This window comes from Nocardiopsis akebiae, assembly GCF_018316795.1.
Classification (GTDB): Bacteria; Actinomycetota; Actinomycetes; order Streptosporangiales; family Streptosporangiaceae; genus Nocardiopsis; species Nocardiopsis dassonvillei.
The window spans coordinates 975,846-1,033,276 of record NZ_CP074132.1 but is presented as its reverse complement, the minus strand read 5'-3'; the positions used below and the strand labels follow the sequence as shown (position 1 = coordinate 1,033,276).

General features: G+C 73.5%; 47 protein-coding genes and 1 riboswitch (2 of these 48 cut by a window edge). Of the genes, 20 read left to right on the top strand and 27 right to left on the bottom strand.

From position 1 onward, the window contains the following. A protein-coding gene (locus tag KGD83_RS04425; RefSeq protein ID WP_212642648.1) for an acyl-CoA dehydrogenase family protein crosses the window boundary here: on the top strand, positions 1 to 754 show its 3' portion. Its footprint begins 389 nt before the window's first position; 754 of the gene's 1,143 nt are visible here — the last part of the coding sequence; the start codon falls outside the window, past its left edge; it ends in the stop codon at positions 752 to 754. A gap of 36 nt (positions 755 to 790) precedes the next feature. Continuing rightward, a complete protein-coding gene (locus KGD83_RS04420; RefSeq protein WP_212642647.1) occupies positions 791 to 958 on the top strand; it encodes a hypothetical protein in 168 nt (55 codons plus the stop codon). A gap of 321 nt (positions 959 to 1,279) precedes the next feature. Here KGD83_RS04420 and KGD83_RS04415 read toward each other — a convergent pair whose 3' ends face one another. The 4 genes from KGD83_RS04415 to KGD83_RS04400 all read right to left on the bottom strand — a co-directional run bounded on the left by KGD83_RS04415 (position 1,280) and on the right by KGD83_RS04400 (position 9,113). After that, positions 1,280 to 3,577, bottom strand: coding sequence for a SpoIIE family protein phosphatase (locus KGD83_RS04415; protein WP_212642646.1), 2,298 nt, complete (start codon positions 3,575 to 3,577; stop codon positions 1,280 to 1,282). A gap of 152 nt (positions 3,578 to 3,729) precedes the next feature. After that, positions 3,730 to 4,431: a metal-dependent transcriptional regulator gene (locus KGD83_RS04410; protein WP_212642645.1), complete on the bottom strand. Its 702-nt coding sequence runs from the start codon at positions 4,429 to 4,431 to the stop codon at positions 3,730 to 3,732. A gap of 386 nt (positions 4,432 to 4,817) precedes the next feature. Beyond that, a complete protein-coding gene (gene pdxH, locus KGD83_RS04405; protein WP_212642644.1) occupies positions 4,818 to 5,471 on the bottom strand; it encodes a pyridoxamine 5'-phosphate oxidase in 654 nt (217 codons plus the stop codon). 51 nt (positions 5,472 to 5,522) lie between these two features. Further along, positions 5,523 to 9,113: an ABC transporter substrate-binding protein gene (locus KGD83_RS04400; protein WP_212642643.1), complete on the bottom strand. Its 3,591-nt coding sequence runs from the start codon at positions 9,111 to 9,113 to the stop codon at positions 5,523 to 5,525. Positions 9,114 to 9,340: 227 nt separating this feature from the next. Here KGD83_RS04400 and serC point away from each other — a divergent pair, with 227 nt between their 5' ends. Together serC and KGD83_RS04390 are read left to right on the top strand one after the other, a co-directional pair. Next, entirely contained in the window at positions 9,341 to 10,471 is a 1,131-nt protein-coding gene (serC, locus tag KGD83_RS04395; RefSeq protein WP_212642642.1) for a phosphoserine transaminase, read from the top strand. 92 nt (positions 10,472 to 10,563) lie between these two features. Next, positions 10,564 to 11,565 carry a glycerophosphodiester phosphodiesterase family protein gene (locus tag KGD83_RS04390; RefSeq protein WP_212642641.1) on the top strand — a complete coding sequence of 334 codons (1,002 nt, stop codon included), beginning with the start codon at positions 10,564 to 10,566 and terminating at the stop codon, positions 11,563 to 11,565. 3 nt (positions 11,566 to 11,568) lie between these two features. Here KGD83_RS04390 and KGD83_RS04385 read toward each other — a convergent pair whose 3' ends face one another. After that, complete coding sequence (locus KGD83_RS04385; RefSeq protein WP_212642640.1) at positions 11,569 to 12,630, bottom strand: hypothetical protein; 1,062 nt, start codon at positions 12,628 to 12,630, stop codon at positions 11,569 to 11,571. Positions 12,631 to 12,722: 92 nt separating this feature from the next. On the opposite strand from KGD83_RS04385, the gene KGD83_RS04380 reads away from it, so the two are divergent. Beyond that, positions 12,723 to 13,448, top strand: coding sequence for a 3-keto-5-aminohexanoate cleavage protein (locus tag KGD83_RS04380; protein WP_212642639.1), 726 nt, complete (start codon positions 12,723 to 12,725; stop codon positions 13,446 to 13,448). Positions 13,449 to 13,551: 103 nt separating this feature from the next. On the opposite strand, the gene thpR is transcribed toward KGD83_RS04380, so the two are convergent. The 3 genes from thpR to KGD83_RS04365 form a co-directional block, all read right to left on the bottom strand. Further along, positions 13,552 to 14,142, bottom strand: a complete 591-nt coding sequence (gene thpR, locus KGD83_RS04375) for an RNA 2',3'-cyclic phosphodiesterase (protein WP_212642638.1) — start codon at positions 14,140 to 14,142, stop codon at positions 13,552 to 13,554. A 179-nt stretch (positions 14,143 to 14,321) separates the two neighbouring features. Next, positions 14,322 to 15,737 carry an MFS transporter gene (locus KGD83_RS04370; protein ID WP_212642637.1) on the bottom strand — a complete coding sequence of 472 codons (1,416 nt, stop codon included), beginning with the start codon at positions 15,735 to 15,737 and terminating at the stop codon, positions 14,322 to 14,324. A 169-nt stretch (positions 15,738 to 15,906) separates the two neighbouring features. Continuing rightward, a complete protein-coding gene (locus KGD83_RS04365; protein ID WP_212642636.1) occupies positions 15,907 to 17,361 on the bottom strand; it encodes an NCS2 family permease in 1,455 nt (484 codons plus the stop codon). Between the two features lie 259 nt (positions 17,362 to 17,620). Here KGD83_RS04365 and KGD83_RS04360 point away from each other — a divergent pair, with 259 nt between their 5' ends. The 3 genes from KGD83_RS04360 (at position 17,621) to KGD83_RS04350 (ending at position 20,529) form a co-directional block, all read left to right on the top strand. Continuing rightward, a complete protein-coding gene (locus KGD83_RS04360; RefSeq protein WP_212642635.1) occupies positions 17,621 to 17,875 on the top strand; it encodes a DUF2530 domain-containing protein in 255 nt (84 codons plus the stop codon). 54 nt (positions 17,876 to 17,929) lie between these two features. Then, entirely contained in the window at positions 17,930 to 19,426 is a 1,497-nt protein-coding gene (locus tag KGD83_RS04355; protein ID WP_212642634.1) for a DUF7059 domain-containing protein, read from the top strand. Positions 19,427 to 19,656: 230 nt separating this feature from the next. Further along, positions 19,657 to 20,529 carry an MOSC domain-containing protein gene (locus KGD83_RS04350; protein WP_212642633.1) on the top strand — a complete coding sequence of 291 codons (873 nt, stop codon included), beginning with the start codon at positions 19,657 to 19,659 and terminating at the stop codon, positions 20,527 to 20,529. Between the two features lie 124 nt (positions 20,530 to 20,653). Here the strand turns inward: KGD83_RS04350 and KGD83_RS04345 are convergent, their stop codons facing one another. The 4 genes from KGD83_RS04345 to KGD83_RS04330 all read right to left on the bottom strand — a co-directional run bounded on the left by KGD83_RS04345 (position 20,654) and on the right by KGD83_RS04330 (position 26,972). Beyond that, positions 20,654 to 23,929 carry a sacsin N-terminal ATP-binding-like domain-containing protein gene (locus KGD83_RS04345; protein ID WP_212644262.1) on the bottom strand — a complete coding sequence of 1,092 codons (3,276 nt, stop codon included), beginning with the start codon at positions 23,927 to 23,929 and terminating at the stop codon, positions 20,654 to 20,656. Between the two features lie 270 nt (positions 23,930 to 24,199). Further along, positions 24,200 to 24,955, bottom strand: a complete 756-nt coding sequence (locus tag KGD83_RS04340) for a DUF3027 domain-containing protein (protein ID WP_212642632.1) — start codon at positions 24,953 to 24,955, stop codon at positions 24,200 to 24,202. Positions 24,956 to 25,237: 282 nt separating this feature from the next. After that, the gene (locus KGD83_RS04335; protein WP_212642631.1) at positions 25,238 to 25,621 is read right to left on the bottom strand and encodes a cold-shock protein; all 384 of its coding nucleotides are present in this window, start codon (positions 25,619 to 25,621) and stop codon (positions 25,238 to 25,240) included. Positions 25,622 to 26,186: 565 nt separating this feature from the next. Continuing rightward, the gene (locus KGD83_RS04330; RefSeq protein WP_212642630.1) at positions 26,187 to 26,972 is read right to left on the bottom strand and encodes a hypothetical protein; all 786 of its coding nucleotides are present in this window, start codon (positions 26,970 to 26,972) and stop codon (positions 26,187 to 26,189) included. Positions 26,973 to 27,136: 164 nt separating this feature from the next. Here KGD83_RS04330 and KGD83_RS04325 point away from each other — a divergent pair, with 164 nt between their 5' ends. The 4 genes from KGD83_RS04325 to KGD83_RS04310 all read left to right on the top strand — a co-directional run bounded on the left by KGD83_RS04325 (position 27,137) and on the right by KGD83_RS04310 (position 32,720). Next, a complete protein-coding gene (locus KGD83_RS04325) occupies positions 27,137 to 29,626 on the top strand; it encodes a helicase-associated domain-containing protein (protein WP_212642629.1) in 2,490 nt (829 codons plus the stop codon). A 145-nt stretch (positions 29,627 to 29,771) separates the two neighbouring features. Next, positions 29,772 to 30,230, top strand: a complete 459-nt coding sequence (locus tag KGD83_RS04320; protein ID WP_212642628.1) for a CD225/dispanin family protein — start codon at positions 29,772 to 29,774, stop codon at positions 30,228 to 30,230. 400 nt (positions 30,231 to 30,630) lie between these two features. Then, positions 30,631 to 30,906: a hypothetical protein gene (locus KGD83_RS04315; protein ID WP_212642627.1), complete on the top strand. Its 276-nt coding sequence runs from the start codon at positions 30,631 to 30,633 to the stop codon at positions 30,904 to 30,906. A gap of 167 nt (positions 30,907 to 31,073) precedes the next feature. Then, on the top strand, positions 31,074 to 32,720 hold the full coding sequence (locus tag KGD83_RS04310; RefSeq protein WP_212642626.1) for a DNA repair helicase XPB: 1,647 nt from the start codon (positions 31,074 to 31,076) through the stop codon (positions 32,718 to 32,720). Positions 32,721 to 32,792: 72 nt separating this feature from the next. Here KGD83_RS04310 and KGD83_RS04305 read toward each other — a convergent pair whose 3' ends face one another. After that, complete coding sequence (locus KGD83_RS04305; RefSeq protein WP_013155191.1) at positions 32,793 to 33,029, bottom strand: hypothetical protein; 237 nt, start codon at positions 33,027 to 33,029, stop codon at positions 32,793 to 32,795. Positions 33,030 to 33,233: 204 nt separating this feature from the next. Between KGD83_RS04305 and KGD83_RS04300 the strand changes: the two genes are divergently transcribed. Then, a complete protein-coding gene (locus KGD83_RS04300) occupies positions 33,234 to 34,235 on the top strand; it encodes a R2-like ligand-binding oxidase (protein ID WP_212642625.1) in 1,002 nt (333 codons plus the stop codon). Between the two features lie 42 nt (positions 34,236 to 34,277). Here KGD83_RS04300 and KGD83_RS04295 read toward each other — a convergent pair whose 3' ends face one another. Then, positions 34,278 to 35,330: a zeta toxin family protein gene (locus KGD83_RS04295; protein WP_212642624.1), complete on the bottom strand. Its 1,053-nt coding sequence runs from the start codon at positions 35,328 to 35,330 to the stop codon at positions 34,278 to 34,280. A 130-nt stretch (positions 35,331 to 35,460) separates the two neighbouring features. Then, complete coding sequence (locus KGD83_RS04290; RefSeq protein ID WP_212642623.1) at positions 35,461 to 36,774, bottom strand: glycoside hydrolase family 6 protein; 1,314 nt, start codon at positions 36,772 to 36,774, stop codon at positions 35,461 to 35,463. Positions 36,775 to 36,941: 167 nt separating this feature from the next. Here KGD83_RS04290 and KGD83_RS04285 point away from each other — a divergent pair, with 167 nt between their 5' ends. From KGD83_RS04285 to KGD83_RS04275, 3 genes are all read left to right on the top strand, one after another. Continuing rightward, positions 36,942 to 37,364, top strand: coding sequence for an NUDIX hydrolase (locus KGD83_RS04285; RefSeq protein ID WP_212642622.1), 423 nt, complete (start codon positions 36,942 to 36,944; stop codon positions 37,362 to 37,364). Between the two features lie 75 nt (positions 37,365 to 37,439). Further along, positions 37,440 to 39,182, top strand: coding sequence for an ABC transporter transmembrane domain-containing protein (locus tag KGD83_RS04280; protein ID WP_212642621.1), 1,743 nt, complete (start codon positions 37,440 to 37,442; stop codon positions 39,180 to 39,182). Then, on the top strand, positions 39,179 to 41,128 hold the full coding sequence (locus tag KGD83_RS04275; RefSeq protein WP_212642620.1) for an ABC transporter ATP-binding protein: 1,950 nt from the start codon (positions 39,179 to 39,181) through the stop codon (positions 41,126 to 41,128). The genes KGD83_RS04280 and KGD83_RS04275 overlap by 4 nt, the downstream gene beginning before the upstream one ends. 57 nt (positions 41,129 to 41,185) lie before the next feature. Here the strand turns inward: KGD83_RS04275 and KGD83_RS04270 are convergent, their stop codons facing one another. The 8 genes from KGD83_RS04270 to thrC all read right to left on the bottom strand — a co-directional run bounded on the left by KGD83_RS04270 (position 41,186) and on the right by thrC (position 48,930). Beyond that, entirely contained in the window at positions 41,186 to 41,800 is a 615-nt protein-coding gene (locus KGD83_RS04270; RefSeq protein ID WP_212642619.1) for a Uma2 family endonuclease, read from the bottom strand. 240 nt (positions 41,801 to 42,040) lie between these two features. Continuing rightward, positions 42,041 to 43,672 (bottom strand): chaperonin GroEL, encoded by a 1,632-nt coding sequence (groL, locus tag KGD83_RS04265; RefSeq protein ID WP_013155198.1) that lies wholly within the window; start codon positions 43,670 to 43,672, stop codon positions 42,041 to 42,043. Between the two features lie 343 nt (positions 43,673 to 44,015). Continuing rightward, complete coding sequence (locus KGD83_RS04260) at positions 44,016 to 44,843, bottom strand: ABC transporter permease (RefSeq protein WP_212642618.1); 828 nt, start codon at positions 44,841 to 44,843, stop codon at positions 44,016 to 44,018. After that, positions 44,840 to 45,811 (bottom strand): ATP-binding cassette domain-containing protein, encoded by a 972-nt coding sequence (locus tag KGD83_RS04255; protein ID WP_212642617.1) that lies wholly within the window; start codon positions 45,809 to 45,811, stop codon positions 44,840 to 44,842. The genes KGD83_RS04260 and KGD83_RS04255 overlap by 4 nt, the downstream gene beginning before the upstream one ends. 174 nt (positions 45,812 to 45,985) lie before the next feature. Next, complete coding sequence (locus KGD83_RS04250; protein WP_212642616.1) at positions 45,986 to 46,606, bottom strand: PadR family transcriptional regulator; 621 nt, start codon at positions 46,604 to 46,606, stop codon at positions 45,986 to 45,988. 84 nt (positions 46,607 to 46,690) lie between these two features. Continuing rightward, positions 46,691 to 47,173, bottom strand: coding sequence for a GNAT family N-acetyltransferase (locus KGD83_RS04245; protein ID WP_212642615.1), 483 nt, complete (start codon positions 47,171 to 47,173; stop codon positions 46,691 to 46,693). A 131-nt stretch (positions 47,174 to 47,304) separates the two neighbouring features. After that, complete coding sequence (locus KGD83_RS04240) at positions 47,305 to 47,583, bottom strand: ubiquitin-like small modifier protein 1 (protein ID WP_212642614.1); 279 nt, start codon at positions 47,581 to 47,583, stop codon at positions 47,305 to 47,307. Between the two features lie 87 nt (positions 47,584 to 47,670). After that, positions 47,671 to 48,930, bottom strand: coding sequence for a threonine synthase (thrC, locus tag KGD83_RS04235; protein WP_212642613.1), 1,260 nt, complete (start codon positions 48,928 to 48,930; stop codon positions 47,671 to 47,673). Between the two features lie 13 nt (positions 48,931 to 48,943). Beyond that, a riboswitch (SAM riboswitch) is annotated at positions 48,944 to 49,085 on the bottom strand. A gap of 281 nt (positions 49,086 to 49,366) precedes the next feature. Here thrC and KGD83_RS04230 point away from each other — a divergent pair. Beyond that, a complete protein-coding gene (locus tag KGD83_RS04230) occupies positions 49,367 to 50,803 on the top strand; it encodes an alpha,alpha-trehalose-phosphate synthase (UDP-forming) (RefSeq protein WP_212642612.1) in 1,437 nt (478 codons plus the stop codon). A gap of 78 nt (positions 50,804 to 50,881) precedes the next feature. Here the strand turns inward: KGD83_RS04230 and KGD83_RS04225 are convergent, their stop codons facing one another. The 3 genes from KGD83_RS04225 to KGD83_RS04215 form a co-directional block, all read right to left on the bottom strand. Beyond that, positions 50,882 to 51,478, bottom strand: coding sequence for a GrpB family protein (locus tag KGD83_RS04225; protein WP_212642611.1), 597 nt, complete (start codon positions 51,476 to 51,478; stop codon positions 50,882 to 50,884). A 365-nt stretch (positions 51,479 to 51,843) separates the two neighbouring features. Further along, positions 51,844 to 52,620: a class I SAM-dependent methyltransferase gene (locus KGD83_RS04220; RefSeq protein ID WP_212642610.1), complete on the bottom strand. Its 777-nt coding sequence runs from the start codon at positions 52,618 to 52,620 to the stop codon at positions 51,844 to 51,846. A gap of 408 nt (positions 52,621 to 53,028) precedes the next feature. Next, positions 53,029 to 54,198 carry a S8 family serine peptidase gene (locus KGD83_RS04215; protein ID WP_212642609.1) on the bottom strand — a complete coding sequence of 390 codons (1,170 nt, stop codon included), beginning with the start codon at positions 54,196 to 54,198 and terminating at the stop codon, positions 53,029 to 53,031. A gap of 230 nt (positions 54,199 to 54,428) precedes the next feature. On the opposite strand from KGD83_RS04215, the gene KGD83_RS04210 reads away from it, so the two are divergent. Together KGD83_RS04210 and otsB are read left to right on the top strand one after the other, a co-directional pair. Continuing rightward, the gene (locus tag KGD83_RS04210; protein WP_013155209.1) at positions 54,429 to 54,713 is read left to right on the top strand and encodes a DUF3263 domain-containing protein; all 285 of its coding nucleotides are present in this window, start codon (positions 54,429 to 54,431) and stop codon (positions 54,711 to 54,713) included. Between the two features lie 275 nt (positions 54,714 to 54,988). Next, positions 54,989 to 55,819: a trehalose-phosphatase gene (otsB, locus tag KGD83_RS04205; RefSeq protein WP_212642608.1), complete on the top strand. Its 831-nt coding sequence runs from the start codon at positions 54,989 to 54,991 to the stop codon at positions 55,817 to 55,819. A 55-nt stretch (positions 55,820 to 55,874) separates the two neighbouring features. Here otsB and KGD83_RS04200 read toward each other — a convergent pair whose 3' ends face one another. After that, on the bottom strand, positions 55,875 to 56,906 hold the full coding sequence (locus KGD83_RS04200; protein ID WP_212642607.1) for a serine hydrolase domain-containing protein: 1,032 nt from the start codon (positions 56,904 to 56,906) through the stop codon (positions 55,875 to 55,877). A gap of 169 nt (positions 56,907 to 57,075) precedes the next feature. Here KGD83_RS04200 and argJ point away from each other — a divergent pair, with 169 nt between their 5' ends. Beyond that, positions 57,076 to 57,431, top strand: the beginning of a protein-coding gene (gene argJ / locus KGD83_RS04195; RefSeq protein ID WP_212642606.1) for a bifunctional glutamate N-acetyltransferase/amino-acid acetyltransferase ArgJ. The gene runs 805 nt beyond the window's last position; the window shows 356 of its 1,161 coding nt (coding positions 1-356); its start codon is at positions 57,076 to 57,078; its stop codon lies off the right edge, out of view.

Genomic DNA, 57,431 nt, shown 5'->3' with positions numbered 1-57,431 from the left:
CGCGGGCAGCGACCTCCAGGGCATCGCCACCTCGGCGGTGCGCGACGGCGACGAGTACGTCGTCAACGGCTCCAAGACCTTCATCACCAACGGCGTCAACGCCGACCTGGTGATCGTGGTCGCCCGGACCGACCCCGACGCGGGCGCGCAGGGCTTCTCCCTGATCGCGGTGGAGCGCGGCGCCCCCGGGTTCGGCCGGGGCCGCAACCTCGACAAGATCGGCATGAAGGCGCAGGACACCGCCGAGCTGTTCTTCGACGACGTGCGGGTCCCGGCGGCCAACCTCATCGGCCGGGAGGGCGGCGGGTTCGTCCACCTGATGGAGAACCTGCCCCAGGAGCGGCTGTCCATCGCCACCTGCGCGGTGGCCTCCGCCGACGCGATACTGCAGCACACCATCGCCTACTGCCGGGAGCGGACCGCCTTTGGCCGTCCGATTGGGCGCTTCCAGAACACCCGTTTCGTCCTGGCCGAGTTGGCCACCGAGGTGGACATCGCCCGCACCTACGTGGACCGCGGCATCGGCCTGCTCAACCGTGGTGAGCTGACCGTGGAGGACGCCGCCATGGCCAAGTGGTGGACCACCGAACTGTGCAACAAGGTGATGGACCGGTGCCTCCAGCTTCACGGCGGGTACGGGTACATGATGGAATACCCGGTGGCACGGGCCTGGCAGGACACCCGCATCCAGACGATCTACGGCGGCACCACCGAGATCATGAAGGAGATCGTGGGGCGCGGCCTGGGACTGTGACCGCACAACCCCCTCCCCAGAAGGGTCGGAGCTGGAATGAGCGGTGCTTGGGACGGCCTCATCGTCATGGGCCTGCTGGTCGTGCTGCTCGTGATCGGGGTGCGCAGGCTCCGGCCCCGGGTCCACATCCCGTGGACCACCAGCGGGATCGTGGTCTTCTTCGTCTTCCTGTGCCTGCTGCTGTGGGCCTGGTCCTGGCGCTAGACGGCGTTGTTCGGGGCCTCCGCTTCGCGCCCGTGTTCGGGCGTCCGGAGCACGGGAATCGGGTTGGAGCAGGCACAGCGGCGCCTCCGGTGGGACGGCTCGTGCCCACACCGTCGCCCGCCACCACCCCCGACCGACGCCTACGGCGCAGTCCTGCTCGCGGTCCCGCCTCCGGCACCTCCTGAAACCCCGTGGGCGCCCGGACCAACCCCCACAAGCCGAGACCGGGGCAGACCCCGGGCATGATCCCGCCGAAGGGACGGGCCCGGCGCGTCGCGGCGGTTCCACGACCGCGCCGGGCCCGGAGGCTGCCGCGAGGGACTAGTCCTGTCCGGCCTTCTCCCCGTCCTCGGACTTCTCCCGCTCCCCGGTCTCCTCGGAGTGCATGGGCATCTCGAACCAGACCGCCTTGCCGTCCGGGGTCGGACGCGCCCCCCACCGGGTGGCCAGCTGCTCGACCAGGTACAGGCCGCGGCCGCCCTCGTCGTCGGCGGCGGCGCTGCGGATGCGGGGCAGGCGCAGGTCGTTGTCGAAGACCTCCACCCACACCGTGTTCGCGCCCCGCCGCAGCCGCAGCAGGAACTCCTTCTCCCCAGCGTCCTCGGCGGGTTCGTCGGTCTCCTCGGCCACCGCCTCCAGCAGGTCGCTCCAGTCCTCGTCGAACTCGTCGGCCACCTCGTCGAGCGGGGTCTCGGAGTCCAGCACCCCTCCGCCGGTGAACTCGCGGTGCACCGGGTGCGGGGTGGCGTGGATGACGACGTTGGTGACGATCTCCGAGACCAGCAGGCAGGCCAGCTCGGCCTGGTCGCGGTCCACTCCCCACTCGCTGAAGGTGTGGGCCGCCATGTGGCGGGCCTCGCCCACGGTGGAGGCCTCCGAGGGGAACCAGCCCTCGCGCAGCGCCAGCTCCTCGGAGTGGGTGCGCACGACCAGCAGCGCGGTGTCGTCGTGGTGTTCGCCCGGGACGCTGTGCGCGGCCGCCTCGGCGATCTGGTCCACGTCCTTGTCGGCGACCTCGGCCACCCGCTCCGACAGCAGCTGGAAGGCGCTCTCGGGATCCGCGCTGCCCCCGGCCGGACGCCGGTCCACGAGCCCGTCGGTGTACAGGACCAGGGTGGCGCCGATGGGCAGGCGCAGGTTGGCCTGGTGGTAGACCACGTCCTCGCCCGATCCGCCCTTGGCCCGCACGCCCAGCATGCGGTCGGTGACCTCCAGGTCGATCTTCTCCACCGACTCGGAGGTGACCAGCAGCGGGGGCGCGTGCCCGGCGTTGGCGTAGGACAGCTCGCGCGACCAGGCGTCGTAGACCATGTACAGGCAGCTGACGCTGGGGATCCAGGTGCCGCCCTCCTCGTCCTCCTGGCCCAGCTGGCGGACCCACTCGTCGAGTTCGCGCAGGATGTCGGCGGGCTCGCGGTCGGCCTGGGCGAAGGCGCGCAGCGCGGCGCGCAGCTGGCCCATGACGGCGGCGGCGTGCGGGCCGCGGCCCTCGACGTCGCCGATGACCAGCCCCACTCGTCCGGCGGAGAGCGGGATGGCGTCGTAGAAGTCCCCGCCGATCTGGGTCTGGACCCCGTACCCGTCGGAGCGCATCGGCCCCGCGGGCAGGTAGCGGTGGGCCGCGGTCAGCCCGTCCAGCCGGGGCAGGCTGCTGGGCAGCAGGCTGCGCTGGAAGGCCAGCGCGGTGCTGCGCTCCTGCTCGAACAGGCGGGCGTTGTCGATGGCCAGGGCCACCCGGGAGGCGATGGCCCCCACGAGGTCGCGGTCGAAGCCCCCGTAGGTGCTCTTCTGCCGCGGGGAGAGCCCGGACAGCGCCAGGGTGAGCACGCCCAGCACCTCGCCGCGGGCCCGCAGCGGGGCGGCGATGGCGGAGGTGACGCCGACCTGGCGCGAGACCTGGTCGGAGCGCGTGCTGGGCGAGTTCTCGAACAGGTACTCGCTGCTGACCACCGTCTCCAGGCGGCGCAGGGCCTGGGTGACGAAGTGGCGTTCGGGGTAGCGGACCTCGTCGCCGACCTCGAACCAGGTGCGCGGCGGGGGCGTCCACCCCTCGGCGTGCACCGACACCTGTCTGACCAGGCGGTCGCGGTCGTAGAGGTCGATGAAGCAGTGGTCGGCGAACTGCGGCACGAGGATGCCCGCGACCCCCCTGACCGTGGAGTCGAACTCCAGCGAGCTGGTCAGGCGGCTGCCGATGCGCTCCAGCAGGCCGTACTGCTCCTCCACCCGTCCGCTGCGCAGTGCCTCCCTGGCGATCAGGGTGATGCCGTCGATCTCGCCGGACTCATCGCGTATGGGCACGGCCTGGGCGCGCACGTGGATCCAGGTCGAGTCGCCCCGGAGCACGGCGAAGGTGCCCTCCCACGGCTCCCCGCGCAGGACGCGCCGGGCCAGCTGGGAGGCGTGCTCGCGGTCGGACTCGTGGATGCCGATGTCGAGCAGGGAGAGGCCGACGTAGTCGCGACCGCCCACGAACCCGAACAGCTCGCGCGCGAAGGGGTTCCAGTAGCGCAGGAGGCTGGCGCGGTCGATGACGACGATGGCGATCTGTGCCTGCTCAGCCACGGCGGCCGCGGCGAGCGCGTCACCCTTGGGGAAGGGCTCACCCCACCGTGTCATCTAGCCGCCACCTCGCCGTCATGAGCTGCATACATGCCCGCTCCGGGTACCCCGAACGACCGCACCTTGGAGCGAGCGTAGCAACACCGTCAACGTTCCCGCAGCGCAATGTGACAATCCTGATGAGCAACCAATCAACGCGTCCGTACGGTTCACGGCTTGGCGACGAAGACGTGCCCGGCGACGAGCGCCGAGAGCTCGGTTTCCCCGGTCTCACCGTCGATCACGCGGACCCCGTCGTCACAGGCTCGCAAGACCACTTCCTGTCCCGGTTGTACCCCGGATCGGCGCAAGGTGAGCATGATGTCGGCGTCCGACTGGATCTGCTCGCTGATACGCCGCACGGTGACCGTCGTCTCGCTGTTCCCTGCGACGTCGATCATCGGGACGATGGAGTCGTCGGTGAAGGGCTCGGGGGAGTAGTCCTCCAGGCCCAGCTCGTCCAGGCCCGGGATCGGGTTGCCGTGCGGGCAGACCGAGGGGGCGTTGAGCAGCGTGACCAGACGCTCCTCCACCGCCTCGGAGATGACGTGCTCCCAGCGGCAGGCCTCGATGTGCACGTCCTCCCAGGGGAGTCCGATGACGTCCACGAGCAGGCGCTCGGCGAGCCGGTGCTTGCGCATGACGTGGGTGGCCAGACGGCGCCCCTCGGCGGTCATGACCAGGTGCCTGTCGTTCTCCACCCGCAGCAGGCCGTCGCGCTCCATACGGGCCACGGTCTGGCTCACCGTGGGGCCGCTCTGGTGCAGGCGTTCGGCGATACGGGCCCGAAGCGGGACGATGCCCTCCTCTTCGAGCTCGAAGACCGTACGGAGGTACATCTCCGTGGTGTCGATCAGCCCGTGTGCGGTCAAGTCTCCCCTCCCAAGGCTCTGTGCCCGGCGCGCGGTCACGACGGGCACGGCGGGTCTCTCACAACACAGGCCGGGGCGACGTGATTCCCAGGGGCCGAGTGGGGACCGGGGCGTCCGCAGGACCGCGGGAGCGACCACCGATACACGCAAGCATATCGCGGCGCGGGGCGCCCGGATTTCTGCCCGGTCTCACGATGCGGATACGTTCTGCCCCGCGCCGCAAGGGCACTTGGTCCCGCCGACGGGGGCCTTCCAGCCCACCGCGTGCGCCGGAGGGGCGCGGGGTCGGCGTCCACCTGCGGGAACGGCCTCCCGAACTCGCGTACGAAGCGGCCAAGATCACTCTCGGGAGCGGAGCGGTACGAGCGCGTCACCCGACGGCCCGGTCAGGGGGCCAGGCGCTCGACGCTCCATGAGCCGTCGGGCTCGCGCAGGTAGCGGAACCGGTCGTGCATGCGGTCGGCGCCGCCCTGCCAGAACTCCACCTCGCTCGGCACGAGCCGGAAGCCGCCCCAGTAGGCGGGCCGGGGGATCTCCTCCTCGGCGGCCCAGACCGTGTCGAACTCCCGGTAGAGCCGGTCGAGCTCGGCCCGGTCCGCCACCGGCCGCGACTGGCGCTCGCTGGCCCAGGCGCCCAGCTGGGAGCCGCGCGGGCGCGAGGCGAAGTAGCGGTCGTTCTCCTCGTCGCTGAGCCGCTCCACCCGTCCGGCCAGCAGGACCTGGCGCCGGACGGCGTGCCAGGGGAAGACCGCGCTGGCGCGCGGGTCGGCCTCCAGGGCCAGTCCCTTGCGCGAGGTGTAGTTGGTGAAGAAGCGCAGCCCCGTGCTGTCGTAGCCCTTCATCAGCACGGTGCGGGCGCGGGGCATGCCCGAGGGCTCGACGGACGCCAGGACCATGGCGTTGGGTTCGGCCAGACCGGAGTCGTAGGCCTCGTCGAACCACAGGTGGAACTGCGTCATGGGGTGGTCGGCGAGCCCGGAGCGCCTCAGGGGTGCGCCCAGGTACGGTTTGCGCAGTTCGGCGGGGTCTTGGTGGTCCACACGGGGCATCCTCTCGCGTCGGGTGCCGCGCGCGCCACCCGGACCCGCGCGTCAGGCGCAGGCCGGTCCGGGGTCGACCGTGCCCGTGCTGACCTGGCCGCAGGCGGCGATCACGTGCTGGCGTTCGCCGTCCGAGCCGAGCGGGCCGACCACGACGAGCTGGACCATGCGGTCGCGGTACCAGTTGCCCTCGGAGGGCTCCCCGAAGCCGAGGTAGCCGGAGACGGCGGACAGGTTGCGCGTGCCCTGGATGTTCTCCACGAGCGCCTGCTGCTCCTGCTCGTACCCGGTGTCGGTGCCCAGGAACGGCGAGGGCCGCTCGGTGGGCGCGGCAGAGGCCTCCCGGGGCCCGGCGCCCTCGGGAAGGGGGTGCGGGATGCGCCGCAGCGCGCGCGAGACCACCTTGAGCGCGTCGTTGGCGATGGCGGCGTGGGTGATCGAGGGCATGCCGCCGTCGGCCGCCACCGCCTCGGCGTCGCTCCCCTGCTCCGGCTCCTCCTCGGCCTCCTCGTCCTCCCCCTCGTCGGGGTAGAGCTCCGCGATGAGGGTCTGTGCGTCGTTGTAGAAGGAGCGTTCGCTGGCCTGCGTGTACTGGCTCCAGGCGCCGCTGGCGGCGAGCGGGGTGTAGAAGACGGGGTACCCGGAGGCGTGGCCGAGCGTCTCGGCGTGGTCGGTGACGAACTTGGCGATGTCGTCCCCGCCGAGGACGTCGACACCGGCCTCCACGCACATCCCCTCCTCCTGGACCTGGTTGTGGAAGTCCATGAAGTCGGTGGAGCGGCCCGCGAAGTAGATGACGTCTGGCGGGTCCTCGGCGCACACCCTCGACAGCTGGTCGGCCTGGGTGGGACCGCCGTCCTGGTAGGGCAGCACGCCGGGGAAGGGGGCGGTGCTGTCGTCGGCGAGGGTGACCGGGTCCGTATCCCCGCCGTCCGTCCAGTACTGGCCGCCCAGGGCGCGGAAGGCGTTCATGAACTCCACCGCCAGGTGGGGGCCGTAGCTCTCCCCCTCCTGGTTGTCGGCGATGGCCACGGCGGTGCGGGCGGGCCCCAGGGACTCGGCCTCCTCCCCCTCGGCCAGTCCCTCGCCCGTCCAGGGCACGCCGCGGTAGGACCACCGGGCGGCCTGTTCGGCCAGGCGGGTGTTGGAGGGCGCCACGGGGAAGAAGTACTGGCTGTACTTGCCCGAGGTCTCCATGGCCACGTCGTCGAAGGTGGCGGTGGTGCCGACCATGGGGATCCGGGCACCGCTGAGGACGCGGACGGCCTCGGTGTTGGGCTGGACGCTGTGGCCGAAGCCGACGGCGGCAACGGGCCGGTCCATGCCCAGGCCCTCGTCCCGGGCGCGTTCGACGATCGTCTCGGCGGTCTCGCGCGCGTACCGCCAGCCCTCGCCGGTGTTGGCGAGCAGGATCTTGATCCGGGGCAGGGAGGAGTCGCCCGAGGCGTTGTGCTCGGCCTGCTGGTGGGCCAGGCCCAGCAGTTCGCCCTGGACCCCGGCCAGGGTCAGGTCGCTGGCCCCGGTGACGCTGAGTTCGGCGACGTAGGCGATGGTGACGTGGTTCTCGTCGTCCTCGTCGATGCGCTCGTTCTGCTCGTGGATGCGCTCGGTGACCTCGCGCAGGCGCTCGTGGAAGACGAAGTCGCCGAAGGTCACCCCGACGCAGTCCTCGCCGTGCCGTTCGATGCCCCGGGGCGTCCAGATCCCGCCCGACGCACACGGGTTGAAGCGCTCGGCAACGACCGGGCCGACCACCCACAGCGCCAGGACGGCGACGGCTGTGACCGCGGCGGTGGCCGTGGCCGCGACCCCGGCGACCGCCCCGGCGGTGAGCACCCGGTTGCTCTCGGGCGGGTCGGGGTTGCCCGCCCAGGCGGCGGAGTCGGCCGGAACCCGCTGGGTGAGCAGCCGGGAGCGGCCCAGCACCCCGGCGGCGTGGCGCTCGCGGAGCCACCGCGACACCGCCTCCTCGGGACGGCTGCCGTTCTCGGCCTCGGGCAGCGTGGGGTAGCGGGAGACGTCCACCCGGTCGTCCGCCAGCGGCCGGGCGCCGCGGTCGCGCACCTGTACGACGAGCAGGGGGTCGGGGAAGGCACGGCGCAGCCGCTCGTCCTCGACGAGGCGGACCAGGTAGCGGCCGACCCGGTCGAGGCGGGCCTGGTCCACGAGGAGCACGGGGCGCTGGCGGCGCCCGCGGCGCGGGTAGGGCGAACGGCGCCCCGGGGAGCCGCCGTGGGTGTGCGCGAGGTCGTCGAGGAAGGCGTTGACGGCGAGCCGGTGGACGCCGGGCGGGCGCTCCCCGCGCGGGCGTTCGGCGGCGTCGTCCCCCTCGCGCTCGGGCCGCTCCTGCGGGGGCACGACCGCGACGACCGCGTGCCGCCGTCGGCGCGCGGCCAGGGGCCTCCACCAGCCGTCGTGCGCGGGCGTGGTGTCGGGACGCTCGGGACGGCGGCCGTCCCCGGCGCCGTCCGGCTCGCCGCGTCCCGCGTCGGCCCCGGGGTCGCGGACGAAACGCCCGGTGAGCCGGCGGCGGTTGAGCAGGTTGAGGACGTGGACGCCGCGGGCGCGGTGGTTGCGGGGGACCGACTCCTTGTCCTCGCTGGCCGCTTGGGTGTCCACCACGTACCGGTGGTGGTTGAGCCAGCGGTAGGAGCGCCAGGGCAGGACGAGGAAGAGGCCGAGGCAGGCGTAGACGACCGCCAGCAGCAGGCCCACGCCCACCGTGACCAGGTTGTTCAGCCCTTGGAGCACGAGCCCGAAGAGACCGGCGACGACACCGCCCAGGATGACGGGCGCGGCCAGGGTGGCGAGGTTGAGGAGGAAGCCCCAGGGGGTGAGCACGTGCGTGTCGGCCTTGCCGAAGGTCACCCGGCCGGTGAGGCGGGCGACGAACACGGCGGTCCGCTGGAAGGCGCGGTCGTAGAGGCCGCGCAGGCCCGAGCGCAGACGGTGGGGGTAGCGGCGCACGGCCCCGGCGTCCCGCGCCGCCCGGTCGGCGTCGCGGTCCGCGCCCCGGCCGTGTTCGAGCTTGGCCCTGCTCAGCTCGGCGACGACGTAGATCTGCGCCTTGGCGTTGGCGTCGAGGTCGGCTTCGTCCTGGACGACCTCCTCCCCCGAGACCGCGGAGCGGATGGCGCCGAGCCTGCACACGCGCAGCCACAGCAGGGAGCGCAGCCGCTCGAAGCGGGGCCAGGGCGGGGGCCTGCGCCAGCGCCTGCCGGAGGGCCGCACGGCGTCGGCCTCGGCCAGGAGGCCCGACATCAGGTCGTAGAGCTCCTCGGTGGTGGCGTAGGCCTCGTGCGGCCGGGACCGCGCCTGGTGCGCGGGGGCGCCGGACCGGCTCAGGGGCAGCCGCCAGACCGGCTGGTCGCCGCAGCGCTCGGTGAGCACCTCCAGCAGGACGTCGCGGTCGGCGCCCTCCTCCAACTCCAGGTCGAGCACGGGCGGGGGCTCGGCCACGTCGCCGCGCTGGGCGCCGCCGCGGTTGCCGACGGGGAGCCTGCGGGCGGCCCGCCGCTCCATCCTGCCCACGAGGCGGGCGTCGGCCCGGGTGGGGCGCACACGCAGGGCGTCGAAGACCCTCAGGAAGGAGCTGCCCTCACTCCGGCGGAAGGTCTCGGGGTCGGTGCTGCTGTCGGCCACGTGTGGATGCCCCTCCGTATCGCGCGTCGTGTTCTGGCGTTCCCCCCGAAACCTCTCCCATAAGACCGCACTCCTAGCGGAAAATGCACCTGTATGAATTGAAATGCGACTGGCCTATACCGGCCAGAACCTCTGGGAACGTGACATAGCGTCCGCTCCCCCGCGCCGTTTCGGGCGTCCCAACAGCGGCCCTGACCGGCCCCGCCGCCTCCGCCGCCACTACGCTGGTGGGCGTGACCGACGAGATTCAGATCCCCGCGAACCTGCTGCCCTCCGACGGCCGTTTCGGCAGTGGCCCGTCCAAAGTCCGCCCCGCCCAGATCGAGGCCCTGGCCGCCTCCGGCTCCCGCTACATGGGCACCTCCCACCGGCAGAAGCCGGTCAAGTCCCTGGTCTCCCGGGTGCGCGCCGGGGTGAGCGAGCTGTTCTCCCTCCCCGACGGCTACGAGGTGGTCCTGGGCAACGGCGGCACCACCGCCTTCTGGGACATCGCCGCGCACGGCCTGCTGCGCGAGAAGTCCCAGCACCTGTCCTTCGGAGAGTTCTCCAGCAAGTTCGCGAAGGTCGCCGAGGGCGCGCCCTGGCTCCAGGAGCCCACCGTCATCAGCACCGACCCGGGCAGCCACGGCGAGCCCGTGGCCGAGGCCGGCGTGGACGTGTACGCGCTGACCCACAACGAGACGTCCACCGGTGTGGCCGCGCCCATCGGGCGCGTGGCGGGCGCCGACGAGGACGCGCTCGTCCTGGTGGACGCCACCAGCGGAGCGGGCGGCCTGCCGGTCGACATCGCCGAGACCGACGTCTACTACTTCGCGCCGCAGAAGAGCTTCGCCGCCGACGGCGGGCTGTGGCTGGCCGTCATGTCGCCCCGGGCTCTGGCCCGCGTGGAGGAGATCGCGGCGAGCGGCCGCTACGTGCCGGAGTTCTTCTCGCTGCCCACGGCGGTCGACAACTCCCGCAAGGACCAGACCTACAACACCCCGGCCGTGGCCACGCTGCTGCTGCTCGCCGAGCAGCTGGAGTGGATGAACGGCCGGGGCGGCCTGGAGTGGACCGTGGCGCGCACCGCCGAGTCCTCCTCGGTCCTCTACGACTGGGCGGAGAAGTCGCCGGTCGCGACGCCGTTCGTCACCGACCCGGCCAAGCGCTCGCAGGTGGTCGGCACCATCGACTTCAGCGACGACGTGGACGCCGCCGCGGTGGCCAGGGTCCTGCGCGCCAACGGCGTGGTCGACACCGAGCCCTACCGCAAGCTGGGCCGCAACCAGCTGCGCGTGGCCATGTTCCCGGCGATCGACCCGGACGACGTGCGCGCGCTCACCGAGTGCGTGGACCACGTGCTCACCAAGCTGTCCTGACCCGTCCGCCCCGCGTTGCACAATGGAGGCCGACCCGCGTCGGGTCGGCCTCCCCCTCTTCCCGGCATCTCGCTTCTCAGGACGGTTCGGCTGTGCGCAGGAACAAGAAGGAACCCCCCATCAAGATCATCTCGCACCGCGGGGCGTCGGGGCACCGCCCCGAGCACACGCTGGCCTCATACGAGCTGGGGGCCCGGCACGGCGGCGACTTCATCGAGATGGACCTGGTCTCGACCAGGGACGGGAGGCTGGTCTGCCGCCACGAGCAGGAGATCGGCGGGACCACTGACGTGGCCGAGCACCCCGAGTTCGCCGACCGGCGCACCACGCGCACCGTCGACGGGCGCGAGGTGACCGGGTTCTTCGCCCAGGACTTCACGCTGGAGGAGATCCGGACCCTGCGCGCGGTGGAGCGCCTCAAGGACGTGCGCGCGGACAACGCCGTGATGGACGGGACCTACGGGATCCCGACCCTGGAGGAGGTCGTCGAGCTGGCGCTGGCGCTGACCAAGGAGCTGGGCCGCCCGATCGGGATCTACCCCGAGACCAAGCACCCCGCCTACCACGAGGCGCAGGGCCTGGAGCTGGAGCCGGTGCTGATCGAGGCCCTGCGCGGGGCGGGGCTGACGGGCCCGGAGCCGCTGGTGCCGGTGTTCCTCCAGTCCTTCGAGGCCGAGAGCCTGCGCAAGCTGGCCGTGACGGAGCTGCCGCTGGTCTACCTCATGGGCGCCGAGGAGCACTGGCTGCACCACACGACGCCGGACGGCCTGGCCGAGGTGGCGACGTTCGCGCACGCCATCGGCCCGGCCAAGAGCCTGGTCGTGCCCGTCGAGGACGGGGTGCTCGGGGAGCCGACCGACCTGGTGGAGAACGCGCACGCGGCCGGGCTACTGGTGCACCCGTACACGTTCCGCAGCGAGAACCACTTCCTCCCCGCGGAGTTGAGGTCGGAAGGCGGGCCGGGCGACTACGGGTCCTTCGCCGCCGAGTACGAGGCCTTCTTCGAGGCCGGGGTGGACGGCGTGTTCACCGACTTCTCCCGGCACGCCTTCCTGGCGCGCGAGCACTTCCTGGACCCGCAGCCCGAGGGGTAGGGGTCAGCCCCGTCGGGCCAGCAGGACGATCGCGACGATGACCAGCGCGGCGACCGCGCCGCCGCCCACGATGAAGGGCAGCGCCCCGCGCGTCTCGGGCTCGACGGTCCCGCCCTCCCCCCCGGGCGACTCCTGCGCGGCGACCTCCCGCACCGGGGGCTCCTCGGCGAGGTAGCGGTCCTCCAGGGGAATCCGCCAGACCGGTGCCCCGGGCCCCTCGGTCCCGGCCATGAGGGCGGTGCCGTCGGGCGTGAAGGCGACGGCCTCGCCCTGGTCGGACTCGGGCAGGTCGAAGGCGCCCAGGGAGGATCCGGGCACCCCCTCGGTGGCGTCGTAGACCGTGGCCCCCCAGTAGGTGCGGATCACGTAGCGGCTGCCGTCCGGGCTGAAGGCGGCGTCGGTGGCGAACAGGGGCGCCGAGTCGATCCGCTCCAGGACGTGCCCGGCCCCGGGTTCGAGGTCCTCCGGCGCCGCGTACAGGCCGCCGGAGAACTCCTTGGAGACCACGTACATCCGGCCGTCGCGGGGGTCGACCATCAGCGACTCGGCGTCGCGTCCCCCGTCCTCGTAGGTGAAGGTGAACACCTGCGGGTCGACCGCCGTGTCGGCGAGCGCCTCGGGTTCGGGGAAGCGGTGGACGCTGACGTCGGGCCAGCCCCCGTTGAAGTTGTCGCCGATGTCGGCCACCAGGACCGACGGCGTCCCGTCTGGAGCCTCGGCGACCGTGATCGCCTCCCAGTCGCGGCGGTCCAGGTTCAGCGTGACCGTGGCGAGCGTGCGGCCCTCCTCGTCGACCGCGTACACCTCGTTCAGGTGCTCACCGCTGTCGTTGTGGGTCCACCACACGCCTTCGTGCAGCAGGGAGGGGGCGATTCCGCTGGACTCGGAGATCTTCGGGTCCTGGAACTCGAAGGCGATCTCGGAGCCCTCGGGCCCCTCGCCTCCGCGGGGGTAGTCGACACCACCGGTGCCGGGGTCGCTCGGGTCACCGGGGAAGGCCAGGGCAGGGGCGGCCGGGAGGGTCGCGAAGAGGGCTGCGGCGGCAAGAACGAGCGGAGTTCTCATGACCGACATCCTGCCAGGGAACGCCACGGATGGCTTGTACCCGTGCGGTAACGGGCACATTGGGCTTACGGAGCGCCGTTAGGAGGGCACCCATGAGGATCGTCGCCTGTCTCAACGGGGACCGCCGCCCCGGAGCGCACCCCGCCCTGCCCGTGTCCGTGGACCAAGTGGTGGCGGACGCGCACGCGGTGGTGGCGGCGGGCGCGACCGAGCTGCACCTGCATCCGCGCGACCCCACCGGGGCCGAGTCGCTGGCGCCCCAGGTGGTGGGCCCGCTCATGGAACGGCTGCGCGCCGACGGGCCGCGGGTTCCGGTCTCGCTGACCACGTCGCTGTCGGCGGAGTCCGATCCGTGGCGGCGCTACGACCTGGTGCAGCGCTGGGCCTCGTCGGCGCTGCCGGACTCGGTCACCGTGAACCTGCACGAGGCGGGCTCGGTGGACCTGGCGCACCTGCTGGAGGACCGCAGGATCGGGGTGGAGGCCGGGGTGTGGACGGTGGAGGCCGCGCGCATCCTCGTCGCCACGAAGCTCAGGGCGGCGGCGGTCCTGGTGGAGCCCACGCAGGTCGCGGTGGAGGACGCCCGGCGCAACGCCGAGGCGATCTGCTCCCTGCTGGACCGGGCGGGGGCGAACCAGCCGCGCTTGCTGCACGGCGCCGACGCGACGGCCTGGCCGATCCTGGAGTCGGCGGTGGTCTCGGGCTACGACATCCGGATGGGGCTGGAGGACACCATGCGGCTGCCCGGCGGCGGGGAGGCGCACGACAACGCGGACCTGATCACGCGCGCGGTGAGCCTGGCCGCCGCATCCGCGTGACCTGGCGGTCAGCCGACGAGGGCGCCCAGGAGCACGAGGAGCATGATGCCTCCCAGAACCACGGGCAGCAGCCAGCGCTGCTTGCGGTTGTTGGTGAGCATGCTCATGACGCGCTCCGCTCAGGAGGTCGGGTGGGGTCCGCCTCCCAGCCTAACTCCCAGGTCCGGACGGTTCGGTAGCGGTCCTCCCGCTCCGGCCGGCTCTCCACCAGGTGCGCCTCGCGGACCCGCCACCTGCGGCCGGGCAGCGCGCCCAGCGCGTCGGCGGTTCCGGTGAGGTCGCGCGCGGGACGGCTGCGGGCCACCGTGATGTGCGGCACGTAGGCCCGGTGTTCGACGGGCACGCCGACCCCCGCGGCGGCGGCGCGCAGTCCGTCGGCGAGGGCGCGCAGGGACGCGGTGTCGCCGCCGAGCCCGGCCCAGAGCACGGAGGCGCGGCGGAGGTCGCCGGGGAAGGAGCCCCAGCCCTCGGCGGTGATGTGGAAGGGCCGGTGCGCGCGGGCCTCCCGGCCGAGGGCCTCGTCGAGCGCGGGCAGGAGGGACTCCTCCACCTCGCCGAGGAAGACCAGGGTGAGGTGCCACTCGCCGGAATCGGCCCAGCGCAGGCCGGGGGCGTGGCCGCGGCCCCGGTCGACGGCCCGGCGCAGCGCGTGCGCCGTGTCGGAGGGCGGGTCCAGTGCCGCGAACAGTCTCATGGCCCCATTCTGCCCGGGTGCCGCGGTCCGCCCGGGGTCTCCGGGGCCGTTCCGCGAGGGTCGGCCGGAGCCCCGGCGGGCCCGCCGACGGCCGGTCCGGCGGCGGTGGCACGGGCTCCGGAGGGCCGGGACGGCCGCCCCGGTCGTGCCCCGAGGACGGCGGGGCACGACCGGGAGTCTCAGGCGCGGGTGACCGTGTCCGGCCGGGTCCCCTCCTCGTCCGGGACGAGGCGGACCCGGGTGGAGCCGTCCGGGAGGCGCTCGGCGTCCACCCGCTCGCGCTCGGCCTCCGGGGACTCCTCGCGCTCGCTCGCGTTCTCCGTGGCGCCCTCCTGGGCGCCCTCCGCGTCCGCCGAGGGGCGCCGCCCCGGGAGCACGTCGCGCGGGCGCACGCCCTTGGCCCGGAAGAGCAGGGCGGAGATGACCGTGACGACCACGAGGGTCACCGCGCCGCCGATGACCAGGCTCGTCTCCGGGCCGAAGGCGTCGGCTAGCAGGCCCACCACGGGCGCGCCGATGGGCGCCACACCCATGAACACCAGCAGGAACATGCTCATGACGCGCCCGCGCATCCGCGGGTCCACGCTGAGCTGGAAGGTGGCGTTGAGCGTGGTCACGTACGTCATGAAGGCCACGCCCATGGGTACCAGCACCAGGACGAACGGCACGTAGCCGGGCATGAGCCCCGCGACGACCTGGAGCGCGCCGAAGGCCAGCGACCCGATCAGCACCAGCCGGAGCCGGGGCCGGTCGCGGCGGGCGGCCAGCAGGGCGCCGGCGAGGGCGCCGACGGCCAGGAAGGCGGCGGCCACGCCGAACGCGTCGGCCCCGGCCTCGAACACGTTGTTGACCATCAGCGCGATCTGGTTCTGGCTGTTGGCGCCGAAGAACTGCGTGGCGGCGGCCAGCACCAGCAGCAGGACCAGGTCGCGCCTGCCGCCGATGTAGCGCAGCCCCTCCCGGATCTGCCCCTTGCCCCGGGCCACCCGCTCGGTGGGGTTGAGCTCGGAGGTGCGGATCATCGTCAGCGCGAGGATGGTGAACCCGAACGACGCGCCGTTGATGAGGAAGACAGGTCCGCTGCCGATGACGGCGATGAGCAGACCGGCGACGGCCGGACCGGTCACCCGGCCGAGCTGGAAGCTGGCGCTGTTGAGCGCGATGGCGTTGGACAGGTGCTCCCGGTCGACCATCTCCGGGACGAAGGCCTGCCGTCCGGGGTTGTCGAGCACGGTGATCAGGCCGAGTCCGAAGGCGAACAGGTACACGTGCCAGACCTGCGCGGCCCCCGCGGTGGCCAGGATTCCGAGGCCGACCGCGAGCACGCCCATGGCGGCCTGGGTGCACACCAGCAGCCTGCGCTTGTCCAGCCGGTCGACCAGCGCCCCGCCCCACAGCCCGAAGAGGAGCAGCGGCAGGAACTGGAGGGCGGTGGTCATGCCGAGCGCGATGCCGCTGCCCCCGCTGAGCTGGAGGACCAGCCAGTCCTGCGCGATGCGCTGCATCCACGTGCCGGGGTTGGACAGCAGCTGGCCCAGGGCGTACAGCCGGTAGTTGCGGTTGGCCAGGGACCGGAACATGGCGATACGCCGCATCAGTCCCTCCCCGCGAGCGCGTGGGGAGGGACTGATGCGGCCATCGGCGGTCGGCTCCGATCCCGGCCGGGTTGACAAAGCGGGCAAATAAGTAAACGGCGTTGACTCATCACTGGAGTCAACGCCGTCCACCGCCGCCGGAATTCCCGGACGGCCGGAAAGCCGCGCCTCAGCTGATCAGGGCGTTGATCGGCGCTTCGGCGAAGTGGACCAGGAAGACCAGCGAGATCAGCCACAGCAGCGGGTGGACCTGGCGCCCCCTGCCCGTGACCAGGCTGACGAAGGCGTAGGTCAGCAGGCCGAACCCGATTCCGTTGGCGATCGAGTAGGTGAAGGGCATCATGATGATCGCCATGAAGGACCCCAGGCCCAGCGCCGGGTCCGTGAAGTCGATGTTGACGACCTGGACCATCATCATGAACCCCACGATCACCAGCACCGGCGTGGCGGCCTCGAAGGGCACCAGGTTCACCAGCGGGGTGAACAGGGTGGCCAGCATCATGAGGACGCCGGTGACGATCGGCGCGATGCCGGTGCGGGCGCCCTCGCCGACGCCCGCGGCCGACTCGGCGTAGATGGTGGCGACCGAGGCCGAGCCCAGACCGCCCAGCACAGTGCCGATGGAGTCGGCGGCCAGCACCTCGCGGGAACCCCGGATGTTGCCGTCCTCGTCGGCCAGGTCGCCCTGGTGGGCGACGCCGACCATGGTGCCCATGGTGTCGAAGAAGTCGGCGAGCAGCAGGGTGAAGATCAGCATGACCACTGTGGCGACGCCGATGTCGGCCCAACGGGAGAACACGTCGAGACCGCCGTCGGCGAACATGCCGACGAGCGAGAAGTCGGGGATCGCGACCACTCCCCCGCCGGTGGACAGGGTCGGGACCGTCAGGCTCCAGCCGAGGCGGTTGTCGCCGCCGCCGAACAGCGACTCCACGAGGAGGGCGACGGCCGTGGAGACGATGATGCCGATGAGCATCGAGCCCGGCACCTTGCGCACGTACAGCGCGACGGTGATCAGCAGGCCGATGACGAAGATCAGGATCGGCCAGCCCTGGAGGCCGCCGTTGCCGAGCTGGACGGGGGTGCCCTCACCGGCCTGCACGAAACCGGCGTTGACCAAGCCGACCAGGGCCAGGAAGAGGCCCACTCCGACGGCGATGGCGACCTTGAGGCCGGGCGGGATGGCGGCGAAGACCGCGGTGCGGAACCCGGTGAGCACCAGGATGAGCAGCAGCACGCCCTCGATGATGATCAGCAGGAAGACGTCGGACCAGGGCATGACCGGCGCGATGCCGTAGGCGACGACGGCGTTGAGCCCCATGCCCGCCGCGATCGCGAAGGGGTAGCGGCTGACCACGCCCATGAGCACGCAGGAGATCGCGGCGACCAGGGCGGTCACGGCGGCCACCTGGGGGATGCCCAGGGTCTCTCCGTTGACGTCCTCGGCCGTACCGATGATCAGCGGGTTGAGGACGACGATGTAGGCCATGGCGAAGAAGGTCGCCAGACCGCCCCGCACCTCGGTGCCGAAGGTGGACCCGCGCTCGGAGACGCGGAAGTAGCGGTCGAGGCGGCCCGACGACGTCTTGCCGGTACCGCTGGGGGATGGACTTGGAGTTTTCACGTCGTCAGCCTGACCTGGTCGTACTTACTGGACAAGAAGGATTCTGCGTCAGATTAGTTGCATGTTCACACAACACCGACCACGCGTTTCCCTGGTTTTTCGTAGGAAAGACCATAGGTCCGGAGGATCGACTCCTCGGATGTGACGAATCCGTCCCCGCGCAGCGCGGCCGACCGGGGTGCGCCCGCACCCGCCGGCGTGCGCGCCGCCTCCCCCGGGCGCGCACCCCCGCCCGGCGGTGAGCGGATAGCCTGGAGCCGTGCGAAAACCCCGTCAGCCCGACCCGGACGTCCACGAGAGCGACTACCGCGTGCCCGCCGCGATCGGCACCCTGGCGTGGACGGTGGCGCTCGTGGTCCTCATCGCCATGGGCGACGGGCTGCCCGCGTCCGAGCGCTGGTGGATCGGCGTCTGCGTGACCGGCATCGTGCTGGGCGTGTTCGGGTTCCTGTACATACCCCACCTGCTGCGCAGGCGCTCCGACGCCGCCGACCGCCGGGCCGACCACTCCTGACCAGCGCCGGGCACCCCCCGGCGGGGCACCGCGGTTCTGCCCGATAATGGGCGGGTGTCTGAGACGAGATTTCCGCGCGGTCTGGCCGAGCGACTCCGCGGCATCCTCATCGACGCCGACTACACCGTGTCCGGCGTCCGCGACCGCCTCGGCGACGCCGCCGCGCGCGCACTGGCCCGCGAGGAGCTGGTGCCCGCCCTGCGCGCCACCGGCGGCGACGAACGGCTCGGACTGCTGCTGCGCCTGTGGTGGCTGCGGTCGTCCATCCCCGCGCGCGCCGCGCGTTCGATCCTGCCCGTGGACGAGCTGGCCGAGGCCGGGCTGGTCACCGTGGAGGAGGGCGGGAGCGGGCCCGTCGTGCGCGCGCTGGTGCACCTGGGTCCCTGGGAGCTGGAGGACGGCAGGCCCGGGTTCGTGGTCTCCGACCCCAAGGTGCGCCCCGGCAGCGGAGCCGTCCCCTCCCCCGACCACGTGGTGGGCGCGGGCGGCGCCTCCTCCACCCTGTCCCAGCTGATCGTGGACGGACCGGTGGAGCGCGCCCTGGACGTGGGCACCGGCTGCGGGGTGCAGGCCCTGCACCTGGCCTCACGGGCGCGCGAGGTGGTGGCCACCGACCTCAACCCGCGCGCCGTGCGCCTGGCCGGGATCAGCCTGGCCCTGTCCGGGGTCACCGACGCCCGTCTGGAGCAGGGTTCGCTGTACGAACCGGTCCGGGGCGAGCGCTTCGACCTGATCGTGTCCAACCCGCCGTTCGTGATCACCCCCGACTCCTCCCGGTACACCTACCGTGAGTCGGACCTGCCCGGCGACACCGTGTGCGCCGAGCTGGTGCGGCAGGCCCCGGCGCACCTGACCGAGGGCGGCTGGTGCCAGATCCTGGCGAACTGGGTGCACCGCGACGGCGACGACTGGGAGGACCGGGTCGGCGGCTGGGTGACCGGAACCGGGTGCTCGGGCTGGGTGGTCCAGCGCGACGTGCAGGACCCCGCCGAGTACGTCGAGCTGTGGCTGCGCGACTCCTGCGAGCACGGCACCCCGGAGTACACCCGCCGCTACGACGCCTGGCTCGACTACTTCGAGCGCGAGGGCATCAAGGGCATCGGGTTCGGGTGGATCTGCCTGCGCAACGACGTCGCCCAGGACGCGACCGTGCGCGTGGAGGAGCTGCGGCACGAGATCGAGCGGCCCGTGGGCCCCTATCTGCCCGACGTGGTGGACGGGGCGATGACCGCGCTGCGCCTGACCGACGCAGCGCTGCTGTCCGCGCACGTGGCGCTCGCGCCGGGCGTGGTGGAGGAGAGGGTGGGCCGGCCCGGCGCGCCGGACCCGGAGAAGATCCTGCTGCGCCAGCGCGACGGCCTGCGGCGCGCGGCCCGCGTGGGGACGGTGGAGGCCGCCCTGGCGGGGGTGTGCGACGGCACCATGCCGGTGGGCCCGCTGCTGGACGTCATCGCCGAGCTCATCGGCGATGACCCCGCGCTGGTGCGCGAGCGCACTCCCGACGCGCTGCGCACCCTCATCGCGGAGGGGTTCTTCCGGGTGGCACGCTGACCGGGGCCGCCCGGGCGGAGGGCCCCGGCGGGCTCGGGCCGAGCGGTTCCGCCTGCCGGCCGGCGCCGGTGGCGCCTTGGCCGTGCCGGGCCCGGAGGCCCTCGAGCGGGGCTCCCAGCGGGCGGCGCCGAACGGGATCCCCGAGAACGTCGAGGATGTGCGTGACCTCGTCTTGCAACCAGATGCCCACACAAGCCGGCGTTGACGAACCGATGCGCTAGCGTTCTCCCATGGTCCGAATCGAGGAACTCGTCCACTACCCGGTCAAGGGGTGCGCGGGCACGTCCGTGCGGACCGCCGAGATGACGTCCGCCGGGATCAGGCACGACCGCACGTTCATGGTGGTCGACGACGCCGGAGGCTTCCGCAGCCAGCGCAACGACCCCCGCATGGCGCTCGTCCGCGCGGGGATCAGCGCGGACGGCGCGCGTCTGTGCCTGGGGTGGAGCCCCGGTCCGGGGGCGGGCGGGTTCGCGCCCCTGGACGTCGAGGTCGACCCCGGGGGCCCGCGCCTGGACGTGACCGTGCACCGGCAGCCTTTCGTCGGCGTGGACCAGGGCCCCGAGGCCGCGGAGTGGCTGTCGGAGGTTCTCGGCGCGCCCAGCCGCCTGGTGCGGGTGCCCGACGACCACGACCGCCGTGTGGGCGGGCTGACCCCGGGCACCAGCGCGTTCGCGGACAGCACCGCGGTGCTGATGACGTCGCTGGCCTCCCTCGACCTGCTCAGCGAGCGCATCCTCGCCCGGGGCGCCGAACCCGTGCCGATGAACCGCTTCCGGCCCAACGTCGTGGTGTCGGGCTGGGCCGAGCCGCACACCGAGGACCGCGTCCGCGCCCTGCGCCTGGGCACCGCGGAGCTGGGCTTCGCCAAGGTGTGCGTCCGCTGCGTGGCCACGACGGTCGACCAGGCCCGGGGCGCCAAGGCGGGGCCCGAGCCGCTGCGCACCCTGGCGGACTACCGCCGGGCCGACGGCGGGGTGGCATTCGGCGCCAAGTTCGCCGTAACCCGCACCGGAGCGCTGGCCGTGGGCGACGAGGTGGAGGTGCTCGCCTGGGAGGACGCCCGGGACGGGGACGCGGACCTGGCGGGCGCCCCGGCCTGAACGCCGTCCGGCGCACCCGGCGGGTGCGGCGGAGGGGCCCCGCGCCCCCGGAACCGGGGGCGCGTCCTCCGTCGCCGGGCCGGGACCGGAGGCCGGTCGCGGCCTCCGGGCGCCGGAGAGGGCCTCAGTCGTCCAGGTCGGCCTCGGCCAGCAGCCGCGCCGCGGCACCCGGCTCGCGCAGCGCGTCGGCCAGCACGTGCCTCCTGGACCACTGCCCCGCGCGCCAGCACAGCGCCCGGGCCAGGCCGTCGGTGGTCGAGGCGTGCGCCGAGCCGTCCGCGACGTACCACTCCACCTCCACCCCGTCCACCGTGAGCGTCTGGTGGTGCAGGTAGGTGCGGTCGGGCTCCCCCGCCGGGTCGAGGAAGAGGTCCGCCTCGTCCGGCACCTGGCGCATCTGTCCCGCGGACCCGACCCTTCCCGTCACCGCCTCGCTGGCCAGGTCCAGGTCGAGCACGTCCGCCACGGCCTCGGCCGCCTCGGCCGGGGCGAGCACCAGGGCCCGCTCCTGTTCCTCCAGCAGGGGCAGCAGGTCCGGGGAGTCCACCACGACCGCGTCCTCGGCGTCGGCCACCACGATCGACCCGCCCCGCACGGCCCGCACGCGGGAGGGCGGGGTGACCAGGTCGGCGTCCACCCCGGCCAGGGCGGCCCACACCCTGCGCAGCGACGCGCGGTCCACGTGCCGCTGCGGGTCGGCCAGCCGGGCGAGCAGGTCGTCCGCGCCGTCCGGGTCAGCCAGCACGTCCTCCAGGGTGGTGCGCACGCCCAGCGCGCGGGCGAACTCCGGGTCGACGTCGGCGCTCACCTCGTCGTACAGGCCCACCAGGGCGGGGTCGGCGTCCCCGAGCCGCAGTCCCGCGGGCGCGCTCCCGCCCAGCAGGGCCCGTGTGCGCAGCCACCAGGCGGTGTAGGAGGGCACGTCCGTCACGCGGCCGTCGGGCAGCAGCACGCGGGCGGGGGCGGTCACCGCCTCGCGCAGCGGCCCCTCGGCGAGCATGGCCAGGGCGCGGGGCCACTGCTCGTCGGCAACGTAGTCCAGGTCGGCGACGCACACCAGCTCGGGGACGACCGGCGGCAGCTCCGGGTCGCCCACGCGTTCGAGGACCTCGTCGGCCCAGTCCTCCAGGCCGTCCGGGCCATCCTCTCCCGCCGCGCCGTCGAACACGGAGGCCGTGTCCTCGCCCAGCGCGACATCCTCGGCGCGGACCGCGGTCAGCTCCCACAGCGCGCCGACCGCGCGCAGGACCCCCGTCCCGTAGCGTTCCACCAGGTCCGGGTGCACGGTGCCGAAGGGGGCGTCGTCCACGAGGAGGTCGGCCAGGGGCGCTCCCGGAACGAGGAGCTCCGCGGCGACCGAGTAGCCGTCCTCGTCGTCGCGCAGGGCCAGCTCGGAGAGCCAGGGCACGTCGGCGGCGCTGATCCCCGAGGCGGCGACCAGGCCGAGCACGGCCTCGGCCACGGGCTCGGGGTCGTCGGCGTCCAGGGAGGCGCGGACTGCGGCCTCGGTGCGCCCGTCGCGCAGCACGGTCGCGGCGCTGGCCTCCACCGCGCCCAGGCGGTTGAGGAGGGGGTGGACGGCCCCGGGGTGCACGACGCGCACGCCCAGCGCGGCCAGGGCGTCCAGCGGCCCGCGCTCGCCCCGGTCGTCCCCGTCCCCTCGTCCGTCCCAGGTGTCCTGGCTGCCCCAGCTGTCCCGCTCGTGTCGGTCGTCCCAGCCGTCGCGGTCGTCACCGCGCGCTCCGTCCGCCGCCGACCAGTCCTCGGAGGGCACCAGCAGCGAACGGGGGCCGCGCACGAGCCTGCCGTCGGCCAGCGGCACGGGCAGGGCGCCGAGTTCGTCCAGGTCGGCGCCGCCCCTGCCCGCCCGGTCCAGGGCGGCGTAGAGCGCGGCCCACCAGCGCGGGGGCCGGTCGGTGTCGGCGAGCAGGTCGGCGACGTCGGCCAGTCCGAGGCGGTGGACGCGCAGCGCGGCCAGCGCAGGGTGGCGCGGGCTCCAGCCCCCGGGCAGCAGCGTGGGAACGAGCTCGGACAGGACGCGGACGAGGTCGGCGGCAAGGCCGTCGGTTCCGCCCGGCCCCCCGGTGTCGAGGAGTACCGCGTCGCGCGGGGCGACGGGCGCACCGGACGCCGTCACCAGGAACGGGGTGTCCTGGAGGGGCTCGGCCACGCGGGCGCGGAAGACGGCGTCGACGGCGCCGCCGCCCACACGGGTGCCGGGCACCAGGTCGAGCGACACCCGGGGGTCGAAGCGCCGCAGCAGGGCGCAGTAGGCCTCGGCGGCCTCCATGAGCAGCAGGTCGGTGGCGGCCCCGGGCTGGACCGCGCGCCGGTCGCTGCCCAGCGGGAAGGTGCCGATGAGCACGGCGGGCAGGTCGAGTCCGGTGTCGGTGGGCGTGGGCGCGTGGACCACGGGCTCGACGTCGGCGGGCAGGGCGGCGACCGCGCCGTCCTCGTCCACCGGGACCGCCCAGGTCAGCGACCACGACGTGCGGTCGCGTTCCTCGGTGGGCCGGTCGGCGAGCAGGGCGGGGTCCAAGGAGCCCGAGCGTTCGAGGGTCCGCCAGAGGGTGGTCCGGGTGCCGTCGCCGTCCAGGTGCGCGGTGACCAGGTCCGCCGTTCCGGTGGCCTCCTCGCGGGTGAGGACGCGTTCGGCGCCCTCGACGTCCACGCGCACCTCGACCAGGCCGGGCAGGGCGAGCAGGAGCGCCTCGCCGGTCCGGTCCAGGAGTTCGCGCACCCGGTCGCGCGCGCGGTCGTCGCGCAGCAGGAGGGTGACGACGGTGTCGTAGCCCCCGGCGCCCTCTCCCGTCCCGGGGGCCTCGGGCGTCCCACGGCGGGCGGCCTCGGCGGGGAAGGGCAGGCGCAGCATGGGCACGTGCCCGGAACGGTGCTCCACCTCCTGCGCGAGGCCGCTGCGGGCGCCTTCGCCGCCCAGCAGGTCCGTGACCGCGGCGCGGGCGGCCTCGGCGCTGAAGCGGACGGCCGCGCCGCCGGAGTCGACGGTGACGTCGTCGCTGATCGCCGCCACCGCGGAGAAGCCCACGCCGAAGCGTCCGGCCGAGCCCTGATCGCCGCGCTTGGTGGAGGCGCGCAGCGTGGCCAGCGACTCCACGCCCTCGGCGGTCAGGGGGGCGCCGGTGTTGGCGGCGGTCAGGCGGTGGCCGGTCAGCGCCAGGCGCAGCCGGCCCGGGACGCCCGCGCGGCGGGCGGCGTCGGCGGCGTTCTGGGCCAGTTCGACCACGACCCGGTCGCGGTAGCCGCCGAGCGCGAAGTCCTCCTCCGCGTTGGCGTCCTCACGGAAGCGCGCGGGAGCGTCGGCCCACGCGGCGAGGACGCGTCGGCGCAGCTCGGCGGTGTTGTAGGGATCGGCCACCGAAGCGGTCAGCGGCTCGGCCATGGCGGTTTCCTCCTGCGCTGCGGGCACGCCCGGCACGGTGCACCCGGGGCGGGATCGGATGCGGTAAACCGACCCTAGCCCACCGGAGCGGAGGGCCGGGGCCGGACCGTGCGGCGCGGCGGCACGGCGTGAGGAGGAGACGGGTTCCGGTCCGGTCGGCTCCGGGGCGCGGCGGCCCCGGACGGCATCGGCGCACACCGGTGTCGGACGGCATCGGCGCACGCCGACGTCGGACGGCGTCGGCGGGCCCGTTTCAGGAACGCGGCCTCGTCAGGAATCCGAGGAGACCAGTTCCAGCTCGGCGGTGTCGTCGAAGACGATGTGGTCGTAGCCCAGCTCGTCCACGACGGGCTTGACCGGATCGTTGCGCGTCTCGGGGCGGCGCACCTCGGAGTGGGCTCCGCAACCGTGGTCCATCGAGACCACGCGGCCGTCGTCGGGGGCGTACTCGTTGGTGCACACACCGAACATCTGGCGCAGCTCACCGGCGAGCGGGGTCATGAAACCGCAGGTCAGGCAGCGCGCGGGCGCGGCAGTCGCGATCGGGCTGCGCGGGCCGCCCTCGCCGTTGTACCAGCGCTCGGCGGCCTGCTCGCGTCCGAACTCCGAGAGCACCTGGCGTCGGCCCAGGCCCAGCTCCCAGATCGCCTGCCGGTCCTCGCCCTCGGCGTCCAGCTCGCTGTCGGGCACCTGGGCGTAGCCGGGGACGAGCCGTTCGTCGTCCTCCTCGGCGGGCAGCAGGTCGCCCACGCCGAGGTCGCCGGGGCGCAGCCGTTCCTTCCAGGGCACCCACTCGGGCGGGGCGAGGGCGTCTTCGCCGGGCAGCAGAACGACCTCGTTCACCGTGACCTGTTTGGCGCGCGAGGCGCGGACCACGGTGACGGCGTAGTTCCACCCCGGGTAGGCGGGGTCCAGGCAGGTGAAGAGGTGAGTGACCAGGCGGGTGTCCTCGATCTGGGGGGCGAGGTGCTCACCCACCCACTCGGGTCGCCCGACCTCGGCGGCCACCGAGCGAGCCAGCTCCACCGCCTCGATACATGCCTTGTCCGGTACAGGAGAACGTCGAGTAGGGCTCACGCCCCCATTCTCACTGATCGCGAGCACCGATTTGACCATAACGAGGGTCAAGGTTCGCCCGATACATCCTCCGGAACCCGTCTCGGGCCCCTGACCCCCCGGACACCGGAAGCGCCGGGCCGGGCCGGGGCGGACCGGGGCGGACCGGAGCGGGCCCGGGCCCCGGAGGGAACGGGCCCCGCGGCCCCTCCCCCGGGCGCCCCGTCCTCGCGCCCGGGGCGCGGCGACCGCTCAGGCCTCCAGGTCGTCGGCGACCACGCGCAGCACGGAGGCGATCCTGGCCGCCTCGCGGCGTTCGGGGTGGCGTCCCCGGCGGTAGCCGTTGGACAGGCCCTCCAGCAGCTTGATGAGGTCCTCGGTGATCACCACCATCTCGTCCGGCTTCTTGCGCCGCGCCCGGGCGACCGAGTGCTGGTCCTCCAGGAGCTTGACCTGGAGCGCCTGGGCGCCCTTGCGTCCCTCGGCCACGCCGAACTCGACCTTCTGGCCGGGCCGCAGCGACGTGGTTCCCGGAGGGAGCGAGGAGGAGTGCACGAAGACCTCACCGCCGTCGTCGCGGGTGAGGAAACCGAATCCCTTGTCGCCGTCGTACCACTTGACCTTGCCGGTGGGCACCTGGGGACCTCATGCTTTCGCTGGCGGGCGTGCCGGGAACGGGGCACGGGCGGGCGCGGTGGGGTCCGCGCCGTCCGCACCTTGCCGGGACACCCCTGGTTTTTCCACGAGTGCCTCCAAAGTAATGCCCGGGGACTCACCGGCGCGAGGGCATAAACGGCCGCCGCCCCCGCGCGTCCGGCGGGGCGGGGCCTCCCGGACGCGGGGCGTGCCCGGGCACGTCAAGGAGGCCCGGATGCGGATCATCCGGGCCTCGCGGCGCCGACGGCGGCCCCTCACCGCTGGGTGCGGAGTGTGGGACGGGACTCGGCGGAGACACGGGCCGCCTCGGCTGCTGTGGCGACCGGGCTGGAGGCCGGGGCGCCGGTACTGACGCGACCGCCTTAAGCGAAAGAGGCGGTGTACCGACATGACTACCCGAATCCGTGTGTTCGGACGCGCGGTAACGGGCCGACCGGAAAAGGTTATTCCCCAGCGTTTGCCAAGCAATGACCAGCGGGAGCAGGCCGTTGAACTGGGAGAACACCGCACGCCCCCGACACGGCGCACGGCCGCGCGCACGCGCTCAGCGCGGCGCCGCGTCCAGCGCGGACGGCGCCGGGCGCGGGAGCCGGGAGTAGAGGTAGACCGCGCACACCAGGGACGCCGCGCCGAGGCCGATGACCCCGGTGGAGGTCAGGGACTCCTGGACGTACTCGTCGACGAACTCGGCCTCGCCGCTCCACAGGGCCATGCCGAGCGCGCAGGAGAGCAGGGGCAGGCCCACGCCGATCCACTTGTCCCGGGCGGTCCACACCTGGCTGAGCAGGACCAGGGCCGCCCCCAGGACCCACAGGAAGGCCAGGTCCCACCACCAGGGCACGGCCAGCAGCAGCAGGAGCAGGGCCGCGGCCTCGGGCGGGTGGCGGCGCAGCACCGCCACCGGCCCGGACCGCTCGGGCCGCTCGCCGGGTCCGGGCCGCTCGCCGCGGTCCGCGCGGCGGCCCCGGACGCGCATCTCCGTCTGGCCGGGCCCCTCCAGCAGGGACCTGAGCCCGCGGTCGGGGCCGCCCCGCCAGGGCGGCGGCGGCCGGTCGGCGTGGCGCGGCCTGGAGGGGATCAGCTCGTCGTCCTCGACGTCGAGGTCGCGGCCGTCGAGATCGCGTTCCACCAGGTCCCGGGGCGTGCCCAGACCCCTGAGGATGCCCCGGACGGTGTCCGCGTCGTCTCCCGCGGCGGCGCGGCGCGCGTCGATGCGCGAGCGCACTCCGGCGAGGTAGGCGGTGCGTTCCTGCGCGGTCATGCGACCGTACAGCTCCAAGCCGACCTCGGACAGATAATCCAGTACCAGTTGTTCCGAGCGCTGGGTCATGTCCCCATACTGGCTCAGGACGACCTGGCTTTTAAGCCCTACTTCCCAGTTTCGGTCACCGGATTTCCCTCGGATACGGTCTACGACGGTGTGACGGAGGCAGTCGCGGAAGCCACAGGGGAAGGACGCGAACACCGGGGCCCTGATCGCTTAGCGTTGAACCGATGAGCGACAACGCACCGCCCGACGGGCGCGGACCGGGCACGGGGAACCGCACGGTCCCCGTGTCGGGCCGTCCCCCCACGTTCACCTCCTGGCTGCGCGGCCGGTCGGACGACGCACTCGTCGCCCTGCTGCGGGCCCGCCCGGACCTGGCCCAGCCCGTCCCCGCCGACATCGGCGCGCTCGCCTCACGGGCCACCACCCGCAACACAGTTCTGCGGGTCCTGGAACGGCTGGACCGGTTCACGCTCCAGGTGCTGGAGTCGGTGGTGGCGCTCGGCGACGACCGGCTGTCCGAGCCGGTGGGGGTGTCCGCCGCCGAGCTGTCCGACGCGCTCGGACCGGTGGACGGCCCCGCCGGCGCCCGCGCCGGTGCCCCGGAGCGCGACACGGTGGACGGTCCGCTCGGCGAGGCCCTGGACACCCTGCTGCGTCTGGCCCTGGTCTGGCCCGACCGGGGGCGGCTGCGCCCCGTCCAAGTGCTGCGCGACCTGCTCCCCCGGCCCGCCCAGCTCGGCCCGCCCGCGCGCGTGCTGCTCGCCGCGCTGCCGCACGGCGCCGTCAGGAGGCTCGCCGCCGACCTCGCACCGGACGGCGGCGGGGACGCCCCCGTCGAGGCGGTCGCCGCGGTGCTGTCCGCCCCGCCGGGCCCGGTCGGCGACCAGGCCCGGCGGCTGCTGGACAGCATGGCGTGGGGTCCTCCGCACGGGACCGTCTCCGACGCCCGCCGCGAGGTCACCCTGGCCACCGCCGCCTCCCCGGTCGAGGAGCTGATCGCCCGCGCCCTCCTGCTGCCGAGCGGCGACGACACCCTCACCATGCCGCGCGAGGTCGGGCTGCACCTGCGTTCGGGGCGGCTGTTCCGCGAGATCACCACCGCGCCGCCGCCCTTCGAGGGGACCGCGCACCCGGCCGAAGCCGTGGCACGGGCGGCCGCCGGGCAGGCCTTCACGGTGCTGCGGGCCGTCGAGGAACTCCTGGAGCACTGGTCGGAGGACCCGGCCGCGGTGCTGCGCAACGGCGGTCTGGGCGTGCGCGACCTGCGCCGCGCCGCCCAGACGATGGACACCGACGAGGCCACGGCCGCCCTGTTCGTGGAGGTCGCGCACGCCGCCGGGCTGCTGGGAGCCGACGACCGGGTCGAGGGCGAGTGGCTGCCCACCCGCGAGTACGACCTGTGGCGGGAGCGCGCGCCCGAGCACCGGTGGCTGCGGCTGGCCTGCGCCTGGCTGGAGTCGGACCGCGTGGCGTCGCTGAGCGGGTCGCGCGACTCGGGCGGACGGATGCGCAACGCGCTCGGCCCGGGCCTGGTCCGTCCGGCCGCGCCGCAGGCCCGCCGCGACCTGCTCACGGAGCTGGGCACCGCGGAACCGGGCCTTGCCCCGCTGCCGGACTCGCTGTCGGCGCGCCTGTCCTGGCGGCGCCCGCGCCGCCAGTCGCCGGTCTACGCCGAACTGGTGCGGGCGGCGGCGGCCGAGGCGGCCTCGCTCGGCCTGACCGGGCGCGGCGCGCTGGCCGACCACGTCCGGCCGCTGCTGGACGGCGACGAGGAGGCGGCGGCGCGCGTCCTGGGCGGGGAGCTGCCCAAGCCGCTGGACTACGTGCTGGTGCAGGGCGACCTGACGGCCGTCGCTCCGGGCCCCCTGGTGGCCGAACTGGCCCGTGAGCTGGCTCTGGTCGCCGACGTGGAGTCCACCGGCGGGGCCACGGTGTACCGGTTCACGGAGGGGTCGGTGCGGCGGGCTCTGGACGCCGGGCGGGGGGTCGCCGACATCACCGCCCTGCTCGAACGCCACTCGCGCACCCCGCTCCCCCAGGCCCTGCGGTACCTGGTGTCGGACGTGGGACGACGGCACGGACGGCTGCGCGCCGGTTCGGCGTCGAGCTACCTGCGCTGCGACGAGCCCGCGCTGCTGGAGGAGCTGGTCAGCGACCGCAGGGCCGACGACCTGGGGCTGCTGAGACTGGCGCCGACCGTGGTGGCGAGCCGGTCCACCCGCGCGGCGCTGGTGGAGCGGCTGCGGCAGCTGGGGTACCACCCGGTGCCCGAGGGCGGCGACGGGGCGATGCGCCTGAGCCGCCCCGAGGTGCGCCGGGCGGACGCGGCGGACACGGCGCCCCCCGCCACGGACGGGTCGGTGACGTCGCGCGAGCTGGCGGCCGCGGCCGTGCGCGCGGTGCGCGCCGGGGACGAGGCCGCCACGGCGTCGCGCACACCGGTGCCGCTGCCCGAGAACGGCCCGCCGGGGTCGCGGTCGGCGGCGGTGCTGGAGGTGCTCGCGGGAGCCGCCAGGGACGGCCGGAGGGTGTGGATCGGCTACACCGACACCGACGGCCGACAGGTGAGCCGGATCGTGGAGCCGTCGGGTGTGGACGGGGGCTTCCTGACCGCCTACGACGCGACCCGGGCGGCGGTGCACCGGTTCGCCGTGCACCGGGTGACCGCCGTGGCCGAGCTGGACCCGGAACCGCGGGAGGAAGCGGGGCGGTAGGGGCGGGAGGCCCCGCGCGGGCGGACCGCGCCGTCGCGGACGGCGACGGCGTCGGGGCCGCACCCGGGTTCCTCACGATCGGCCCGGAGGCGGAGGGCTAGTCTGGAACCGAGTTGGTCGACCCACCGACAGCGAGAGAACCCCCATGAGCAACGCATCGCTGCCCCCCGGGGCATCGTCCCCCCGTGAGCACGGACGCGACGACGACCGCGAGCGCCGCAGGGCCCGCGCCCCCGAGCGCGGCGGGGGGCGCGGGGCCGGGAGCGACCGCCGCGACGACCGCGACGACGAGCGCGACGGACCCGACGCACGCCGGGCGGCGATCGGGGCCAGCAGTTCGACGATGGCGCTGATCCTGCACGCCCTGACCTTCCTGTGCTGCATGAACTGGCTGTTCGGCATCGCCGGGATCGTGTTCGCGGTGCGCGCCGCCCACGCCCGCGACCGGGGGCGCGCGGTCCAGGCCGAGACGCTCACGCGCTACTCCTGGTACTGCCTGGGCGCGGCCGGGGTGATGCTCTTCGTGATGCTGGTGCTGACGCTGGTGATGTTCACCCAGGCGGGCTCCTGGGTCCAGGGGATCGTCCCGGTCACCAACTACTGAGCCGTGTTTGGCGGACGGGGCCACCGGGCACCGCGTCTGCACGGAGCACGGGGGCGACCGGCGGAGACGGCGCCGGGAGCGGCACGAGGCGGGTGCGGCAGGCAGGGGGAGGGGGACGAACGGTGATGAACGGCGGAGGCGGCCCGAAGGCCTTCTGGGAGAGGAAGCACGGCTACGCACCGGGATCCGCGCACGGGGGCGGTCCGGGGCGCCCGGCGTCCTCGGCGCCGTTCCGGCCGTCCGGGGCCCCGGGTTCACCGGGGCCGACGGGGCCGGTCGGTGCTCCGGGCGCGCCGGGGCCGCCCGGCCCGGGCGGGGCCGCCAGGGGTTCCCTGCCGGGAAGCGCCTGGCCTCCGGCGGCGCCCCCGGGGCGGTCCCCCCGGCGGCCCCGCCCGCCCGCGTGGGCGGCGCCGTGGCCGCGCTGGTGGTGGCCGTCCTCAGCGCGGCGGCGTCGATCCTGATGATGTATCTGGGCTTCTGGTTCTTCCTGCTGGCGGTGAACGTGCCCGGGGTCTGGTTCGGCATCGCGACGCTGCGCAGGCTCCCCGACCCCGAACGGGTGGAGCGGTACATCCGGTACACCTGGACCTGCAACTTCGCCTACTTCGCGCTGTTCGTGCTGTTCCTCGTCCCGGTCGTCGTCCTGGCCATGGTGATGCTCCTCTTCACCTCCTGAACGGGCACCGACCCCCTCCCCCTCTCCCCCGCTGTCCGCCTGGCCCGCGACCGCCGTCCCGGCCCGGACGGCCCGGGAGGACGGGGGCGCGGACCCCGGGCATGATCGGGGGCCCGCGAGCGTTGCACCTGTGGCCGCCCCCCGCCCCGCGAGATTGAAGGTCCGTGTTGTCCTGCCTGATCGTCCAGTCCGACAAGACGCTCCTGCTGGAGGTCGACCACGAGCTGGCCGGCGAGTGCCGCCGGGCCATCGCCCCCTTCGCAGAACTCGAACGCGCGCCCGAGCACGTGCACACCTACCGGATCACGCCGCTGGCCCTGTGGAACTCCCGTGCCGCCGGGCACGACGCCGAGCAGGTCGTGGACGCGCTGATCCGGTTCTCCAAGTTCCCGGTGCCGCACTCGCTGCTGGTGGACATCGCCGAGACGATGGACCGCTACGGGCGGCTGCGCCTCGTGGGCGACCCGCGGCACGGACTCGTCCTGGAGTCCTCCGACCGCGCCGTGCTGGAGGAGGTCGTCCGCGCCAAGAAGCTCAAGGGCATGCTGGGCGAGCGACTGGGCGAGGACTCGGTCGCCGTGCACCCGAGCGAGCGCGGCAACCTCAAGCAGGCGCTCCTCAAGATCGGGTGGCCCGCCGAGGACCTGGCCGGGTACGTGGACGGCGAGGCGCACCCCATCGACCTCGACCAGGACGGCTGGGAGCTGCGCGGCTACCAGAAAGAGGCCGCGGAGAGCTTCCACGCGGGCGGGTCCGGCGTGGTGGTCCTGCCGTGCGGCGCGGGCAAGACCGTGGTCGGCGCGGCGGCGATGGCCATGACCGGGGCGACCACGCTCATCCTGGTGACGAACACGGTGTCGGTGCACCAGTGGAAGACCGAGCTGCTGCGGCGCACCTCGCTGACCGAGGACGAGATCGGCGAGTACTCGGGCACCCGCAAGGAGATCCGCCCCGTCACCATCGCCACCTACCAGGTCATGGCGGCCAGGCGCAAGGGCGTGTACACGCACCTGGAGCTGTTCGACGCCCGTGACTGGGGCCTGGTCGTCTACGACGAGGTGCACCTGCTGCCCGCGCCCATCTTCCGGATGACCGCCGACCTCCAGGCCCGGCGCCGACTGGGCCTGACCGCGACCCTGGTGCGCGAGGACGGCCGCGAGGGCGACGTGTTCTCGCTGATCGGCCCCAAGCGCTACGACGCGCCGTGGAAGGACATGGAGAACCAGGGGTGGATCGCCCCAGCGGACTGCGTCGAGGTTCGGGTCGACCTGTCGGAGGCCGAGCGGCTGGCGTACGCGACCGCCGAGCCTGAGGACCGCTACCGGTTCTGCGCCTCCTCCGAGACCAAGAACTCCGTGGTCCGGGAGATCGTGGAGCGCCACCCCGAGGAGCAGGTGCTGGTCATCGGCTCCTACATCGACCAGCTGGACGAGCTCGGCGCGTCGCTGGGCGCGCCGGTGATCAAGGGCGAGACCCGCAACAAGGAGCGCGAGCGCCTCTTCGACGCCTTCCGCTCCGGGGACCTGCGGACGCTGGTGGTGTCGAAGGTCGCGAACTTCTCCATCGACCTGCCCGAGGCCGGTGTCGCGGTGCAGGTGTCGGGCTCCTTCGGCTCGCGCCAGGAGGAGGCCCAGCGGCTCGGCCGGGTGCTGCGCCCCAAGTCCGACGGCCGCGCCGCCCGCTTCTACGCGGTGGTGGCGCGCGACACCCTGGACCAGGACTACGCCGCGCACCGGCAGCGCTTCCTGGCCGAGCAGGGGTACGCCTACCGGATCACCGACGCGGGCGACCTGCTGTCGGGCGAGGAGATCTGACCGGGGCGGGCGGTCCCGGGGGCGGCGCGGCGGGGCGCGTGCGCCCGGGGCCGCCCGCGGGGCCCCGTCGGCTCAGAAGGACGGCAGACCGCCCATGACGTAGGTGCCCGCGGCGATCCCCCAGGCCACCAGGGAGTAGCTCAGGGTGCGGGTGCGCAGGAGCCTGTCGCCCCGTACGGAGGGGGCGGTGAAGGCAGCCACGAGGAGCGCCATGCCGAGCAGGGCGGGGATGGCGGAGGCCAACGCGAAGAGCTGGGTCTGGGCGGCGCACGCGGTGTAGCCGGATGTGCCGGGATCACCACAGAACACGTCGTTCCCCGATCGTTCGGTGCGGTCGGTACTCCCCGACCGTACCGTTTCGGCGGGGGCGCGCCGTCAACGGCCGCGGTCGCAAATCCACCGAGCCGGATTCGGTTTTTGGCGCCGCCCACCCCGTCCGCTCTTTACACAGACCCCTGCCGTGTCCAATCATGAGGACACAGCAGCTCCCCCAGCGGCCAGGAGGTCCTCCCCGTGCCCGTCTCTCCGACCCCCGCACCGCCCCCGTCCGCTCCCGCGGAGCGCCGCACCGGCTTCCACTCGCTCCGGGGCGGCGGCCTGAACTGGGACTCCCTCCCGCTCAAGCTGTTCGCCAAGGGCAACGCCCGGTTCTGGAACCCGGCCGACATCGACCTGAGCCGGGACGCCGAGGACTGGGAGGGGCTGGGCGAGGGGGCGCGGGCGCGGGTCCTGCGGCTGTGCGCGTTCTTCGTGGCGGGCGAGGAGGCGGTCACGGAGGACATCCAGCCGTTCCTGCGGGCCATGGCCGCGGAGGGGCGGCTGGGCGACGAGATGTACCTGACCCAGTTCGCGTTCGAGGAGGCCAAGCACGTCCAGGCGTTCCGGCTGTGGCTGGACGCGCTCGGGGTCCAGGAGGACCTGCACGGGTACGTGGACGCCAACCCGGGGTACCGGACGCTGTTCTACGAGGAGCTGCCCGGGTCCCTGGAGGCGCTGCTGGAGGACCCGAGCCCGCGCAACCAGGTGCGCGCCTCGGTGACCTACAACCACGTCATCGAGGGCTCGCTGGCGCTGACCGGGTACTACGCCTGGAACCACCTGTGCACGGTGCGCGACCTCTTCCCGGGGATGCGCCGGATCGTGCGCATGATCGGCGACGACGAGCGGCGCCACATGGCGTGGGGCACCTTCACGTGCCGCCGCCACGTCGCGGCCGACGACGCCAACTGGGACGTGGTGCGCGAGCGGCTGGACGAACTGCTGCCGCACGTGACGTCCACGGTGGAACGCGGTGAGGAGCCCGCGGGCGACCCGGCCGCCCGGCGCTACGAACTGCCTCCGGGCGAACTCGTCCGCTACGCGGGCGACCGCGCGCTGCGCCGCCTCGGCGCGATCGAGTCCGCGCGCGGGGTGCCCGTGTCGCGGATCGACCTGGACGCCGCGCCCGAGGAGCTGGAGGAGCGGTTCGGCGAGGAGGACCGGGAGGCCGTGCGGAGGCTGGCGGCCCGGGACTGAGGACCCGCCGGGCGCGCCCGGACTGAGGACCCGCCGGGCCCCTCAGACGGCGCTGCGCGGGGCGCGCCCGGAGGCGTGCCACAGCTCCCGGCGCCCGCGTTCGGCCTCCAGTGCGACGCGCCCGAACGGCTCGGTCCGCCAGTCGTCCTGCTCCCGGTGGTTGGCGTAGAGCACGTCGCCGTCGCGGGAGAGGACGTAGAGCGAGTCAGCCAGTCGGTGGGTCTCCAGGAACTCCACCGTGTTGGGGAGGCCCAGATAGAAACGGTCATGGTGGAGTTCGGGCATCCACCTGCCGAAACCCTGGTCGGCACGGGCCCGGGCGTACCGGTCGGCGATCGCGAAGCGGCTGTTCGAGCTGTGGGTGGCCACGACTGCGACCTCCACCCGGTATCCGGCTTCGCGGAACCCCTCCACCCAGGACGCGGCCCAGTCCGCGCGGCCGAGGGGGTGGCTGCACACGGCGTCCACGCGGCCCGCGCGCAGGTGCGCCATGGCCAGCCCGTGCAGGCCGCCGACCTGCCGGGCCAGGGCGGAGGAGGCGGCGCGGTCGTCGGCGGCCATCGCCCACTCGTAGTCGGGCGCCAGGCGCAGCAGGTCGTCGCCGTCGTAGCTGACGGTGCCCTCGGGCAGGAACGGCAGGACCAGGCGCTGGAGGGTGGACTTGCCCGAACCGGGCTGGCCGCCCAGGAGCAGGAGCCGGGGCCGCTCGCGGGCCGGTCCGGTGAGCCGGTCGCGGAGCGCGAGGTCGAACAGGGCCTCCAGGTCGGCCCCGGCCAGGACGGGGCCGGGTTCCCCCGGGGACGCGCCGTCGCGGACGCGGACCGGCTCGGCCCGCAGTTCGGCGACGGTTCCCGGAAGCTCGCGGTTGACCCGGGCGACCTCCCCGTCGTCGAGGAAGGGCAGCCGGGCCTCCCGCGCGAGCAGTTCGGCGGCGCGCTCCCGGAGCCCGGTCCTGCTCAGGCAGGCGCCGACGGCCGCGCTGTAGAGGTTGTAGGCCCGTTCGCGGGCCTGCCGGGGACCGGCCTCCTGCGCGGGAAACCCGCCGCAGGCGCTGTCCTCCACCAGGGTCCGCTCGCCCACCTGTGGAACCGTCATCCGTGTCCGCCCTTCACCCACCGGGGATGCTAGTGCCTCCCCGGCCCCGGGATGCGGGGTTCGGCGCGGTTGGCCGGAGGCGGCCAGGAGGACGGGGCGGGACGCGGCGCGTCCCGCCCCGTCAGCGCGGTCAGGCCGCGGAGCACGTCACCTCGGGCGTGCCGTTGCTACCGGTGTGGGTCCCGGTGAATCCGAACTCGGTGCTGCCGCCGGCGCCGAGCGTGCCGTTCCAGCCGATGTCGGATGCGGTGACCCGCGATCCGCTGCTGGAGAACTCGGCGTTCCAGCCCTGGGTGAACCGCTGCCCGTCGGCGTAGGTCCACGTCACGGTCCAGCCGCTGAGGGAGTCCTCGGCGGTGACCGTCACCGCCGCCTGGAAGCCGTCGCCCCACTCGCTGACGATCCTGTAGTCGGCCGTGCAGCCCTCGCCCGCGGGCGGGTCGGTGGGCTCCTCGGGATCGGTCGGCTCGCCCGGGTCGGTGGGGTAATCGGGGGCGTTCACCGCCATGTCGTAGGCGGCCTGGGGCACGAACTGCCCCGCGGGCGCGATGCAGCCGTCGGCCTCACCGGGCAGCTTGGTCCAGATGAAGGCGTCGATCAGCGGGTTGCCGGTGTCGGTGGTGCTGGGACGGCCGATCATCCGTCCCGGCGGGTCGCACCACTCGTTCTGGGGCGCGGGGCCGTTGCCGTTGCGGCTGGTGTCGATCACGGCGCCGAGCCCGGACACGCCCGTCGCCGCGACGACGGCCTCGGCGAAGGCGACCTCGTCGTGGGTCCAGTTGTAGTTGGAGGTGTTGGTGGCGACGCCGTGCGCGCTGTTCGCGACGTCCGCGCCGTTGAGCAGGGCGGCGGCCTCCTGGGGGCCGAGCCAGGCCGAGTTGCCGATGTCGAAGTAGACCCTGGCCTCGGAGGAGCCCTGCATGAGCGCCTTGCCCGCGTGGGCCATGGAGTCCAGGAGCTCGGACGGGTCGCTGCAAGCGCTCACCAGCGGCAGGGCGTCGGGCTCCAGGACGATGGTGGCGGACCGGCCCTCCAGGCCGGCGGCGACCTCGTCGACCCAGGCGCGGTAGGCGTCGTGGCTGGGCGCCCCGCCGCCGCTGTGGTTGCCGCAGTCGCGGCCGGGGATGTTGTAGACCACCAGGATGGGGGTCTGCCCCTGGGCGTCGGCGGCGCTGACCACCGCGTCCACGTCGTCGCGGACCTCGTCGGGGTTGTACTGGGTGAACCAGGTGGCCTGGGCGACCGAGGCGATTCGGTCGCGGATGACGTCGGCCCGGGGGTCGTTCGGGTTCTCCTCGACCCAGACGGCCGCCGACGTGTTGGGGTTGACGTAGAACTCGGACCCGGCGGCCGAGGCGGGCGCCGTGGCGAGCAGCGCCGCTCCCAGGGCCAGGGCCGAGACGGAGCTAACTGCTGCTCCGATGGCTATGCGTGTGCGGGACATGAGCCTTCCTTCGGTGTGGTGTTCCCCGGTTTCCCCTGCTTCCCCGTTACTGCGCGCATGGGAGCGCTCCCAAAAAGTCACAGTACCCGGCGGAGCCCCTTGTCCCCAGGGGGGTAACGACTGTGTTTCCCAAAGGTGACATCCACGCCCTGACATAGGGTGGTCGCATGTCACCCACTCCGCCCTCCTCCCCCGCCGTCATCGACGCCCTGGCCTGGGTCCACGTCCGCGAGGGCCGCCTGCTGTGCGTGCGCACCGACGGGGTGGACCTGTTCTACCTGCCCGGCGGCAAGCGCGAGCCCGGGGAGAGCGACGAGGCCGCGGTGGCCCGCGAGGCGATGGAGGAGGTCAGCGTGGTGCTGCGGCCGGACACTGTCCGCCGGATCGCGGTGATCGACGAGGCCGCCCACGGCCAGGGCCCGGGCACCCGCGTTCGCCTGTCGTGCCACACCGCCGAGTACGACGGCGAGATCTCGGCGGACAACGAGATCGCCGAACTCGCGTGGATCGGCTTCGCCGACCGCCGGCGCTGCGCTCCGGCGGTGCGCCGCCTCATCGAACTCCTCCACGCCGAGGGCACCGTCGGCTGACCCGGACCCGGCCCCTTCCCGCCCCGGAAAAATGAGTGGCCCGCGCCCCTCCCCCCTGGTTACAGTCCGGATACTGTGCGGACACTTCCCCAGCCCGCCGGCGTTCCCGAACGCCGTTCGGCCGATCGGTTCCTGTGGTGGCTCGTCCTGAAGGAGCGTCGCTCGCTGCTGTGGTCCGGAGCCACCACGGGCGCCTTCATGCTCACCGGCGTGCTCATCTCCGCCGCGCTCGGCGCCGCCCTCGACTCCGGGGTCGCCCGCGGCGACCTGGACACCCTCCTGGGCTGGTTCGGCGTCCTCGGCGCGCTCGTCGTGACCGCCGTCGCCCTCATCCCCCTCGCCCACCGGGCCGAGTGCTTCAACTGGTACGCGTCCGCCTACCGGACCATCCAGGTGGTCACCAACCACTCCGTGCGCATGGGCCCCACGCTCACCCGGCGGCTGCCCTCCGGCGAGGTGGTGGCCGTGGGCACCGAGGACATCAACCGCGTCGGAGACTTCTACGAGACGGCGGGTCAGGTCCTGTCCTCCCTCTTGACGGTGGCCGCGGTCAGCGCCCTCATGCTCACCTCGCACGTCACCTTCGGCGTCATCGTCCTGGTGTCGGTCCCGCTCATCATGGCGGGGATGGTGCCCCTGCTGAGCCTGTTCTCCCGCCGCCAGGAGCACCAGCGCGACCGGCAGGCCGAGCTCACCACCCTGGCCACCGACCTGGTCGCGGGCCTGCGAGTGCTCCGGGGCGTGGGCGGCGAGCGCACCGTGGACCACCGCTACCGCACCGCCTCCCAGCGGGTCCGCTCCGCCACCATGCGCGTGGGCCGGGTGGACGCCGCCCTCAACGCCGTGCGCGAACTCCTCCCGGGGCTGCTCCTGGTCGGCATCGTCTGGTACGGGGCGCGCCTGGCCCTGACCGGGGAGATCACCGTCGGCCAGCTCGTCGCGTTCTACGGTTACACCGGCACGCTGTCCATGACGGTGCGCCACCTGATGCGCTCCCTGTCCATGTACGTCTCGGCCCGGGTGGCCGCCGGGCGCGTGGTGCGCGTGCTGAACCTGGAGCACGACCACCCCGACCCCGAGCGTCCCGAGCCGGAACCGACCGGCCCCTGCGACCTGCACGACCCCGGCAGCGGGGTGACCCTCGCCGCGCACCGCACCACCGGCGTGGTCTGCGCCGACCCCTCCGACGCCACCGCGATCGCCGAACGCCTGGGGCGCTACCGGGACGAGGAGGGCGCGCACGCCGCGCTGGTCGAGACGGGCACCGGCCGGACCGTGCGCCTGCGCGACCTGCCCCGGTCCCTGGTGCGCCGCCGCGTCCTGGTGGCCACCAACGACGCGCACCTGTTCTCCGGCACCCTGCGCGGCGAACTGTCCCCGGAGCGGGGGATCTCCGACGAACGCCTGGCCGAGGTCGTGCGCGCCGCGCACGCCGACGACGTGGTGCGCCAGTCCGCCGCCGGGCTGGACGCGCTGCTCACCGAGCGCGGCCGCGAGTACTCCGGCGGCCAGCAGCAGCGCCTGCGCCTGGCCCGCGCCCTGGCACTGGAGCCGGAGATCCTGGTCCTGGTGGAGCCCGCCTCCGCCGTGGACGCCCACTCCGAGGCCGCGATCGCCGCCGGGCTGCCCGCCGAGCGGGCGGGGCGCACGACCGGACTGGTCACCACCAGTCCCCTGCTGCTCGACCACACCGACCGCGTGCAGTTCGTCGAGGAGGGCCGCCTCACGGCCGAGGGGACCCACCGCGCCCTCCTCGCCGAGTGCCCGGGCTACGCCGCCGCCGTCCTGCGCGCCGTTCCCACGGAGGGGAAGCCATGACCCGGGCCGCCGACAACGCCGAGGCCCTCGACCCACCGCTGGCGGCCGAGGCGTCCGACACGCCCCGGGGGGCCCGGGCGGCCGAGGCGTCCCGCACGCCCGGAGCGCCCAACGCTCCCTCCGCGTCCGCCGCGCCCGCGGAGCACCACGCGGCGGGGCTGCCCATCGCGCCGGTCGAGGCCGTGTGGAGGAGGCTGCGCCGGGCCGGGCGCGAGCACGGACGGCTGCTCGCAGTCGTCGTGCTGCTGTACGGGACCGCCGCGCTCATGGCGCTGGCCTCGCCCTGGATCCTGGGCCTGATCATCGACACCGTGCGCGCGGCTGGGGCGCCGTCCGGGGCGTCGGAGCAGGCGGCCTCACGCGTCGACGTGCTCGCCGGACTCATCGTCGTGGCGCTGGTGCTGCACGCCGGATTCACCCTGGCGTCCGTGGCTGCCTCGATCCGGTTCGGCGAGAGCGTTCTGGCCGAACTGCGCGAGGAGTTCGTGCGCGCGGTGCTCCGGCTCCCGATGGGCGTGGTGGAGCGGGCGGGCACGGGCGACCTGGTGGCGCGCACCGGCCGCGACATCGGCCATCTGAGCCACACCGTGCGCGTCTCGGTGCCGGTGATGGCGGTGAGCACGGTGACCCTGGTGGTCGTCACCACGGCGCTCGCGGTCCTGCATCCGCTCCTGCTGCTGGCGTGGCTGCCGTCGGTGCCCGTGCTGTGGGTGTCCACGCGCTGGTACGCCCGCAGGGCCCCGGACGGGTACGTGCGCGAGCTGGGCACCTACTCGGAACTGACCCAGAGCGTGACCGACACCGTGGAGGGCGCGCACACCATCGAGTCGCTGGGACGGCAGGCCCGGCGGATCGCGCTCAACGAGCGGAAGGTGGGCCGGGCCTACGCGGCGGAGCGGTACACGCTGTGGCTGCGCTGCGTCTGGTACCCGCCGCTGGAGTTCGGGTACGTGTTCCCGATCGCGCTGACCTTTCTGGTGGCGGGTCTGCTGTACGCGGACGGCGCGCTGAGCCTGGGCGGGATCGCCACCGCGGTCTTCCTCAGCAGGCAGATGGGACGGCCCCTGGACCAGCTGCTGGACCAGGTGGACAGCCTGATGATGGGCTTCACGAGCATGCGCAGGCTGTTGGGCGTGGAGCTGGCCGGGGAACCGGGCGGGCGGGCGCACTCCGCCTCGGACGCGGCCGGGGCCGCCCGGCCCGGCGAGGTGCGGGTGGAGGACGTGCGCTTCGGCTACACCGACACGGAGGTCCTGCACGGCGTCGACCTGGTGCTGGCGCCCGGCGAACGCCTGGCCGTGGTGGGCCCGAGCGGCGCGGGCAAGTCGACCCTGGGCAAGCTGATCGCGGGCGTGCACCCGCCCACCTCGGGCGGCGTCCGCGTGAGCGGGGCGCCGGTGTCGGGCCTGCCTCCCGAGGAACGGCGCGCGCGGGCGATCCTGCTGAGCCAGGAGAGCCACATGTTCCGGGGGACGATCGCCGAGAACCTGGCGCTGGCGCTGGACCGGCCCGAGGGCGCGGCCGAGGTGGACGAGGAGCGCCTGTGGGAGGCGCTGGCCGCCGTGGACGCCGAGCCGTGGGTGCGCGCGCTGCCGGAGGGGCTGGGCACGCGGGTGGGGTCGGGCAACGCCTCCCTGGACCCGGCGCACGTGCAGCAGCTGGCCCTGGCCCGCGTGGTGCTGGCCGACCCCGACGTGCTGGTGCTGGACGAGGCCACGTCCCTGATGGACCCGCGTTCGGCCCGCCGCCTGGAACGCTCGCTGGCGGGGGTGCTGTCGGGGCGCACGGTGGTGGCCATCGCGCACCGGCTGCACACCGCGCACGACGCCGACCGGATCGCGGTGGTGGAGGACGGCCGGATCAGCGAGCTGGGCAGCCACGACCAGCTACTGGCCCGCGGCGGCTCCTACGCAGACCTGTGGCGGGCCTGGCACGGCGCGGACTGAACCCCTCGGGCCGCTGCCGCCCGCGTCCTCGGGAGTGCCGCTCTGCCCGCGCCCCGCTCAGGAAGGCCACTGGTCGGGGCCGGGGAACCTGGACGTGTCCAGCTCGACGTCGAAGGGCTCCGGCAACCGGATCTTCGCTCCGGAATCCACGGTCGTGGCGTGGTTGTAGCGGCCGTTGCCGGGCTGCTCGTAGAGGGTGACCGACGGACCGGCCCCGTCCCAGGCGTCGATCAGCAGGTAGAGCGGGACCGGCGCGTGCGCGTAGCCCCACGGCTTCTCCCTGCGGTCGGTGTCCCCACTGCTCCGGGAGACGATCTCGACCACCAGTTCCGCCTCGTCCGCCGGACAGGGGGTCTTCGACGGGTCGAGGACGACGTCCTCCGGCATGACAACGAGGTCAGGCATGTAGAGCCGCTCAACGGTCGGCAACTGGATGCCCAGGGTCTGGTAGACATCCCAGTCGTCGGGAAGTACCCGCCCGAGCATCCGGTTCACCCGGACCGCGATGTAGTTGTGGGGGTCAGACTGGGGGGCCACGGGCACGACTCCGTTGCCATCGATGATCTCGGCCCGCCAACCGTCGGGCACGTCCAGCTCTCGCCAGGTGCCCAGCAGGTAGTCCCATCGCGACAGCCCCACCGCCGGGGCGGCCTCCGTCGTCAGCAGACCCATTTCGCCTAGCACCGCCGAGCAGGGATCGGAACGCTCCGTATCCCTGTCCGCCCGACACTTCGCAGAATGACCCCGGCTTTTCGCGAACGACAGTGCCGCCTCGGCGATGGCAGCGTCCACTGCCCCCGAGAAGGCGAAACCGGGCGACCCCCGAAGGGGCCGCCCGGTCGTCGCGGGCGAGGTCGCGTATCCGGACCTCAGACACCTGCGGGCCCGGGGGCCCGAGGTCTCACGGACCTGCTAGAAGTCCATGCCGCCCATGCCACCGGTCGGGTCGCCGGCGGGAGCGGCGGCCTTCTCCGGCTTCTCGGCGATGACGGCCTCGGTGGTCAGGAACAGACCGGCGATGGAAGCCGCGTTCTGCAGAGCCGAGCGGGTGACCTTGGTCGGGTCGATGACGCCGTCCTTGAACAGGTCGGTGTACTCGCCGGTGGCGGCGTTCAGGCCGAACCCGGGCTCCAGGTTCTTGACCTTCTCCGCCACGACACCGCCCTCGAGGCCGGCGTTGATCGCGATCTGCTTGAGCGGCTCGGCGATGGCGCGGCGCACGATGTCGGCGCCGATGGCCTCGTCGCCCTCCAGCTCCAGCTTCTCGAAGGCCGGGACGCTGGCCTGGAGCAGGGCGACGCCACCGCCGGGCAGGATGCCCTCCTCGACCGCGGCCTTGGCGTTGCGGACGGCGTCCTCGATGCGGTGCTTGCGCTCCTTGAGCTCCACCTCGGTGGCGGCACCGGCCTTGATGACGGCCACGCCGCCGGCCAGGCGGGCGAGACGCTCCTGGAGCTTCTCGCGGTCGTAGTCGGAGTCGGTGCGCTCGATCTCGTTGCGGATCTCGTTCACGCGACCGGCGATCGCGGTGGCGTCACCGGCGCCGTCCACGATGGTGGTCTCGTCCTTGGTGACGACGACCTTGCGGGCGCGGCCGAGCATGTCGAGCTCGGTGCTCTCCAGCTTGAGGCCGACCTCCTCGGTGATGACCTGGCCGCCGGTCAGCACGGCGATGTCGCCGAGCTGGGCCTTGCGGCGGTCACCGAAGCCCGGGGCCTTGACGGCGACGGACTTGAAGGTGCCGCGGATCTTGTTGACGACGAGCGTCTGGAGGGCGCCGCCCTCCAGGTCCTCGGCGATGACGACCAGCGGGCGACCGGCCTGGAGGACCTTCTCGACGACCGGCAGGAACTCGTTGTTGTTCGAGATCTTGGAGTTGACGATGAGGATGTAGGGGTCCTCGAGGACCGTCTCCATGCGCTCCAGGTCGGTGGCGAAGTAGGGCGAGATGTAGCCCTTGTCGAAGCGCATGCCCTCGGCGAGCTCGAGCTCCAGCCCGAAGGTCTGGCCCTCCTCGACCGTGATGACGCCTTCCTTGCCGACCTTGTCCATGGCCTCGGCGATGGTCTCGCCGATCTGGGGGTCGCCGGCGGAGATCGAGGCGGTGGAGGCGATCTGCTCCTTGGTCTCGATGTCCTTGGAGAGGTTGCCGAGCTCCTCGTTGATGCGCGCGACGGCGGACTCGATGCCGCGCTTGAGGCTGATCGGGTTGGCGCCGGCGGCGACGTTGCGCAGGCCCTCGCGAACGAGCGCCTGGGCGAGCACGGTGGCGGTGGTGGTGCCGTCACCCGCGACGTCGTCGGTCTTCTTGGCGACCTCCTTGACCAGCTCGGCCCCGATCTTCTCCCACGGGTCCTCGAGCTCGATCTCCTTGGCGATGGAGACACCGTCGTTGGTGATCGTGGGGGCGCCCCACTTCTTCTCCAGGACGACGTTGCGGCCCTTGGGGCCGAGCGTGACCTTGACGGCGTCAGCGAGCTGGTTCATGCCGCGCTCGAGGCCGCGACGGGCCTCCTCGTCGAACGCGATCAGTTTGGCTGCCATTGAGTTCTTGTCCTCCCGTGACCGGGCTGATACGCGATGGGACGAGGCATGCGCCCGCGACGGACGACCGCGGAACCTCCCGGCAACCCTGCTGCCGGGAGCCGCGATCTCGCAGCCTCGATCCGGTTAGCACTCAGTGAAGGCGAGTGCTAACCAGTTCCCTTTTTAGCACTCGCCCCCGGCGAGTGCAAACGATGTGGTCACGATTTCCCACCCCGACATTTCCCCATCTACCTGCACAAACACCGTATGACATGCGGGTTTTCCGCGCTGAGCGGACGGAGCCGCGCACCGGTTCCGACCTCTCCCGGCACGCGGCTCCGGCCCGCTCCGCGGCCCCGGATCAGGAGCTGAGGCGGCGCATCGCCCGCGACCCCCCGGCCAGCGCGGCGACCGCCAGCACCACCGCCACGGCCCAGCCGACGGCGACCGAGGCGTCCCACTGCCCGGCGAACAGGGCGCGCTCGGCGTCCACCACGTAGGCCACCGGGTTGGCCCGCGAGAGCGCGTACAGCCACGGCGGCGCCAGCTCCATCGGCAGCAGCACGCCGGACAGCAGCATCAACGGCATGATCAGCGTCTGCACGATGGGCGCGAACACGTAGGTCTGCTTGACCGCCAGGGCCGCCAGGTAGGACAGCGTGGCCAGCCCGGCGCCCAGGACGGCGAGCAGGAGCAGCCCCACGACGGCGCCCGCAGGCGAGGCCCGGAACCCGAGCGGCACCACCAGCACGAGGATGAGCACCATCTGCGCCAGCATCATCACCACGTCGCGCAGGACCCGTCCCAGCAGCAGCGACACCCGGCTCACCGGGGTGGCCAGCAGCCGTTCGTGCGCTCCGGAGGACATCTCCGGCAGCAGCCCGAAGCCGGCGAACCCGGCCGTGAACAGGCCGAGCATCACCAGCAGGCCGGGGACGAACCACTGCCACGGGTCCTGCCCCTCGGCACCGGCCAGCCCCGTCAGCAGCGGCGCGAACAGCACCAGGTACAGCACAGGTTGCAGCATGCCGAAGAACAGCATCAGCGGCCGGTGCAGGAACGGCCGCATCTGGCGGGCGAAGACGGTCACGGTGTCGCGCACCAGGCCCGGCCCCCGCACCGCGGTCGCCTCAGCCGTCCGCGCCCCGGCCTTCTCCGCCGGGGCCTCGGTCACCTCACGGGAACTCATGCGCCCTCCTCCCTCAGGCTGCGTCCGGTCAGGGTCAGGAACACGTCGTCCAGGGTGGGCCGCTGCACCCGGACGGAGAGCAGCGGGACCCCTGCCGCGTCCAGCCCGCGCAGCAGCTCGGGCAGCACGGTGTCCCCGCGTTCCACGCGCAGGCGCACCTCGGCGTCGCGCCCCGCGTCCGCGAGCACCTCCGCGGTCCCGGCGGAGGGCGCCCGTTCGGCGACCCCGGCGGCGGTGCGCGCCCGTTCGGCGTCCGGCACCGTGAGGGTGACCAGGTCGCCGGAGACCCTGCCCTTGAGCTCGTCGGCGGTACCGTCGGCGATGACCCTGCCGTGGTCGATCACCAGGACCCGCTCGGCCATGTCGTCGGCCTCGTCCAGGTAGTGGGTGGTGAGCACGACCGTGGTGCCCGTCCGGTCGCGCAGCCTGGTGATGTGCTCCCACAGGTTGGCGCGGCTGTGCGGGTCGAGCCCGGTGGAGGGCTCGTCCAGGAACAGCAGCCCCGGCTCGTGGATGAGCCCCATGGCGATGTCGAGGCGCCTGCGCTGTCCGCCGGAGAGCTTGGTGACCTCCCGGTCGGCGGCGGCGCCCAGCTCCAGCTGGTCGAGGAGCCCGTCGGCGCGGCGGCGCGCGGTGCGCCGGTCGAGCCCGTACAGCAGCCCCTGCGTGTACAGCTCCTCCCGGGCCCGCTGGTCCTCTCCGGCGCCGTGCCCCTGGCCGACGAAGCCGATCCCGCGGCGCACCTCGGCGGGCGCGGTGCGGACGTCGTGCCCCGCGACCACGGCGGTGCCCGAGGTGGGTTCGAGCAGGGTGGTGAGCATGCGCAGCGTGGTCGACTTCCCCGCGCCGTTGGGTCCGAGCAGGGCGACGAGCTCGCCCTCGGCGACGTCGATGTCGACGCCGCGGACGGCTTGGACGACCTCCTTGCCGACCCGGAAGTCACGGGTCAGCCCGCGTGTGTGGATCATCCCTCTCCTTATTAAAAGTTGAGTACGAGAGAGAGTGTGCACCACCGGGCGAGATATTCAAAGTTTAATAAGAGCCCGGTCCGCGCCCCCGGGAAGGCAGCCCCGGTGACGGAGGCCCGCACGGGCGGGGAGGGCCGAGGCGGCGGAGCCGACGGGAGCGGACGGGCCGCCGGGTCAGCGGTCGCGGGCGACCGTCCCCGACTCCGGGGGCGGGCCGAAGACCCCGGGCCTTGGGGGCAGCCCGAAGGCACCGGGGCCGTCGTCGGCCATGGTGTACTCCCCGGCCCGCAGGGAGGCGACGAGTTCACGCGTCCAGCGGGCCTCGGCCCCGATCGTGCCCCGCCACAGGCCGAAGAGTTCGCGCACGTGCGCGGGCTCGCCCCAGCCCTCGGAGGGCCGCAGCTCCTCGTCGGTCCTCTCCAGCAGGTCCAGGCGCTGTTCCAGCAGCGCGACGACCTCCGCGCGCGGCAGGGCGGGCATGAGGGTGACCGCGGCGAAGAGCATCGCGGGGTCCCCCCTGTGGGACAGCCCCCGGCGGATGAGGCGGTGGAGTTCGGCCTCGCCCTCCTCGGTGATCGCGTAGGAGACGCGGTCGACCACCTCGTCCCCCTCGGCGACGAACTCGCGCAGCCTGCCCTCCCGGGAGAGCTTGCGCAGGGCGTGGTAGATGGAGCCCCACTTGATGTTGGCCCAGTGCTCGGTGCCCCAGTCCAGGAGCTGACGGCCCACCCGGTACCCGTGGGCCCGCCCCTCCATGCGCACCACACCCAGGACCAGCAGCCGCGTCGCCGACATCTCCACCCTCGTTCGACCGGAATCCCCTCCAGCCTACGAGCAGGAACGGGGCGGTTCGGCGAGCCGGGGCCGGGCCGCCCGGCGTCACAGCTTGCGGAAGTACCGCACGACGGGCAGGGCGGTGTAGCCGGCGCGCTCGTAGGTGGCGCGGGCCGGGGCGTGCCCGTCGTCGCCGCCCGTCTCGACCATGGCCACCGCCGCGCCCTGCTCGCCAATCCAGTCGGTGGCGGCCCCGGTCAGCGCCGCCCCCACGCCCCGCCCCTGGTGGTCGGGGTCGACGGCGAGCAGGTGGATCTCCCCCATGCCGTCCTCGGGCAGCATCCTGGCGGTGGCGAAGCCCGCGACCGCTCCGTCGGCCTCGGCGACCCACACGCGCTGGTCCCCGGCGTCGACGCTCCCGGCCACCTCGTCGTACTGGCTGCGCCGCCAGTCCGGGACCAGGACCGGGTAGACCTCCTCCCCCAGGACCCGGCGCAGCGAGGCGTGCACCGGTTCCCACGCGCGCAGTGCCAGAGCGATGACCGCTTCCCTGTCGGACTCCCGGAACAGCCGGATCTCGATGCCCATACGCCCAGGCTAGGGAGCGGCGGTCACGGGCGCACCGGGTTTTCCGGAGCGCTCTCCCGCGCGGGTCGCGGAATACCGCGAAGGGGCGGCCCGGCGCCCTGTCGCGCCGCGGCCGCCCCTCACGGCGGGGCTCAACAGCCCCCGGCGACCGCCGGGATGATGGAGACCTGGGCGCCGTCGGCGACCTCGGTCTGGAGGCCCTTCTCGAAGCGCACGTCCTCGTCGCCGATGTAGACGTTGACGAAGCGGCGCACCTTGCCGCCGTCGTCCAGGATGCGGGCGCGGATGCCGGGGTAGTTGGCCTCCAGGTCGTCGATGACCTCGGCCAGGGTGGCGCCCTCGGCGGTGACCTCGGAGGCGTCGTTGGTGTAGGTGCGCAGGATGGTGGGCACGCGGACGCTGGCGCTCATGGCGGACTTCCTTCTCGTGGGAGATGACGGGTGGTCGGGGCGGCGGGACCCGGGCCGAAGCGAAGCGGGGGCCCCGAAAGGCGCTGTCTAGGCCAGACCGGCGTCGGTGAAGGCGCTCAGCGAGGGCTTGATCGTGGCGCTCACCCCGGCGTCGACGGCGTTCAGGGTCTTGAGTCCGTCTCCGGTGTTGAGCACGACCGTCTCGGCCTTCGGGTCGAGCCTGCCCTCGCGGACGAGCTTGCGCAGCACGCCGGTGGTGACGCCGCCCGCGGTCTCGGCGAAGATGCCCTCGGTGCGGGCGAGGAGCTTGATGGAGTCGACGATCTCGTCGTCGCCCACGTGCTCCACCGATCCGCCCGTGCGCTTGGCGATGTCCAGCACGTAGGGCCCGTCGGCCGGGTTGCCGATGGCCAGCGACTTGGCGATGGTGTCGGGCTTGACCGGCTGGATGACGTCGATGCCCTTGTCCCAGGCCTGCGCGACCGGGGAGCAGCCCGTGGCCTGGGCGCCGAAGATCCGGTACGGGCGGTCCTCGACAAGACCGAGCTTGACCAGTTCCTGGAAGCCCTTGTCGATCTTGGTGAGCTGGGAGCCGGACGCGATCGGGACGACGATCTGCTCGGGCAGGCGCCAGCCGAGCTGTTCGGCGATCTCGTAGGCCAGCGTCTTGGAGCCCTCGCCGTAGTAGGGGCGCAGGTTGACGTTGACGAAGCCCCAGCCCTCGCCCACCGGGTCGCCGATGAGCTCGGAGCAGAAGCGGTTGACGTCGTCGTAGTTGCCGTCGATGGCCACGACCTTGCCGCCGTAGACGGCGGCCATGACGACCTTGGCCTCCTCCAGCCCGGCGGGGATGAACACGCAGGACTCGAACCCGGCGCGCGCGGCGGCGGCGCCGACGGCTCCGGCCAGGTTGCCGGTGGAGGAGCAGGACAGGGTGGTGAACCCGAAGGTGCGGGCGGCCTCGACGGCGATGGCGACCACGCGGTCCTTGAAGGAGTGCGTGGGGTTGCCGGAGTCGTCCTTGACGTGCAGGGAGTCCAGGCCCAGCTCGGCGGCGAGGCGGTCGGCCCGCACCAGCGGGGTCAGGCCGGGGGCCATGTTGGGCAGCTCGGCGACGTTGGCCGGGACGGGCAGGAGGGAGCGGTAGCGCCAGATGCTCTTGGGCCCGCTCTCGATGTCGGCGCGGGTGACGGTCCCGAAGTCGTAGGCGACCTCAAGGGGGCCGAAGCAGAACTCGCAGGCGAACCGGGGGGTGAGCTCGTAGCGCTCGCCGCACTCGCGACAGGAGAGCGCGGTGCCGGGGCCGAAGGAGCGGGCGGCGGTGGGTTCGGTGGCGGCAATCGCCATGGCGAGGCGTCTCCCCTCATCTTTCCTGGCGGACACCTTGTCCCCAGGCCGGAGTTGGCACCTGTCCCAGCCGTCCCGCGGGTTCGCGGGTGTCACGTGCTGGAATGGTTGCCGGGGCTTCGCAGGGCCGGTCCCTCCACCCCTCTGGATGAGCAATATGAAGTTTTGTGCTGGTCCTGTCGGATCCGCACCGCAACTGTAACGGAGGTGTCGGCCGGTTTTCCACGCCTGGTGACCCGGGTAACACGAAACGGCTCACATGGTGAGACGGCGCTGGTCCGGACCGGTGGGACGCACCCCCGGCGCGAGGGCCGTGTGACGCGCACCCCCGTTGACCCGCGCGGGGTTTGGGGCGGCTGTCGACAGGCGAGACATAAGGTGCGACCCCCTTCACCACCGCCCCGCCCCGACCGCTTTTCTCCGAGAGGACGACCACGTGGACAAGGCACAGATCCTCATCGCCTCCAACAGAGGACCCGTGTCCTTCTCGACCGCCGACGACGGCTCGCTGGAGCATCGGCGGGGCGGGGGCGGACTGGTGTCGGGAATGATCTCGGTCGCCACCGAGATCGACAGCATCTGGGTGTGCGCCGCCCTGTCCGACGCCGACCGGCGGGCCGCCGCGGAGGCGCCGCAGGCCCGGCTGGACCAGGCCCACGACCTGGACGGCATGCGGGTCCACATGCTGGACATCCCGCGGCAGACCTTCGACGGCGCCTACACCGGGGTGGCCAACTCGACCCTGTGGTTCGTGCAGCACATGCTGTACGACACCCCCAACAAGCCGTCCTTCGGCTCGCGCTTCCGGCGGACGTGGGAGGACTACACCGCCTACAACAACGCGTTCGCCGAGGCCCTGGTGGCGGGCGCCGCGGAGGGCGCCCGCGTCGCCGTGCAGGACTACCACCTGGCGCTGGTGCCGCGGATCCTGCGCGCGCGCCGTCCCGACCTGCGCATCGCGCACTTCTCGCACACCCCGTGGGCTCCCCCGGAGTACTTCCGGATGCTGCCCGGGCAGGTCGCGCGCGAGCTGCTGGAGGGCATGCTGGGCGCGGACCGGCTGGGCTTCCTCAGCCCGCGCTGGGCGGAGGCGTTCCTGCGCTGCTGCGAGGAGATCCTGCGCGCGAAGGTCGACTTCGAGCGGCGCACCGTGGAGCACGGCGGCCGGGTGGTCGGGGTGGGCGTGCACGCCCTGGGCGCGGACGAGGAGGGGCTGCGCCAGAGCGCCGCCGACCCGGCCGTGGCCGCGCGCCGGAGCACCCTGCGGGACGCGGTCGGCGACACCCGGCTGATCGTGCGGGTGGACCGCACGGAGCTGTCCAAGAACATCGTGCGGGGCCTGGAGGCCTACCGCGAGCTGCTGACCGCCCGCCCGGAGTGGCGGGGGCGGGTGACGCACCTGGCGTTCGCCTACCCGAGCCGGGGCGACGTGCCGGAGTACCGGGAGTACACCGACGCGGTGCTGCGGACCGCCAAGGAGATCAACGAGGAGTTCGCGACCCCGGAGTGGACGCCGCTGATCCTGGAGGTCAACGACGACTACCCGCGTTCGCTGGCCTCGTTCCAGATGGCCGACGTGCTGCTGGTCAACCCGATCCGGGACGGCATGAACCTGGTCGCCAAGGAGGGCCCGGTCCTGTCGGAGCGGGACTCGGTGCTGGTGCTGTCGCACGAGGCGGGGGCGGCCGACGAGCTGGGCGGGCACGCGCTGCTGGTCAACCCCTACGACACCGTGGAGACGGCGGAGGCGTTGCACGAGGCGCTGTCGATGCCCGCTGAGGAGCGGCGCAGGCGCAGGGAGCGGCTGGCCGAGGCGGCGGTGGCGCTGCCGCCGCGCCGTTGGTTCCAGGAACAGCTGCGCTCGCTGGGCTGAGCCCGGAGGGCGGGGGCGTGTCCGCCGTCGGGAGACGGTACACGCCCCTCGGCCGCGGCCCGGTCGGCCGGGAACCGGTCAGTCGGCGGCGCCCCTCCCGGCGTCCGCCTCGGCGAGGAGCTGCCGGACGATGCCGCTCTTGGCGTCGGCGTAGTCCTGGATGCGGTCCCAGGTCCGCCCCACCAGCTCGCGCTTGACCGCGGTGTAGCGCTCGCGCGCGTCGGCGTCGGCGATGAGGTGGTCGCGGAAGCGGCGCATGCGCTCGGCCTCCTCGCACCCCCGGCTGAACACGTGGAGGTTGAGGTTGACCTCGGAGCCCTTGAACACCCGGTGCTCGTACCAGTCGGGCTCCCTGATCACCAGGGGGTACCCGGCGGCTTCGAGGTCGGGCAGGTAGGCGGCCTCGTCCGAGGAGTCGGCGACGAGGAGCAGCAGGTCGACGCAGGGTTTGGCGGCGAGGCCGGGCACCGCGGTGGAGCCGACGTGCTCGAAGAGCAGCACGCGGTCGCCGAGGGCGGCGCGGATCCTCCCGTCCTCGCGCCGGAACAGGTAGGGCCACTTGGGGTCGTACTCGGAGAGGCGGACGCGCCCGTTGACGAGGTTGCGGAACTCGGGCGCGGTCCCGGCCCGCGGCTCGCCCCGTGAGGGCAGAGGAGACGCTTCGAGGGGTGACATTCTCCAAAGCCTCGTCGCCCCGGGTGTCCGCGTCAAGCCCGTCCGGCGTTGCTTACATATGCACGCGCATACGTGGCGTCACAGCCCGTCGGGGGTCCGTGACGTGCGGCGACCACGCACCGTGTCCGGTGTCCGGTTCCGGCCAGGGGGACCGCACTGCGCGCCCGCCGGACCCGGTCGGCGGACGGAGCCGCGCCCGGGGTCGGTTTTGGACTGACCTCAGCTCGTGGGGGTCGGCTCGGGCGCCCACGGGGTTCTGGAGGGGACGGAGACGGGTTTCCGTGGGGAACCGCGCCGTAGGCGTCGGTTGAGGGTGGTGGTGGGCGAGGGGTGGGACGAAGCGGAGCGGAGGCCCAAAAAACCGCCTAGTCGGGAAGCGACACCACCAGCACCAGCGAACCCTCCAGTTCGGGCACTCCCCTCAGGTGTCCGAACCGGCGGTCCCAGGTCCCGTCGGCCAGGTCCCGGGACAGGTGGGCGGTGAACCGCTCGTGCACCGCCTCGTCCACGAAGCTCCACGCCGAGCAGGACAGGCGCGCGCCCACCTCCAGCAGGCCCTCCGGCCGCCCGTAGTAGGCCTCGTTGAACCCGTCGGAGCAGTCCAGGGGCACGGGGACGGGCACGACGCTGGTGGCGCCGCCCAGCCCCGCGGCCAGGTCGGCGATCGCGGGGTAGCGGCGGGCCTCGGTGTCCAGGACCTCGGGCGCGTACTCGTGGAGCCAGAAGTCGCGGACCAGGTCCGGGTCGCAGGTGAGCACGGCCACGGGGCCCGTGGTGACCCTCCGGGCCTCGGCCAGTCCGGCCTCCGGGTCCCGCCACTGGTGGACGCTGAACGTGGTCATGGCGGCGTCGAAGGCCCCGTCGGGGAAGGGGAGGCTCTCGGCGACGGCGTCGACCGCCGCGGGCAGGGCGTCCGGGCGTTTGGCCCGCATGCTGGCGGAGGGTTCCACGGGGGTGACCTCTCGGTCCAGGGGCTCGTAGGAACCCGCGCCCGCACCGATGTTGAGGACCGTGCGCGCGTCACCGAGCGCGCGGTGCACGGCGGCCGCGATCCGCGGGTCGGGACGGCGGTGGTCGGTGTAGGTGCGGGCGATGACACCGTAGTCGGCGTCGCCAGCGCTGCCGTCGGCCATGCGCGTCATGTGCTCTCCGCCTGTCGTGGGCGCCCCGGGGCGGGGTGCCCGGCGGTGAGGACGCTATCCGCCGGGCGGAGCCGGACGCCAGTGCTCAACGGCCCCGCCCTCGGCACAGGGGGTGTGAGCGGTCCCACACCGGCGGTGTCGTGCGCCCGCCGGTTACGGCGCGTCCGGAACCGGGACCGAGGCGCGACAAAGGTGTCCGGAACCGGGGCGTCCCGGCGAGGGCGCGGAAACCGGGTCGGGTGCGTCCGGGGCCAGGCCGCGGAACGCGGGAGCGCGGGAGCAGGGGACGGCCCGCCGCGGCGGTCTCCGGAAGGGGCGCGCGAAAGCCGGGGAAGCCCCGGAGAGGAAAACCGTCCGCGCCCTCCCCTGAGAGGCGGGCACGGACGGCTCCGGCCGCTCGGTCGCGGCTCAGTTGCCGCGCGTCTTGCGGCGGCGTCCGCCCTTGCGGCGGCGGCTGGCGGGCGCGGCCTCCGCGGCGCGTTCGGCGGCGATCAGCTCGTCCTGCTCGCGGCGCTCGGCCTTCACGCCGTAGGGGTCGGCGTTGGAGCGGCGCACCCACACCACCAGGACGAGCAGGCCCAGGACCACGACGGCGGCGACGGTGACGAACCACGCCCACGCGGGCACCAGCCCCGACTGCCCGCCCTGGTTGGCCAGGTCCTCGTCGATGAGCGGGATGTCCTGGGCGACGCCGGACGCCTGCTGCTCCGCGCTGGGCAGGTGCAGCGCGGGCAGGCCGTCGGGGCCGGGCTGGGAGCCGTCCACCAGGGCGTCGCGGACCTGGTCGGGCCCCAGCTGCGGGTGCTCCGCGCGCATCAGGGCGGCGGCCCCGGCGACCATCGCCGCGGCGTAGGGGGCCCCGGTCACCTCCGTCTGGCCCGGCTCCGGCCCCGACGTGACCAGGTCGGCGCCGGGGGCGGTCAGCGCGATCATCCCGGCACCGGGCGCGCCCTCGACGAGGGCTCCGTCCTGGTCGGTTCCCGCGACGGTGAGCACGTTGGGGTCCTCGTCCTCCCCCGCCGGGCCGACGACCAGCGCACCGTTGTCGGAGGCCTCCTGGGTGGCCTCGGCGAGGTCGGGTCCGGCGGGCTCGGGCAGCAGGATGACCTGGGCGCCCTCCTGGGAGGCGAACCGCACGGCCTCGGCGAGCCGGTCCTGCGTGGGCAGCACGAGCATGGTGGCCTCGGGCGCCACGCCCAGCACGCCGCCGTCGGCGTCCCTGCCGTACCCGTGGGCCGCGACCAGTCCGGCCGCGGCGTTGCCCTGCTCGACGTCGCCGTCGTTCTCACCGAACCGCGTGTCCAGCTGGACGTTGTCGACCAGGTCCGGGTGCCCCTCGTCGACGGAGACGCCCGGAAGCGCGACCGTGGCGCCCTGGCCCTGGTTCTCCTCCCACAGCTGCGGCGCTCCCACGGCCTGGAGTCCCCACTGCTCGGGCCGGTAGTCGGGGATCAGGTCCGCCGCGGCCGGAGCCGAGGTCAGACCGAGGACGGCGGCGGTGGCGGCCGCGAAGACCGCGCTGGCCCCGCCGCGGGCGCGGCGTGTGTGTATCCTGTTGCGGCTGTTGCCCCCGAGCACGTCAGGCTCCCTCGAACGATGCGGTCGACGTTCCACGCGGCCCTCCCCGGACCCCGGCAATTCTGTCACGAGCACAGGATTCAGGCGTGGACAAGTGGCCTGAGGGGTAGAAAACGTAACTGTATCCCTGGTGCCAGTCCTGCGGTTTCGGCTCCTCATCCGGCATGTCGAGTCGCTAGCATGAGTCGGGCCGATCCGGACAAACCAATTTCCCGTCCAGGGGGTGTCCCATGCCGAATATCGGTCCGACCGAAGACGGTCAGTCGGCCCTCGCCGAGCGCGAGCAGCGCATCCTCGCCTTCGAACGCCAGTGGTGGAAGTTCGAAGGCTCCAAGGAACAGGCGATCCGTGACGAGTTCGGGTTCTCCGCGACCCGCTACTACCAGCTGCTGAACGGGCTGGTGGAACGGCCGGAGGCCCTCGCCTTCGACCCGATGACCGTCAAGCGGCTGCGTCGGCTGCGCGCCGACCGCCGCCGTCAACGCAACGCACGCCAGCTGGGCATCCAGCTCTGACGTTTCCCGCATCCCTCTTCTCCTTCGGGTCATTCGTACCCACCCCGCGCCCCGGTGACGACACCCGCGGTCCCGCGGGCGCCCTCCGTCCGGGCCACCCCCGCGACGGAGAGCGGCAGCGCCGTCCCACGAGGCCGACCGAACGCACGACACCGCACGGACATCCGCTGAAACAACCGTCACATACGCGGTGGAGTCCCGTCGGCGCGGGCACGCGTCGGTAGTCTGGCGGTCCCGCCCGGCCCGCATCCGCGGCCCCACCGGAAAGGCCCTCCATGTCCCTGCCCCAGCCCAGCACGGACGCCGGACGCACCGCGCTCGACGCCTTCCTCGCCGCACCCGAGCGGGCGCTGGCCGCCTTCGACTTCGACGGCACGCTCGCGCCCATCGTCGCCGACCCGCGTACGTCCGCCCCCTACCCGGGGATCGTGGACGTGCTCGCCGACCTGGCCGGGCTCCTGGGCTCGGTCGCCGTGGTCACCGGCCGCCCCGCCGAGACGGCGGTGCGGCTGGGCGGCCTGGACCGGGTGCCCGGCATCACCGTGCTGGGCCACTACGGCGCCGAGCGCTGGAAGGGCGGCCGTGTGGCCGCGGCGCCCGCGCCGCCCGGCGTGGCGGTGGTGCGCGAGGAGCTGCCCGGCCTGCTCGACGACCTGGGCGCCCCGGAGGGCACCTGGATCGAGGACAAGGGGCGCTCGCTGGCCGTGCACACCCGGCGCACCGCCGACCCGGACGGCGCGCTCGCCCTGCTCACGCCCGCCCTGAGCGAACTGGCGCGGCGGTCGGACCTCCAGGTGGAGCCGGGCCGGATGGTGGTCGAGCTGCGTCCACAGGGTGTGGACAAGGGTGCGGCGCTCACCGCCCTCGTCGCCGAGACGGGCCCGCGCGCGGTGCTCTACGCCGGTGACGACCTCGGCGACCTGCCCGCGTTCGACGCCGTGGCGGGGCTGCGGTCGCAGGGCGTCGAGGGCCTGAACGTGTGCTCGTCCTCGGACGAGGTCACGGCCGTGGCAGAGGCCGCCGACCTGGTCGTCCCCGGCCCGGCGGGGCTGTCCGAGCTCCTGGGCGGGCTCGCCGAAGCGATCCGCGCCGCCTCGGAGGCGTGACTCCTCCGAGGCGTGGGCGCGCTCCCAACGCCCGTGTCAGCCGTCGCCGCCCGTCTCAGGACGAGGACTCGTGCGCCTGCGGCGTGAGCGCCGACCGCGCGGCCGACCGCAGGTCCACCAGCCCGGTCCGGTCGCGCCCGTAGTGCACGGCGTTGGTGAGCATGCCCACGTACCGGCCGCTCTGGGGGTGCATGAACAGGCTCGTTCCGGTGAAACCGTTGTGGTAGACCACCCCCTCCGGGGTGACCAGCCAGCCCAGGCCGCGCCACAGCCTGGCCCCCGCGTCCACGTGCGGCTGCCAGCTCGCGCGCACGTAGGAGGACGGCACCGGCCCCTGTCCCCCGTCGTGCATCCGCAGGATCTCCCGGGTGAACGCGCCCAGGTCGATGGCGGTGCTGAACACCCCGGCGTGCCCCGCCACACCGCCCATCAGCGCGGCCGCCTCGTCGTGCACCACCCCCCAGGCGGGGGCGGCTCCGGGGATGCGGCGTTCGGTGGGCGCCACGCCGGGCGAACGCGTCAGGGGGCCGAAGGCGGTGGAGCGCATGCCCATCTGCTCCCACAGGTCGCGGGCCAGCCGGTCCAGGCCCGTGCCGTAGAGGCGTTCCAGGAGCATGCCGAGCAGGATGAACCCGCGGTCGACGTAGGCGTAGCCGGGTTCCTCCAGCGGGTCGGCGAGGATCGCCTCCGCGAGGTCCTGGTCGGTGCCCACGTATCTCTCCAGCCAGGTCACCGGGTTGAGGCGGCCGGTGTGGGTGAGGATCTGCCGCGTGGTGACCTCCGCGCCGGGCAGGTGGTCCACGTCCAGGTACTCCGACATCGGGGCGTCCAGGTCCATGATCCCCTCGGCGACCGCCTGGCCGACCAGCGGCCAGGTCGCCATGACCTTCGTCAGGCTCGCGACGTCGTAGGCCACGTCCGGGGCGGTGTCGTGCTCGCCGTCGATGCGGCCGACGGCGACGAACTCCCACATCCCGCCGGTGCCGATCACGGCGGCTCCGCCGGGCAGCCACCCGGCGTCCACCATCACCTTCAGAACGCCCCGAATCCGCGCCCCTGTCTCCGTGAGCCAGTCACCATCACGCACAACACGCCTCCCCCCGGGTGGTCTCGTCTTCCGGCGATACCCCGTTATCAGGTTGTTGTCACACGGGTTCGGGAGGTGCACAGGACGAAACCCCCGCAGGTCGCAGCCGTAATGAGGGCCGCGGCGCGCGGCGGAGTAGTCTGGCGCCGGAGAAGCCCCGAGGAGGACGATGAGCAGCCAGACCCCCGTGCCCGCAGGTTTCCGCGGCGTGGCCGGAAACATCGGGATCAAGGACCCCGACGACGACTTCTTCGCGGTGGTGTCGGAGGTCCCCGCCCGCGTGTCCGCCGTGTTCACCCGGTCGCGGTTCGCCGGACCCAGCGTGCTGCTGAGCCGCCGCTCGGCGGCCGACGGCAGCGCGCGGGGGGTCGCGGTGATCGCCCGCAACGCCAACGTGGCCACGGGCAGGGTCGGTGACAGCCACGCCCGCGAACTCCAGGAGCGCGTGGCGCGGGCGGCGGGGGTGCCGCCCGAGGAGGTGCTGGTCGCCTCCACCGGGGTGATCGGCCGCCCGTACCCGATCGA

What these genes read in the sequence shown, in the direction of transcription:
- KGD83_RS04420 (WP_212642647.1), top strand. Translation starts at nt 791, where the DNA reads ATGAGCGGTGCTTGGGACGGCCTCATCGTCATGGGCCTGCTGGTCGTG.
- KGD83_RS04290 (WP_212642623.1), bottom strand. Translation starts at nt 36,774, where the DNA reads ATGTCCCGCACACGCATAGCCATCGGAGCAGCAGTTAGCTCCGTCTCG.
- KGD83_RS04275 (WP_212642620.1), top strand. Translation starts at nt 39,179, where the DNA reads ATGACCCGGGCCGCCGACAACGCCGAGGCCCTCGACCCACCGCTGGCG.
- KGD83_RS04415 (WP_212642646.1), bottom strand. Translation starts at nt 3,577, where the DNA reads ATGACACGGTGGGGTGAGCCCTTCCCCAAGGGTGACGCGCTCGCCGCG.
- KGD83_RS04255 (WP_212642617.1), bottom strand. Translation starts at nt 45,811, where the DNA reads ATGATCCACACACGCGGGCTGACCCGTGACTTCCGGGTCGGCAAGGAG.
- KGD83_RS04285 (WP_212642622.1), top strand. Translation starts at nt 36,942, where the DNA reads ATGTCACCCACTCCGCCCTCCTCCCCCGCCGTCATCGACGCCCTGGCC.
- KGD83_RS04245 (WP_212642615.1), bottom strand. Translation starts at nt 47,173, where the DNA reads ATGGGCATCGAGATCCGGCTGTTCCGGGAGTCCGACAGGGAAGCGGTC.
- KGD83_RS04380 (WP_212642639.1), top strand. Translation starts at nt 12,723, where the DNA reads ATGAGGATCGTCGCCTGTCTCAACGGGGACCGCCGCCCCGGAGCGCAC.
- KGD83_RS04295 (WP_212642624.1), bottom strand. Translation starts at nt 35,330, where the DNA reads ATGACGGTTCCACAGGTGGGCGAGCGGACCCTGGTGGAGGACAGCGCC.
- groL (WP_013155198.1), bottom strand. Translation starts at nt 43,672, where the DNA reads ATGGCAGCCAAACTGATCGCGTTCGACGAGGAGGCCCGTCGCGGCCTC.
- KGD83_RS04240 (WP_212642614.1), bottom strand. Translation starts at nt 47,583, where the DNA reads ATGAGCGCCAGCGTCCGCGTGCCCACCATCCTGCGCACCTACACCAAC.
- otsB (WP_212642608.1), top strand. Translation starts at nt 54,989, where the DNA reads ATGTCCCTGCCCCAGCCCAGCACGGACGCCGGACGCACCGCGCTCGAC.
- KGD83_RS04225 (WP_212642611.1), bottom strand. Translation starts at nt 51,478, where the DNA reads ATGTCACCCCTCGAAGCGTCTCCTCTGCCCTCACGGGGCGAGCCGCGG.
- KGD83_RS04350 (WP_212642633.1), top strand. Translation starts at nt 19,657, where the DNA reads ATGGTCCGAATCGAGGAACTCGTCCACTACCCGGTCAAGGGGTGCGCG.
- KGD83_RS04250 (WP_212642616.1), bottom strand. Translation starts at nt 46,606, where the DNA reads ATGTCGGCGACGCGGCTGCTGGTCCTGGGTGTGGTGCGCATGGAGGGG.
- KGD83_RS04320 (WP_212642628.1), top strand. Translation starts at nt 29,772, where the DNA reads ATGAGCAACGCATCGCTGCCCCCCGGGGCATCGTCCCCCCGTGAGCAC.
- KGD83_RS04370 (WP_212642637.1), bottom strand. Translation starts at nt 15,737, where the DNA reads ATGCGGCGTATCGCCATGTTCCGGTCCCTGGCCAACCGCAACTACCGG.
- thrC (WP_212642613.1), bottom strand. Translation starts at nt 48,930, where the DNA reads ATGGCGATTGCCGCCACCGAACCCACCGCCGCCCGCTCCTTCGGCCCC.
- KGD83_RS04345 (WP_212644262.1), bottom strand. Translation starts at nt 23,929, where the DNA reads ATGGCCGAGCCGCTGACCGCTTCGGTGGCCGATCCCTACAACACCGCC.
- KGD83_RS04330 (WP_212642630.1), bottom strand. Translation starts at nt 26,972, where the DNA reads ATGACCCAGCGCTCGGAACAACTGGTACTGGATTATCTGTCCGAGGTC.
- KGD83_RS04260 (WP_212642618.1), bottom strand. Translation starts at nt 44,843, where the DNA reads ATGAGTTCCCGTGAGGTGACCGAGGCCCCGGCGGAGAAGGCCGGGGCG.
- KGD83_RS04270 (WP_212642619.1), bottom strand. Translation starts at nt 41,800, where the DNA reads ATGGGTCTGCTGACGACGGAGGCCGCCCCGGCGGTGGGGCTGTCGCGA.
- KGD83_RS04385 (WP_212642640.1), bottom strand. Translation starts at nt 12,630, where the DNA reads ATGAGAACTCCGCTCGTTCTTGCCGCCGCAGCCCTCTTCGCGACCCTC.
- KGD83_RS04325 (WP_212642629.1), top strand. Translation starts at nt 27,137, where the DNA reads ATGAGCGACAACGCACCGCCCGACGGGCGCGGACCGGGCACGGGGAAC.
- thpR (WP_212642638.1), bottom strand. Translation starts at nt 14,142, where the DNA reads ATGAGACTGTTCGCGGCACTGGACCCGCCCTCCGACACGGCGCACGCG.
- KGD83_RS04220 (WP_212642610.1), bottom strand. Translation starts at nt 52,620, where the DNA reads ATGACGCGCATGGCCGACGGCAGCGCTGGCGACGCCGACTACGGTGTC.
- KGD83_RS04210 (WP_013155209.1), top strand. Translation starts at nt 54,429, where the DNA reads ATGCCGAATATCGGTCCGACCGAAGACGGTCAGTCGGCCCTCGCCGAG.